Below are 55354 nucleotides of genomic sequence, written 5' to 3' on the forward strand. Positions count from 1 at the left end.
CTGGCCCTGGTCTGGGTCGCCACCGAACGGGCTGGCATCCGCATCCGTCTCGGCCTGCCGAAACTCAGCCCCGAAATGCGCCGCATGGTCCGCATCGCCGTTCCCGCAGCACTCGCCATGGGCGTCACGCAGGTCAATCTGGTGGTAGGGCAGCTGGTGGCCTCGAAAACCGAAAAGGCGGTTAGTTGGCTGTTTGCAGCGGATCGGCTGTATCAATTGCCTCTGGGCGTGGTGGGCATTGCCGTCGGCATCGTGCTGCTGCCCGATCTGTCGCGACGCCTGCGGGCCGGGGATAAGGACGGCGCCCGCAACGCCTTTTCCCGCGCCGGAGAATTCACCCTTCTACTGACCATCCCCTCGACCGTGGCTTTTATCGTTTTGCCAAACCCGATCGTCTCGGTCCTGTTCGAACGCGGCCAGTTCAGCGCCGAAGACACCACGGCCACGGCGCTGGCGGTGGCTGTCTATGGCATCGGGCTGCCCGCCTTCATGCTGCAAAAGCTGCTGCAGCCGCTGTTCTTCGCGCGCGAGGATACGAAATCCCCGTTCCACTATGCCATTGTGGCCATGATCGTGAACGCGGGGCTGGCCTTTGGTCTTTATCCGCTGGTCGGATGGATTGCCCCTGCCATTGCAGCCTCGACCGCCGGGTGGGCCATGGTTGCTCTACTGGCCATAGGCGCACGCCGCATGGGCGAAGAGGCGCGGTTTGATGACCGGTTCAAACGTCGGGCGTGGCGCATCGTGGCGGCGTCGTTGGGGATGGGCGTTGTGCTGTATGCCGCCATCCACCTGTTCGGCTGGACCTTCCAGCTGCCCGGATGGCGCTATCTGGCGCTGATCCTCCTGATCAAGGTTGCAGCCGCATCTTATTTTTTCCTCGGCCACCTGTTCGGCGCGTTCGAGGTGTCCGAGTTCAAAAAGGCTCTGCGACGGTCGTGATCAGTCGCGGCGGATACGCCGCACGATCCGCGCCCAGCCGCCCGGCGCCAGTATGAAGGACAGACCGAACCCGGTTGCAAACCCGCCAAGATCGGCCACCCAATCGGATGTGCCGCCGAAAATCAGGCCAAAGACAAGCTGAATGCCCATCAGTGCCGCGATCAGGCTAAAGGCGCGGTGCTGATTTTCACCAACCAGTGACAGCTTGCGCCACAGCAACCACGTAAATGCACCGATCAGGCCATAGACCGGAGGAAACCCTCCGACCAGCGGATAGCTGGGGTCCAGCAGCAACGCATAGGCCAGCGCACCGCCCACGCCGGACAGCACAAAGACGACCAGCATCTGGAACCCGCCAAAGACCTCGGCCACCATCTTGCCCATGGCCAGCAGGAAAACACAGACAAAGACGGCCTGCGTGAAGTTGCCGGACACGAACGGGTAGGTCACGAACCGGATCACATGTTCAAACGGCCAGCGCCCGTTTTCGATCATCCAGTCGAAGATGTCGGGCGAGAAGGAATAGCTCTGCAACGCATCCAGCCGCCAACCCACCGCCGAAGGTCCGCCGACCAACCCGCGCGCGCCAAGGGTGAAGGCTATCTCGATCCCAATGATGAACAGCACCAAAGCCATCACTACGGGCGGCAGAGGGTTCACGGCGGGTGTATAATTCTCACTGCTCATTGGGCAGGCCTTTCGCGGCTGTTGACGTCCCTTGGCCTCATGGGTAAGCGACGGGGGCTGATTTTTCCAGACGGGAGTTCCCTTCGATGACCGAGACCCAGTTCACACCGCGCGTGTTTTCCGGCATCCAGCCGTCGGGAAACCTGCACCTTGGCAACTATCTGGGTGCGCTCAAGCGGTTCGTGGATATGCAGAAGCCCGATATCGAAACCATCTATTGCATGGTCGATCTGCACGCGATCACCGTCTGGCAAGACCCCAAGGAACTGGCACATTCGACGCGTGAACTTTGCGCAGGCTTTATCGCCGCCGGGCTCGACCCGGAAAAGTCGATCCTGTTCAACCAAAGCCAGGTGCCCGAGCACGCGCAACTGGCGTGGATCTTCAACTGCGTCGCCCGCATGGGCTGGATGCAACGGATGACTCAGTGGAAGGACAAGGCGGGCAAGAACCAGCAGAACGCCTCGCTGGGCCTGTTCGCGTACCCTTCGTTGATGGCCGCTGACATTCTGACCTATCATGCGACTCACGTACCGGTGGGCGACGACCAGAAACAGCACCTTGAGCTGACCCGCGACATCGCGATCAAATTCAACCATGACTATGGCGTCGACTTCTTCCCGATCACCGAACCTGTGATCGAAGGGGCCGCGACCCGCGTCATGAGCCTGCGCGACGGGTCCAAGAAGATGTCGAAATCCGACCCGTCCGACATGAGCCGCATCAACATGACCGATGACGCCGACACGATTGCCAAGAAGATTCGCAAGGCCAAGACAGACCCGGAAGCTTTGCCTTCGGAGCTCGACGGGCTGGACGAACGCCCCGAGGCACGCAATCTGGTGAACATCTACGCCGCCCTCAGCGACCAGACCGCCGAGCAGGTTCTGGTCGAAATGGGAGGCAAGCAATTCGGTGAATTCAAACCGATGCTGGCGGAACTGGCGGTGTCGAAACTGGCGCCAATCTCGTCCGAAATGGCCCATCTGATGGGGGAACAGGCCGAGATCGATCGGATTCTGGCCAAAGGCGCAGAAAAGGCGCGCGCAGTCGCGGCCCCGATCCTGCAGCAGACCTACGAAATCGTGGGCATGGTTGGTGCAAAACAGGGCTGATTGCTCTGGACCTTGCCTCAACGCCTTCCTAGGTTTGCGCAAAAGCTTGGGAGGGCGTCATGGCAGTCGGCAAGAATATCCGCACCTATTTCGAAGGTCAGTGGCATGACGGGAACGCTCCGATCATGCGGGCCGCCGATCATGGATCATGGCTGGGATCGTCGGTCTTTGACGGCGCGCGTTATTTCGAAGGTATGGCCCCGGACCTTGAGGCGCATTGCGCCCGCGTAAACCGGTCTGCCGAGGCGCTGATGCTGACACCCTCGGTTACGACTGAACAGATGGTCGAAATCGTCCACGAGGGGCTGCAAGCCTTCGGCCCGGAATCGGCCGTCTACATCCGCCCGATGTATTGGGGCATCGACGGCGACGCGACCGCCATCGTTCCGCTGGAAAACAGCACCGGCTTTGCAATCTGTCTGGAAGAGATTCCAATGGCCCCCGAAACTGCCGCGGCCACGCTGGGATACACACGGTTCCGCCGCCCGGTTCTGGAATCCTCGGTCGTGAACGCCAAGGCAGGGTGCCTTTACCCCAACAACGCACGGATGCTGCAAGAGGCGCGCTCGAACGGGTTTTCCAACGCGCTGGTCGCCGACGCTCTGGGCCATGTGGCCGAAACTGCAACCGCCAATATCTTCATGGTCCGCGACGGCGAGGTCTTCACCCCCACCCCCAACGGCACCTTTCTGGCGGGGATCACCCGCGCCCGCCATATCACGAACCTGCGCGCCGACGGCGTGACTGTGCACGAAGCCATTCTCAGCTTTGAGGATTTCCACAAGGCGGATGAGGTCTTCATGAGCGGCAACATGAGCAAGATCACCCCGGTCACCGCGATCGAAGGCACCCGATATCAGGTCGGCCCCGTCGCCCGCCGCGCACGCGAGATGTATTGGGACTGGGCGGCAAGCACGCGCTAGGCTCTGGTTGCCAGCACGCATCTGGTCGGGCATGATCGCCTGAAACAACTGAGGACACTTCATGCGCAAATTCCTGGTCGTTCTGGATGACAGTCGCGAATGCCTGAACGCGATGCGCTTTGCCGCCATGCGTGCTGCCCATACCGGGGGCGGCGTCACTATCCTGTCGGTTATCCCACCGGATGAATTCAACCACTGGATCGGTGTGGCAGAAACGATGCGCGAAGAATCGCGCGAGCGTATCCACGCACATTACGAGGTGTTCGCAAAGTGGATGCGCGACAAGCAGGGTGTGGACCCGGAGCTGGCGATCCGCGAAGGCGATCCGGTTCCGCAAATCATTGAACACGTGCAATCCGACCCTGAGATCGGGGTGCTGGTGCTGGGCGCAGGCGTCGAAAAGAAAGGCCCTGGTCCACTGGTGACGCAGTTGACCAAGAATTCGGGCAGTCTTCCGATCCCGATCACCATCGTTCCCGGTGACCTGAGCAAGGAAAAACTGGAAGAGATCACCTGAGGCACGTCCATGTCGCGCAGCATCCAGTTCTGGTTCGAATTCGCCTCGACCTATTCCTATCTCAGCGCGATGCGGATCGAGGATTTGGCGGCGCAGCACGGGGTCTCGGTCGAATGGCAGCCCTTCCTGCTGGGTCCGATTTTCGCCGCGCAAGGCTGGGACAATTCCCCGTTCAACATCTACCCGGCCAAAGGGCGCTATATGTGGCGCGACATGGAGCGGCTTTCGGCCCGGCGCGGCCTACGGTTCACCCGGCCTGATCCGTTTCCGCAAAATGGCCTGAAGGCCGCGCGGCTGGTGTTGTCGATTGATGCCCAACCACAAAGGGCTGCGTTTGTCCGCTCCGTCTATGCCGCCCAATTTGTCGATGGGCTGAACATCTCGGACGACGATGTGCTGGTTGACTGCCTGTCGCAGGCCAGCCTGCCTGCGGAAACGCTGGCCCGCTGTCACGACCCCGACATCAAGGCAGCCCTGATCGAACAGACAAAGACGGCTCAGACGAACGGGATTTTCGGGGCCCCCAGCTTTCTGGTGGGGGATGAGCTGTTCTGGGGCGATGACCGGCTGGATGAAGCCATGCAACTGGCGGGTGAAATTTAGAACGGTTCCAAATCTTGACTTCCCCTGCGCGGACCCGCATATCAGTCTCAACTGAAACGGAGCCGTGACATGTTCATCCAGACCGAATCCACGCCGAACCCCGCAACGCTGAAATTCCTGCCCGGCCAGATCGTTCTGGAGGCTGGAACCGCTGACTTTCCTTCGGCGGAAGCCGGAGAAAGATCACCCCTTGCCAAGCGCATCTTTGCGGTCAGCGGTGTGACCGGCGTATTCCTGGGCAATGACTTCGTGACTGTGACCAAATCTGACGACGTTCAGTGGGATCACATCAAGCCCGCCATTCTGGGCGCAGTGATGGAGCATTTCCAGTCCGGTCAACCGGTGCTGGGCTCGGACGCGCAGGCCGCTTCGGGACACGCCGAACACACTGGTGAAGACGCCGAAATCGTCAATCAGATCAAAGATCTGCTGGACAGCCGCGTGCGTCCGGCGGTGGCTCAGGACGGGGGTGACATCACCTTCCACGGGTTCGACCGGGGCGTTGTTTACCTGCACATGCAGGGCGCCTGCGCGGGCTGCCCGTCCTCGACCCTGACGCTGAAAATGGGGATCGAGAACCTGCTGCGCCACTACATTCCAGAGGTGACCGAGGTGCGCCCCGTTGCCGTCTGATCCACTGATTCTGGCGTTTGATACATCGGCCGCGCATTGCGCGGCCGCTTTGTTGCGGGGTGACAGCATCCTCGTGTCCCGCACCGAATCCATGTCTCGTGGTCAGGCTGAGCGGCTGATGCCACTGCTGCAAGAGGTTCTGGCCGAAGCGGGCTGTACCTGGCGTGACTTGACCGCCATTGGTGTTGGGATCGGTCCGGGGAATTTCACCGGCATCCGTATCTCGGTCTCTGCCGCGCGGGGATTGGCCTTGGGTCTTGGAATTCCGGCCGTGGGCGTTTCGGGCTTCGACGCGTTGGCCGCAACCGGGGACGGATTGCCCGCAATCCGCGCCCCGCGCGAACAGGTCTATGTCGTGCTGCCCGGGCAAGATCCGGCGCTAATGGCGCAGGAACAGGCAGAATCACTCGGCCCCCTGATCCTGAATGATGACGCAGACGCTCAGGTGCGGGCTATCGCTCGGCTGGCGGCGCAAAACTGGCAGAGCGTTACCACAGCCCCGGCCCCGCTGTATGTGCGGCCCGCAGATGCAGCCCCGTCAAAAGATACGCCACCCGTTTTGTTGGACGGATGACCCCGCAGGATCTGGCCTATACCCACGCGGCGGCCTTTACCCAGTCGCGCCCCTGGACGGATCAGGAATTCGCCGATCTGCTGGACAATCGATTCACTTACGTTGTTGGGAACGCTGAATCTTTTGCCCTATTCCAAGTCATCGCGGATGAGGCGGAACTGCTCACCATCGCGACCCATCCCAGTCATCAACGGCAAGGTCTGGCGCTAAAAACCATGCAGGAATGGCACGCGAAAGCCCAAAACCTGGGCGCAACCCGCGCCTTTCTGGACGTCGCGTCAAACAATTACCCCGCCATCGCCCTGTATGAACGGTATGGATACACGCCCTGCGGCCTGCGCAAGGGCTACTATTTGCGCGAAAACGCTGAAAAAGTCGATGCCGTCGTCATGGAATGCAACCTCGTCTGAGGGCCAACTCTGCTTTTTTTAGACCATCCGGTCAAAAATCAGTTGACCGCACCGGTTGCAAACGTCCTTAATTCCCGCCATCACAACAGTTATGCTCGCTCGCAGTGGGTAAACGGGGCTATCTTGGCTCCAACCGACAATAACAAACGGGAGTATGAAATGACCCTGATGAAATCCTTGATGGGCGCTGCCGCCGCCGTCGCGCTGACTGCTGGTGCGGCGCTGGCCGAACCGGCCCTGATCTTTGACCTGGGCGGCAAGTTCGACAAGTCGTTCAACGAAGCTGCGCATAACGGCGCGTCGCGTTGGGCCGAGGAAACCGGCGGTACCTACCGTGAGATCGAACTGCAATCCGAAGCCCAGCGCGAGCAGGCCCTGCGCCGCTTTGCCGAAGCTGGCCTGAGCCCGATCATCACCATGGGTTTCGCAATGGCCGATCCGCTCAGCACGGTTGTCGGCGACTACCCCGACACGAAATTTGTCGTGGTCGACGTGAACTGGCTGGACGCGCCGAACCTGCGTCAGGTTGGTTTTGCCGAGCATGAAGGCTCGTATCTGGTTGGTATGATGGCCGCCATGGCCTCGGAATCCGGCACAATCGGTTTCATTGGCGGTATGGATGTTCCGCTGATCCGTCACTTCGGCTGCGGCTATGCGCAAGGCGCCAAAGCGGTGAACCCGGATATCAACGTGGTTGCAAACATGACCGGCACCACCCCGGCTGCATGGAACGACCCGGTGAAAGGGTCCGAGCTGACCAAGGCGCAGATCAGCCAGGGCGCTGACGTGGTTTATGCCGCAGCTGGCGGCACCGGCGTTGGTGTTCTGCAAACCGCAGCCGACGAAGGCATCCTGTCGATCGGTGTGGACAGCAACCAGAACCACCTGCACCCGGGCAAGGTTCTGACCTCGATGCTGAAACGCGTTGACGTCGCCGTCTACGACGCGATGAACGCAGGCAACGACCTGGAAACCGGCGTGTTCGCCATGGGTCTGGCCGAAGACGGTGTTGGCGTTGCGATGGACGAAAACAACGCCGCGCTGGTCTCGGATGAGATGAAAGCAGCCGTTGAAAAAGCCCGTCAGGACATCATTGACGGCAACGTCAGCGTTGTCAGCTATTACGAGAACGACAGCTGCCCGGCACTGCAGTTCTGATATCGCGCGGGGCGGGGGGTTTGACCCCCGCCTCGCATCCACTCTGCTGCGCGGTCCGCGCGGCCCTTCGGCAATCTGAGGACAAAACATGACCGTCCCCGCCATTGAGCTCAAAGGGATTTCCAAAGCCTTTGGGCCGGTTCAGGCCAACAAAGACATTTCCATCAGCGTCGCCCCCGGCACGATCCATGGGATCATCGGTGAAAACGGTGCGGGCAAATCCACGCTGATGAGCATTCTCTACGGGTTTTACAAAGCCGATAAAGGTGAGATCTGGATCAACGGCACCAAGACCGACATCCCTGACAGCCAGGCGGCGATTGCGGCGGGTATCGGGATGGTGTTCCAGCATTTCAAGCTGGTCGAGAATTTCACCGTTCTGGAAAACATCGTTCTGGGCGCCGAGGATGGCGGGCTTCTGGCCCCGTCTTTGTCCAAGGCCCGCAAGGAACTGAAAGAGCTGGAAGAAGAATACGAGCTGTTCGTCGACCCCGACAAACGCATCGACGAGATCGGCGTGGGGATGCAGCAGCGGGTCGAAATTCTGAAGGCGCTGTACCGCAAGGCCGAGATCCTGATCCTCGACGAACCCACCGGCGTTCTGACCCCGGCCGAGGCGGATCAGCTGTTCCGCATCCTCGACCGGCTGCGGGCCGAAGGGAAGACGATCATCGTGATCACGCACAAACTGCGTGAGATCATGGAAAACACCGACACTGTTTCGGTCATGCGACGCGGGCAGATGACGGCGACGGTCAAAACCGCCGAGACCAGCCCGGAAGAACTGGCCGAGCTGATGGTGGGCCGCAAGGTTCTGCTGCAGGTCGACAAGGTGCCTGCGAAACCTGGCAAACCCATTCTTGAGGTCGAAAACCTGCGCGTCTTCGATCAGGCGGGTGTTGAGCGGGTCAAAGGCATCGATCTGACCGTGCGGGCCGGGGAAATCGTCGGCATCGCCGGTGTTGCGGGTAATGGTCAGTCCGAACTGCTGGAAGTTCTGGGCGGGATGCGTCCGGGTCAGGGCTTGATCAAGCTGAACGGTGCACCCCTAGCGCTTAGCGGGCACGGGTCTGACGGACAGGCCCGCCGCGCGCAACACATCGCCCATGTGCCCGAGGACCGCCAGCGCGAAGGGCTGATCATGGACTTCCACGCGTGGGAGAACGTGGCCTTCGGCTATCACCGCGACCCGGCCTATCAGCGCGGCATATTCATGGACAACGCCGCCCTGCGCGCCGACACCGAAGCCAAGATCGAAAAATTCGATGTGCGCCCGCCCAATGGCTGGCTGACCGCCAAGAGCTTCTCGGGCGGTAACCAGCAGAAAATCGTCGTCGCGCGCGAGATTGAACGCAACCCGGACCTGCTGCTGGTCGGCCAGCCTACCCGTGGTGTGGACATCGGCGCGATCGAGTTCATTCATAAACAGATCGTCGCCCTGCGCGATCAGGGTAAAGCGATCTTGTTGGTCTCGGTCGAGCTTGAGGAAATCTTCTCGCTGTCCGACCGGATCGCGGTGATGTTTGACGGACATATCATGGGCGAGCGTCTGCCCCATGAGACAGATGAAAAAGAACTGGGCCTGCTGATGGCCGGTGTTGCGGGAGAGGCCGCGTAACATGGATAAAATGCCCAAATGGGCCGATGTCGTCCTGATCCCGCTGATCAGCTTGATACTGGCCACTATCCTTTCAGCGCTGGTGATCCTCGCCATCGGTGAGAACCCACTCGAGGCGGTGAACCTGATGGTCACCGGCGCGCTGGGATCGACCTATGGCTGGGGCTATACGCTCTATTACGCGACCAACTTCATGTTCACCGGGCTGGCGGTGGCGGTCGCCTTCCACGCGCGGCTGTTCAACATCGGTGGTGAAGGTCAGGCGATGCTGGGCGGGCTTGGCGTTGCCATGGTCTGCCTATACATCCCGTGGCCGCACTGGAGTATCGCCCTGCTCGGCGCCGGGCTTGCTGCGGCCCTGTTCGGTGCGGCTTGGGCCGCGATCCCGGCCTATCTGCAGGCCAAACGCGGAAGCCATATCGTGATCACCACGATCATGTTCAACTTCATCGCGGCGGCCTTCCTGAACTATATGCTGGTCAACGTGATGCGCCCGCAGGGCTCGCAAGACCCGGCAACGGCACGTTTCCCCGAGGCGGTGCACCTACCGACCTTCCAGTCGATGTTCTCGACCGCCGAAAACGCGGTATTTCGCGGTGCACCTGCGAATATCTCGTTCTTCGTGGCGGTTCTGGCCTGTTTCGTCGTCTGGGCGCTGATCTGGCGCACGCGGCTGGGCTATGAAATCCGCGCCTATGGCCATTCTGAAACCGGCGCTGTCTACGCAGGGATTTCGCCGGTTCGCATCACCATCGTCGCGATGCTGATCTCGGGCGCTCTGGCCGGAATGATGGCCATCAACAACGTTATGGGCGAAGCGGAACGTCTGGTTCTGAATTCCACCGAGGGCGCGGGCTTTATCGGTATCGCCGTTGCGCTGATGGGGCGGTCACATCCTTTTGGCGTGTTCCTCGCGGCGCTGCTGTTCGGGTTCCTGTATCAGGGCGGTGCCGAGCTGGCGCTGTGGACCTCGATCCCGCGCGAGCTCATCGTAGTCATTCAGGCGCTGGTGATCCTGTTCACCGGAGCGTTGGACAACATGGTCAGGATGCCGCTTGAAAAGCTGTTCCTGAGCCTGCGGAAGGGGGCAGAGTGATGGAGTTCTTCGTAACACTCATCCAGGTCCTCGATTCGACGATCCGTCTGGCTACGCCGCTGCTGCTGGCCTGTCTGGCGGGGCTGTATTCCGAACGCGCCGGCATTTTCGACATCGGTCTTGAAGGCAAGATGCTGATGTCGGCCTTTTTCTCGGCGGCGGTTGCCGCTGTGACCGGGTCGGTCTGGCTGGGCCTGCTGGCAGGCATCGCATCCTCGCTGGTTCTGTCCGGATTGCATGGGCTGGCCTCGATCACCTTCAGGGGCAATCAGTTGATTTCGGGTGTCGCGATCAACTTCCTTGCATCTGGCCTTACCGTGTTGATCGCACAAAGCTGGTTCAAGCAGGGCGGGCGTACGCCTTCTCTCTTCGGCGGAGCTCGATTCGAATCCGCAGAGTTCCCTTATGCAATCGGCCCCGAAGATGCTGAGCTGACTGGGCAACCGGTTTCTGAACTGATGTCTGACGCCAATTCAGTTCACATGGTGTACTCCGAGCTGCTATCCGGTCATTCCATCTTGGTCTACGTGGCCTTCCTCATGGTCCCGCTGACATGGTGGATTCTGTACCGCACCCGGTTCGGGCTGCGTCTGCGCGCGGTGGGTGAAAACCCGGCGGCCGTGGATACCGCCGGTGTCTCAGTCGTCGGCCTGCGCTTTGCCGCCGTCGCCATCTGCGGCGTGTTGTGCGGGATCGCTGGTGCGTATCTTGCCACCGCCCTGCAGGCCGGGTTCGTCAAGGAGATGACCGCCGGGCGCGGGTTCATCGCTCTGGCCGCGCTGATCTTTGCGAAGTGGCGGCCATGGCACGCGATGTGGGCCTGTCTTCTGTTCGGTCTGCTGCAGGCGATTGCACTGCGGTTCCAGAACATCGATCTGGGTGGCGTGGTCATTCCGGTGCAAGTCATGGACGCACTGCCCTATATCCTGACCGTGGTCATTCTGGCCGGGTTCGTCGGCAAAGCTGTGCCACCGCGCGCCGGTGGCGAGCCATATGTGAAAGAGCGCTGACAGGTCCAGTTCCGAACACCTGTCGGTCCAGTTCGCCGCGGTGCCGCATGTAGAGTTGATTTTACATGCGGCAACCGCTCTAAAGGGGTATGAATGTGTTTCCTGCTATAGCCCAGATCGGATTGTCCCACATCAGGGCGCCGGAAACACAAAAACGCCCGCCTTCCGGGTGTCTTCCCATTCTTCAGCCAAATCGGATTTTCGGGTGTCTGCCCGAGCGTACGATATTCGCCATGTGGCCGTGGGATTTGTTCCCGGCGCGCCGCATAAACGCCTCACCCATATGGTTTGAGACAGCCCGGGTCGCCCAAGGTGGCGCGGCCGCTCTCATCCGGTAATTCCACATGCAGATTTACCTTCCTATCGCCGAAGTCTCCGTCAATGCCTTTTTGCTTTTGGGGCTGGGCGGGATGGTCGGTATCCTGTCCGGCATGTTCGGCGTGGGCGGCGGGTTCCTGATGACGCCGCTGCTGTTTTTCATCGGCATCCCCCCAGCCGTCGCCGTCGCAACCGAAGCCAACCAGATCGTTGCCTCGTCCTTTTCCGGTGTCTTGGCGCATTTCCGACGAAGGACGGTGGACCTAAGAATGGGCACGGTCCTGTTAACCGGAGGGTTAATTGGCGCTGCCCTTGGCGTAGTGGTGTTCAACTATCTCAAAAGCCTGGGCCAGGTCGATCTGCTGGTGACGCTGTGTTACGTCGTCTTCCTTGGCGTGGTCGGCGGCCTGATGTTCATCGAAAGCCTGCGGGCGCTGCGCAAGGCTAAAAAGGGCGGCGGCGCGCCCGCAAAACGGCGTCAGCGAGGCTGGGTTCACGCCATGCCGTTTAAGATGCGCTTTCGCACGTCGGGCCTCTATATCTCGGTCATTCCGCCGATGATGGTCGGGCTGTGCGTCGGCGTGCTGTCGGCGATCATGGGGGTCGGCGGCGGCTTTATCATGGTACCGGCGATGATCTACCTGCTTGGCATGCCCACCAAAGTCGTGGTTGGCACCTCGCTGTTTCAGATCATCTTCGTGACGGCTTTCACCACCATGCTGCACGCCACCACGAACTATACGGTCGATATCGTTCTGGCGGTTCTGCTGCTGGTCGGGGGTGTCGTGGGCGCACAGATCGGCACAGTGATCGGCGCACGGATGCCGGCCGAGCAACTGCGGGTTCTTCTGGCGGCACTGGTTCTGGTGGTCTGCGGCAAGCTGGCGCTGGACCTGCTGATCGAACCGTCCGAGCTCTACTCGCTTGGCAGCGAAGGGGGCCACTGATCATGCTGAAACGCCTGATTGCCCTGCTGATCCTGTGCTGCACCCCTGCCTTTGCGGTGGACGAGCAGGTTGTGCTGGGTCTCAGCCAGGATCGCGTTGCCATCACCGCGACCTTTGACGGCTCGGAAATCCTGATTTTTGGGGCCGTCAAACGGGAAACACCCATTCCGCCCGGTCCGCCGCTTGAGGTGATCGTGGCCGTGGCCGGGCCGTCCGGCCCGGTGATGGTCCGGCGCAAGGCTCGCAAAATCGGGATCTGGGTCAATACCGATAGCGTTCTGGTCGACCTTGCGCCCAGCTTTTACGCCGTTGCCACCAGCGGGCCGCTGGACGATATCCTCTCGGATACCGAGGATCTGCGCTATCGCATTTCAATTGAACGGGCCATCCGCTCGGTCGGGGCAGCAATGCATATCCGTGGCGCGCAATCCTTTGCGGATGCCGTGGTGCGTATACGCGAGGATGAGGGGCTGTATTCGATCCGCGAAAACACCGTGGCGGTAGACGAACAGACCCTGTTCCGTACCTCGATCGCAATGCCAGCCGACCTGACCGAGGGCGACTACAAGGCGCGTATCTTCCTGACCCGCGGCAAAGAGGTCGTCTCGCAATTCGAGACCACAATCGACGTGCGCAAGGTCGGGTTGGAGAGGTTCCTCTACAACCTGTCCCGCCAGCAACCGGTCTGGTACGGGCTGATGTCGCTGGTCATCGCGATTGCGGCTGGTTGGGGTGCCTCGACGGCATTCCGGCTGTTGCGCGAAAACTGACGCCTAACCGCGGCCGATATAGGGCATCGTCGTGGCCATCACGGTCATGAACTGCACATTGGCTTCGGGCGGCAGGCTGGCCATATGCAGTACAGAACGTGCCGCGTCCTCGACAGCCATGGTCGGGTCGGGCTGCTGTCCGGCTTCAATGGCTGCGTCCACCAGCCCCTGTACCATTTGCGTGCGCGCATTGCCGATATCGATCTGACCGCAGGCGATTCCGAATGGCCGACCGTCCAGAGACAGGCTGCGGGTCAGGCCGGTGATGGCGTGTTTCGTGGCCGAATAGTGCACCGAGTTCGGACGCGGCACATAGGCAGCAATCGAGCCGTTATTGATGATGCGCCCGCCTTGCGGTGACTGGTGGCGCATGATCCGAAACGCCTCGCGCGCGCTTAGGAACATGCCGTTCAGGTTGACGTTGACGCTTTGGTACCAGTCCTCCAGCGCGATCTCGTCAATCGTGCCACCGGGCGCAAAGATACCAGCATTATTGAACAACACGTCCAGACGATCCGTTTTGCCCTGAAACTCCGCAAACGCGGCCTGAACCGCATCCGGGTCGGTCACATCCGCGACCAAAGGGATGGCAGTGTCGCGGCCCGATGCCATCTGGTGCAGTTTATCCGCACTGCGCGCCAGCAGACCAACTGTCCAGCCCTCGGCCAGGAACAGTTCCGCTGTGGCCTGCCCGATGCCCGAGCTTGCGCCGGTTACGATGATGGTGCTCATATCTCTTCGGCCTCCAGTGTCAGCGATGCTACCGGAACGGCGCGCAGGTCGTCCACGCGCAGCGGATGGGTGGGTTTGGCCAGACGGTTCCGCACCACCCATATCAGACGCTCCTGCGCGCGGGTGATGGCCACATAGGCCAAGCGCTTCCACAGCGGTTGTCCGGCCTCGGTCCGGCCCATGCGGGCGGCAGCGTAAATATCAGGCGCAAAGACCTGAACCGTGTCCCATTGTGAGCCCTGCGCCTTATGAATGGTCACCGCCGCGCCATGCAGAAAGGTCGCGCCCATGCGCGCGGCAAAAGGGATAAAGGGCTCTTCCTCATCCGGTTTCTCGATCTTGACGATGGAGGCGGCGCTGACCTGCGGGTCTTCGGCCCCCATCACGTGCAGGCGCGAAAATCCCGGCTTGCGCCCCGGTCCCAGATAGATCACCTGAGCGCCCTTGATCAGCCCGCGCGCCTCAAGGTCCAGACGTTTCTTGCGGTGCTTCAGCGGCAGCTCGATGCCGTCGCAGATCAGCGGTTCACCTTCCAACAGCTCGGTATCCGGCGCGCCGTGCACATGTCGGAACGCCTGAATCAAGCGGATGCGTGTCGCGTTGCGCCAAACCAGAACCGGGCTGCGCGCCATCAGATCGACCTCGACCCGCTGACCCCATATCACGCGATCATCCTGCCGGGCCGTCTGCTCAATCAACCGCTCGAAATCCTCGAACCCCATCTGCGGGTCGGCCAGCGCGTGGGCGAGATCAAGGATCGGATTATCCGCGTCCTGCCGGTGAACCCGATGCAGAATCTGTTTGCGCGGCTCGGGCAGAGCCTCAAACACCATACTGCCGGATTGATTGACCGGGGCCAGCTGGGCCGGGTCGCCGAACAGCAGCAGGGTCGGAAAGATTTCCTGCAGGTCCTCGAATTGGCGGTCGTCCAGCATCGAGGCCTCATCGACGAAGCCGATATCCAAGGGCTCGTCCCGGCGTTTCCAGCCGGTGATGAAATCCGACCCGCGCAATCCTGCAGCGGCCAGCGCACCGGGGATGGACTTGTTGTTCTCATAGAACGCGGCGGCTCGGTCCAGCGCCTCATCGGTCAGGCCTTCGATCTCGGGGCGTTCGTCGTTACCCGCCAGCCATTCGGCGATGCGTTCGTATTCCGGGTCATAAACCGGCGTGTATAGGATGCGGTGAATGGTCGTCGCCGGCACACCACGCAGGCGCAAAACGCTGGCCGCTTTGTTGGTGGGCGCAAGAATGGCGAGGCTGCGCTTTTCCTTCGCCTTGCGACTTTCGAAATCGCCCGAGACAATCTGCACGCCGGTTTCGGCCAACGCCTTGTACAGCTCGGCCAGCAGCAAGGTTTTACCCGAGCCCGCCTTGCCGATCACCGCCATGACACCGGATTTCCCCGCCCCCGGCAGCTTCAGAAGGGCGTCGTCATCCAGGTCAACACCGGCCGATCGCAGCATCTCGGCAATGCTGTCATAGGCGGCAGCCTGATCTTCGGAAAAGGTCACAGGGGGCATAGACATGGCGCGACCCTACAGGGCCGCGCCAGCTATCACCAGAGAGGGATTTGGCTTTTCCGCAGGTCAGGCCGACAGGGCGAACCTGTGCTGCCGCCCGGTGCCGAAGGCGGTCTTGAACCACAGGCGGGACAGCTCGCGCGGGATGCCCGCACGTTCGGCGACACGGTTGCAATCCTCGGCCGAATAAGGCCACAGCCCCACCGAAATCTGATCGCGCCCTTTCCCCTGAGAACCCAGAACAAGGGGCGAAGACCCGATCAGACGGTAAATCCGGATCATGCGTGCGTCAAAGACGCCGGCGATATGGGTCAGGCCGAACCCTTCCATCATCTCGCCACCGCTGAGCATGATCGCCCCCGCCGTATGTGGGCTGGCCGTGCGGGACAGACAAAAACGTGTCACCTCCCAGATCAGAGGGCTGCAGATCGGCTTGCCGCCGGTCAGATGTCCAAACACCTCGTTCACCATCACGGGTCCGGTGGTCGGCAGAACACGCATGGAGCCGCCGTGGCTGCCATCCTCTTCTTCCCAGATGACGTACAGGGGGTTCAGGTCGTCGTACTGATCCCGCTCCTCTCCTTTTTCGTTGACGTGGACGTCCCAGCCCAGCCGGGTTTTGAACTGATCCGCGCGGTCCCGGAACATTCCGTCGGCCAGATCCGGAAACTTGTAAAGCTCATCAGCAAACAGATAACGCAACATGACTTTTTTCCCCTTGTCGTCCTGTGCAGGAACGAAGGGGGTACAAAGTCATGGTTAATTTCCCGTTCGTGGGGCGTTCGCCTGTTAAACCACTATTAATCCCCGGCTGAGTGCCGTGGCGATGGCGTGGGTGGTGTTCTGCGCCCCAAGTTTGGCGCGAGCGCTTTCGATATAAACCCGCAGCGTATGCTCGGAAATGGAAAGCGAATGAGCGACCTGCGCCCGGCTGTAGCCCAGTGCCAGCAGGGTCATCGCATCCACTTCGCGCGGTGACAGGCCGCGGGATGAATCGGGCTGACGGTCACTTTCGAACTCAAGCGCTTTGCGGTTGAAGTAATGCGCGATCAGAATCAGTTCTCGGCCGTGACGCTCGATGAATTTCTGCCAGGCCTCGTCGTCGCAAGAATGGTTCAGGGTGAACAAGGCAAATTGCCCCTTCGGTCCTCGGATCGGGATCGAATAGCCCTGATTTCCGACCCCATGACTTTGCGCGTCCTTCAGGAACGCCTTGGCCACCTTTCCGGACCAGTCCAGCGTTTTCCAATCGACCGGGTGAAACCGCTGAAAACAGCCCAGAATGACCGGATCGATCCGGTGGTAATTTCTCTCTTGATAGCGTTCGGCCCAGGCATCGGGATAGGTCGTATAGCCGTATTGATCTCCGGCGCCATCGACCCAATGGTAAATGAGGTGTTCAACCTTCAGCCTGTCGCGCAATCGGACAGCAACAGTGCTTAGTTCTTCAAGCGTGCTGGTGTTTTCCAAGTCCTCCAGGACTTGGCTCATATCGAGTTTTGTTCCCATCCGCTGGCGTCCGTACCTCAGCCTTCTTGGACGCGATCTCGGCGGCGGCGATCAGCTTGGTGTCGTCCAACTGCTCGGCCAGCGCGATCAAACCGTTCTCAACAGCGAAGGCGTTGAGGTCCGACAACACGTCCAGTATCCACTCATTCTGCGCCATCAGGGTCTCTCCGAAACGGTTAACGAAGGGTTAACACAACCATAACATGTGCAATGTTTTTTAGACTATTCACTGGTTTCTACTCCCCAAAAAAAGTGGGGTTAATGCCTGTAAGTCGCTGAAAAGAATAAACCTATGCGCCAAAAAAGCTGCGCCCGCGAACCGATAAACCGATTCGCGGGCGCCTGAAAGTTATTTACCTGCGATTCAACCGCGGGCGTCCAGAACCTCTTCCAGAGTGCGCATTCCGGTCTGTGGGGCCTGAACCAGAACCGACATGTTGCCCGGCTTATGCTCGTTGCGCATCATCTTCATGTGCGCCTCGGGCAGTTCATTCCACGTGAACACTTCCGACATGCAGGGATCCAGGCGGCGCTCAACCATCAGCTGGTTGGCGGCGGCGGCCTGTTTCAGGTGCGCAAAGTGCGAGCCCTGCAGGCGCTTCTGATGCATCCACATGTAACGCACATCGAAGGTCAGGTTATAGCCGGTGGTGCCGGCGCAGATCACGACCATGCCGCCCTTTTTCACCACGAAGGTCGAAACCGGGAAGGTGCTTTCGCCCGGGTGCTCGAACACCATGTCGACGTTCACACCCTTGCCGGTGATGTCCCAGATGGCCTTGCCGAATTTGCGAGCCTCTTTGAACCACTCGGCATATTCAGGCGTGTTCACCGTAGGCAGTTGACCCCAGCAGTTGAAGTCCTTGCGGTTCAGAACACCTTTGGCGCCCAGACCCATGACGAAGTCACGCTTGCTTTCATCCGAGATCACACCAATCGCATTGGCGCCTGCGGTGTTGATCAGCTGGATTGCATAAGAACCCAGACCACCCGATGCGCCCCAGACCAGAACGTTCTGACCCGGCTTCAGGTCGTGCGGTTCGTGACCGAACAGCATCCGATAGGCCGTTGCCAGCGTCAGCGTGTAACAGGCGCTTTCTTCCCATGTCAGATGCTTGGGACGCGGCATCAGCTGCTGAGCCTGAACGTTGGTGAATTGCGCGAACGATCCGTCCGGCGTTTCGTAACCCCAGATCCGCTGGCTGGGCGAATACATCGGGTCGCCACCGTTGCATTCCTCGTCGTCGCCGTCATCCTGGTTGCAGTGGATGACAACCTCATCGCCGACTTTCCAGCGGGTCACTTTCGAACCCACCGCCCAGACGATGCCCGACGCATCCGAACCGGCGATGTGATAAGGTGCCTTGTGGCCGTCAAACGGCGAGATCGGCTTGCCCAGCGAGGCCCAGACGCCGTTGTAGTTCACGCCCGCGGCCATCACCAGCACCAGCACCTCGTGGCTGTCCAGTTCGGGGACGTCCACCACTTCCTGCACCATCGCGGTGTCCGGCTCGCCGTGGCGTTCCTTGCGGATCGCCCATGCGTACATTTTCTTGGGCACAAACCCCATCGGAGGGATCTCACCCATCTCATAGAGGTCTTTTTCCGGCGCGTCGTAGGACGCGATACCGCTGTCGGTGTCCAGAGCCATGTTGGCCTCCTTCATTCTAATTCATTGCCGCGATGCAGAATCGCGGGCTCTATCCGATGAGATATTGGTCGGAGAGAAATATTGCAACATATTTTGAGTGTATTTTGTAATTTTATGACCCAGCGGGTGCAGAAATTTCCTTTGCGGGCGCAGAAAGAGCCGTATTCGCGTCCAATGGCGCCGAGGCCGCGTAATAATCCAGAAGGTCAACCCTTTGACCTGACGAGGATATTTTCCCGTTCTCGCGTTTCAGAATGCGTCGGTCGACCAAATGCTGGATGCCAGCCTCGATTGCCGTGCGCTCCAACGGCGTCGAAGTTCCGTTGCGTCGCAAAAGCTGGTCGATCAACTGCACGGCGTCTTCTTCTGGGATCTCGCCCTTCTCGCGCACCAGCCAGCACGCGGCGGGCCCCGGAACCAATGGAATCGCCGCCTTGATGCCTATCATCAGATCGCGCGCCAGATCCGTCATCAGATTGGCGTCGTGATCCGCCCGGAATGCCCGCAGCGATACCGGCCGCCCATACCGCACCGAGGCCACACCGAATCGCTGATAGCGTCCAACCAGCCGCCGCCCGATCTGTTTGAGTATCCACCACGTGATCACCCCGATGCGGGCGCGAAACCGGCGTTCATTTCCCAGGGCGGCCTTGGTCAGGATCGTATCCTCAAGCACCCGGTCATAGTTCAGGGCAACAGGCACAAAGACCACGTCGCGCCCCTCGGGCTCGCTTGCGTCGATGATGTATTTCAGCAGGCCAAGCTTGGGCCGCCCCAGCGCGCCGGTCAGGCTGAGGCCGCCTTCGGGGAACATCGCCTGCGTCACCCCAGCCTCAGTCGCGTGGCGCACGTAGCAGGCCAGCACCTGCCGATACAGATCACTGCCTGATTTTCGGCGAATAAAATAGGCCCCCATCGCCCGGATCAGGCGGCTGAGCGGCCAGACCCGCGCCCATTCACCCACCGCATAGGACAGGGCCGATTGCTGCGCCGCCAGATAGGTGACCAGCACATAGTCCATGTTGCTGCGGTGATTCATGACGAAGATGACAGTGGCATCGGGGTCGATTTCCCTAAGGGCCTGCTCATCCATGTAGCTGAGCCGCACATTATAGAACGCGTTGCTCAGCATCCGGGTCAGACGGATGGCGACGCTAAAATAGGCCACTGCGGAAAAGGACGGAACGATCTCGCGCGCATAGCGGCGGGCGGTTTCAAAGGCTACGGCCTCGGGCACACGTTCCTCGCGCGCAAAATTCTGAACGGCCTGCCCAACCTGAGGATCATAGATCAGCCGCTGAATCATGTCGTACCGCCGCGCCAGTTTGAATGGCTGGATGGGCCGTTGCAGCCGTTTATTCAGTCGCTTTACCGCGCGCTCAAGCCGACGGCGAAAAAACCAGCGCACCGATGGGAACAGAAAATGCGAAGCCAGCGTGACCGCGGCAAACACCAGGATCAGCAAAAACAACCAAAGCGGAAGTTCAACGGTCTGAGTCATGCGCGCACCCTGCCACCAAACCGTAGCACCTACAATCTGAAGAACCATATATGCCGCGACGCAGCGAATTGACATATCCCGAAAATTGCGCTTTAGAACCCTTGAACGCAATTTTCTTGCCCACGCAAAGCACGAGGTCCCGTTATGACGCAGCCGCAGAAAGATCGCCCCTGGCTCATCCGAACCTATGCCGGTCATTCCACCGCCAAGGCGTCAAACGCGCTGTATCGTGGCAATCTGGCCAAGGGTCAGACGGGTTTGTCGGTGGCCTTCGATCTGCCGACTCAGACCGGGTATGACAGCGACCATACGCTGGCGCGGGGTGAGGTCGGCAAAGTGGGTGTGCCGATCAGCCATCTGGGCGACATGCGGGTTCTGTTCGACCAGATTCCGCTGGAGCAGATGAACACCTCGATGACGATCAATGCGACAGCCCCTTGGTTGCTGGCGCTGTACATCGCGGTGGCCGAGGAGCAAGGCGCGGATGTGTCCAAGCTGCAGGGCACCGTTCAGAACGACCTGATCAAGGAATACCTGAGCCGTGGCACCTATGTCTGCCCGCCGAAACCGTCGCTGAAGATGATCGCGGATGTGGCCGAGTATTGCTATACCAACGTGCCGAAATGGAACCCGATGAACGTGTGTTCCTATCACCTGCAAGAGGCCGGTGCGACGCCCGAGCAGGAGCTGGCCTATGCGTTGGCCACCGCCATCGCCGTACTGGACGAACTGCGCCCCCGCGTCCCGTCCGAGGATTTCCCGGCGCTCTGCGGCCGGATTTCGTTCTTCGTGAACGCCGGCATCCGCTTTGTCACCGAGATGTGCAAGATGCGCGCCTTTGTCGATCTTTGGGATGAGATTCTGAAGGACCGCTACGGCGTCGAAGACCCCAAGTTCCGCCGCTTCCGCTATGGGGTGCAGGTGAACTCGCTGGGCCTGACCGAACAGCAACCCGAAAACAACGTTTACCGCATCCTGATCGAGATGCTGGCCGTGACCCTGTCGAAAAAGGCCCGTGCCCGCGCGGTGCAGCTGCCCGCATGGAACGAGGCGCTCGGCCTTCCCCGCCCATGGGATCAGCAATGGTCGATGCGGATGCAACAGATCCTGGCTTATGAAACCGACCTGCTGGAATACGGCGACCTGTTTGACGGCAACCCGGCTGTGGACACCAAGGTCGAGGAGCTGAAAGAAGGCGCACGGGCCGAGTTGGCCAACCTGGATTCGATGGGCGGCGCGGTTGCCTCGATCGAATACATGAAGTCGCGCCTGGTCGATTCGAATGCGGAACGTCTGAACCGGATCGAACGCAATGAAACCGTCGTTGTCGGCGTGAACAAATGGACCGAAGGTGAAGCCTCGCCGCTGCAGACCGAGGATGGCGGCATCATGGTCGTCGACCCGGCCGTGGAACAGGAACAGATCGCCCGGCTGAACGAGTGGCGGTCGGAACGGGACGACGCGGCAGTCACGGCCGCTCTGGCCGCGCTGCGCGAGGCGGCGCAAACCGGGGCCAATGTCATGGAGCCGTCGATTGCTGCAGCCAAGGCCGGTGTCACCACCGGCGAATGGGCCGAGGAAATGCGCAAGGTCTACGGCACCTATCGCGGCCCGACCGGCGTTTCGGGTTCGGTGTCGAACAAAACCGAAGGTCTGGACGACCTGCGCGCCGCCGTGGATGCCGTCAGCGACAAGCTGGGCCGCCGTCTGAAATTCCTGGTCGGCAAACCGGGTCTGGACGGCCATTCCAACGGCGCCGAACAGATCGCCTTCCGCGCCCGCGATTGCGGCATGGATATCAGCTATGAGGGCATCCGCCTGACGCCCGAGGAAATCATCGCGGCCGCGATCGATGACAAGGCCCATGTGATCGGCCTGTCGATTCTGTCCGGCAGCCACATCCCGCTGGTACAGGATGTCATGACCCGCCTGCGCGAGGCCGGTTTGAACAATATCCCCGTAGTTGTCGGCGGAATTATTCCCGATGAGGATGCCGTAAAGCTCAAGGCGATGGGTGTTTCCAAAATCTACACGCCCAAGAATTTTGAACTGAATGCCATCATGGGCGATATCGTGACTCTGGTCGATCCACAAAACATTGCGGCCGAATAACGGCCGCTTTTCCGTTATCCCCTCCAAATCCTTTACGCTTGAGCAAGGGATGGATAAAAACCGGATTTAGACATACGGTGGGCTATTACGCCCATTCGTGGCGTTTTTCGGAATGGAGAAAGAAATGGCGATCAGCCTAGAGAAAATGTCGCGCAAAGAACTTCTGGAATTGCGCGACCAGGTAGAAGCTGCTCTCAAAAGTGCAGAAAAGCGCGAGCGCAAAGAGGCGCTGAAAGCCGCAGAAAAAGCTGCCGCTGAATTTGGGTTTTCTCTTTCAGAGCTCTCGGAAGGCGCAGTAAAACCGGCCAAAGCCTCAAAAACCAAAGCAAAATACAAAAACCCGGCCAACCCGGAACAAACCTGGTCAGGCCGCGGACGCAAACCGCAATGGGTTCACGATGCCTTGAATGCCGGCGCTGATATCGCGGATATGGAAATCTGACGGAATTGGATCGAAAATGACAATTCATATCGGTGCCGAAAAAGGTGAAATCGCTGAAACCGTTTTAATGCCCGGCGATCCGTATCGGGCGAAATGGGCTGCTGAAACATTTTTGCAGGATGCAAAACTGGTCAATAACGTGCGCGGCATGCTGGGTTATACCGGAACCTGGAAAGGGAACCCGGTCACCATTCAGGGCAGCGGCATGGGGATGCCGTCGCTTTCGATCTATGCCAACGAGCTGATCCGCGACTATGGCGCCAAAACCCTGATCCGCATCGGATCGTGTGGCGGGATGCAGGACAGCGTCAAAATCCGCGATGTGATTCTGGCGATGACCTCGACCACCCTCAGCACGCCGTCACGCGGCATCCTGAAAGAACTGAACTTCGCCCCCTGCGCCGATTGGGGCCTGCTGCAAGCCGCGGCCAAGGCTGCCGAAGCCAAAGGCACACCTACTCATGTCGGCGGGATTTATTCGTCAGACGTCTTCTACGACGAACGCCCCGATCTGAATGAACAGATGGTGCGGCACGGCATTCTGGGGGTCGAGATGGAAGCCGCCGAGCTGTACATCCTCGCCGCGCGCCACAACTGCCGTGCTCTGGCCGTTCTGACCGTGTCAGATCACCTGCTGACTGGTGAGGCTTTGCCATCGTCGGAACGCGAAAGCAGCTTTGGCGACATGGTGGAAATTGCCCTGCAGGCAGCTTTTCCCGACGCTGCATGAACCAAAACAGGGCGTGATATCGCCCTGTTGTTTACTGTTTGCCCTGCAGACAGGTTGTCGGAGAGTTCATCCCCTCTTGTCGCGCCCCGCAATAGGCGCAAATCCAGACACCTTCCTTACGGTGCTGCCGCCACCGGCAGTCGCGCGTCAAAGAGGATGTCCGTGACCGCCAGATGAAATAGGCGAACACGCCGGCGGCCAGTAAAAGCAATAGAATGGGCATGTCTATGCATTGCCCAATCTTTGCGTAAATTCAAGCGTCAGGCGGCGTTTGCGTATTCGAACAATTCAGGTTCGTGCTGCTCGTCAGAAACCTGCACCGCCTCTGGTGTGTAATAGGCCCAAGCCTGTTCCAACAATGCCAGAGCTTCGGCTGCTTTGGTGTTTTCTGCTTTTTGTTCTTGCATCGGAGCGATCCCGTTTCGGTTCCATCACTCCTCCCTGCAGGCAAGTTAGACCTGAACAGGACAGTTTGCATTGCATAGTTTTGCAAACTCGTCATGCACCTGCCGCAACGCGGCAAGTGCTGTCATTTAGGCATCGCTTAGACGCCGCGTTCGATCATCATCTTTTTGATCTCGGCAATCGCCTTGGCCGGGTTCAGACCTTTAGGACAGGTCTTGGCGCAGTTCATGATCGTATGGCAACGATACAGCTTGAACGGGTCTTCCAGCTCATCCAGGCGCTCGCCCGTGGCTTCATCGCGGCTGTCGATGATCCAACGATAGGCGTGCAGCAGCGCGGCAGGCCCAAGATAACGGTCACCGTTCCACCAGTAGCTCGGGCACGAGGTCGAGCAGCTGGCGCACATCACGCATTCATAGAGACCGTCCAGCTTCTTGCGGTCTTCGATCGACTGCTTCCACTCTTTCGCCGGGCGGTTGGTCTTGGTTTCCAGCCACGGCATGATGGATGCGTGCTGGGCGTAAAAGTGGGTCAGATCAGGGATCAGGTCCTTGACCACCGGCATATGCGGCAGCGGGTAAACTTTCACGTCGCCCTTGATCTCATCCATGCCATAGATACAGGCTAGCGTGTTGATCCCGTCGATATTCATCGCACAAGAGCCACAGATGCCTTCGCGGCACGACCGGCGGAAGGTCAGGGTCGGATCAATCTCGTTCTTGATCTTGATCAGCGCGTCCAGAACCATCGGGCCGCAGCTGTCCATGTCGACGAAATAAGTGTCGAGCTGCGGGTTTTTGCCGTCTTCCGGGTTCCAGCGATAAATCTGGAATTTCCGCACATTGGTCGTGCCTTCCGGCTTGGGCCAGGTTTTGCCCGTTGTGATGCGCGAATTCTTGGGGAGGGTCAGTTGTACCATAAGTTCCTCTCCTTAGAACGTCCGCGCCTTGGGCGCGATTTTCTTGAGGCTGATGCCGCCTTCGTCTTCGGTTGTCAGCGGATCGACGATGACCGGACGATAGCTGAGCTCTACCTTGTTGCCGTCAACCCGGCTGACGGTGTGCACGCGCCAGTTCTCGTCATCACGCTCGGTGAAGTCCTCGTGCGCGTGGGCACCGCGGGATTCCTTGCGCGCCTCGGCCCCGACAATGGTGGCCAGCGCACTTGGCATCAGGTTGGTCAGCTCCAGCGATTCCATCAGGTCGCTGTTCCAGACCAACGAGCGGTCGGTGACCTTCAGATCATCCATCTTGGCGGCAATGGCAGTCATCTTCTCGACACCTTCCGCCATCGTCTTCGAAGTCCGGAACACGGCAGCATCGGCCTGCATGGTTTTTTGCATCTCTAGCCGCAGATCAGCGGTCGCGATCGCGCCGCTGGCATTGCGGACCGCGTCAAACCGGTCAAACGCCTTGTCGACCGATGCCTGATTCAGAACCGGGTTCGGAGCCTTCGCATCAACAACTTCACCGGCGCGGATCGCCGCCGCGCGGCCAAACACCACGAGGTCGATCAGCGAGTTTGAACCCAGACGGTTCGCGCCGTGAACCGAGGCACAGCCCGCTTCACCCACAGCCATCAGACCCGGCACAACACCGGTTGGGTTGTCAGCAGTGGGGTTCAGAACTTCACCCCAATAGTTGGTCGGGATACCGCCCATGTTATAGTGCACGGTCGGCAGAACCGGGATCGGTTCCTTGGTGACGTCGACACCGGCAAAAACGCGGGCCGATTCCGAAATCCCGGGCAGGCGCTCGGCCAGCGCTTCAGCCGGCAGATGGCTGAGGTTCAGGTGGATGTGGTCGCCGTTGTCACCATGACCGCGGCCTTCGCGGATTTCCATGGTCATCGAACGCGAGACATAGTCACGCGGCGCCAGGTCCTTGTATTGGGGCGCATACCGCTCCATGAACCGTTCGCCTTCCGAGTTGGTCAGGTAACCACCCTCGCCACGCGCGCCTTCGGTGATCAGGCAGCCCGAGCCGTAGATGCCGGTCGGGTGGAACTGCACGAACTCCATATCCTGCAGCGCCAGACCCGCCCGGGCGACCATGCCGCCACCGTCACCGGTGCAGGTATGGGCCGAGGTCGCGCTGAAATAGGCCCGGCCGTAACCGCCGGTCGCCAGCACCACCATCTTGGCGTTGAAGACGTGCATCGTACCGTCGTCCAGCTTCCAGCAGACAACACCCTGACACTGCCCGTCCTCGGACATGATCAAGTCGATGGCGAAATATTCGATGTAGAATTCGGCGTTGTTCTTCAGCGACTGACCATACAACGTGTGCAGGATCGCGTGGCCGGTCCGGTCAGCAGCGGCACAGGTCCGCTGCACTGCGGGGCCTTCGCCAAACTCGGTGGTGTGACCGCCGAAGGGGCGCTGATAGATTTTGCCTTCTTCGGTCCGGCTGAAGGGCACGCCATAGTGCTCCAGCTCATAGACGGCCTTGGGTGCCTCACGCGCGAGGTACTCCATAGCATCCGTATCACCCAGCCAGTCCGAGCCCTTGACGGTGTCGTACATGTGCCACTGCCAGTGATCCGGACCCATGTTCGACAGTGACGCGGCGATCCCGCCCTGTGCCGCAACCGTATGCGAGCGGGTCGGGAAAACCTTGGTCACACAAGCCGTGCGCAGGCCCTGTTCCGCCATGCCCAACGTCGCTCGCAGACCTGCACCACCAGCGCCTACGACAACGACGTCGTATTCGTGGGTTTCATATTCATATGCTGCTGTCATTGTTCTTGTTCCTTACCGCGCATCATCACAGGGCCAGCTTGACCAGGGCAAACAGCCCGGCCGCCATCAGCGTGTAGCCCAGGGCCCACATAGCGGCGAGAGAGACTTTCTCCATGACGCCGTGCACATAGTCCTCAATCGCTTCCTGCGCCTCGTACATAAGTTGCAGCAGCCCCACGATCAGCGTGAGCGCCGTGACAAGCGCCGGGAACGGACGGCTGAAATAGGCCACCACCTCTTCGTGGGTTCCGCCAATGCCAGCGCCGAATGTGAAGATGAAGATGGGTACCAGCACGGTCAGGATCATCGCCCGAACCATGACCCGCCAATGGGTGAGTGTTCCGGTTTTACCTGCGCCCAGGCCCTGCGCGCGCTTGCGGTCAGTCAGATATCGCATGTGCCGTCTCCTTAAACCACAAGTACGGTGATCAGGGTCAGGACGGTCGCACCAACGAACATGCCCAGGCCCAGTTTCTCGGCGGTCTCGATGTCAAGGCAGTAGCCGAAATCCCAGATGACATGCCGCAGACGGCCCAGCGTGTGATACCACAGCCCCCAGGTCGCAGCCGTCAGGATGAGGTCACCGAACCAGCTGCGCATAAATCCGTCGATCCCCGCAAATGCGGTTTCCGAAGTCGATGCGGCCAGCAGCCACCAGACGACCAGAATGGCAACAGCGAACACCCCGATCCCGGTCAAACGAACCATGATCGAAGACGTGGACGTCATCTGGGGGCGATAGATCATTATATGTGGCGAGAGCGGGCGGTTGCCCCGATTGACATCGGCCATGTCGGCTCCTCTTTCGTTGGCTACTCGTCGTTTTACCTGTTTTTGCCTATCTGTCACGTGCTGCGAGCGCAAAAACAGGCAAAATGGGGACAAAACTGCAGATTTCGGAAATTTGTGATCACACAAAATAATACCGTGATCACAAAACTTATCCTGCCAAATCAATGTTAGCGCCTTAAGGCCGCATTCGTTGTGATCACGAATCTGCGACACTCACTCCAAAGCGGCAGATTGTTGCGTCACTTCACGCAAAAGCTTCTTTCGGATCCGTTCGGGATAGTCCGCAAATCCGGCGGCCGAGACAACGAATGCCCCCTCACCCACAATGACGTTTTCAAAGAAATAGGCGGTCAGGTCGGGTTCGCTTTCCTCGATTGCGATGGCGTTGACCGTGATACCCCGATTGCGCAACACGCCGTGGACCTCTGTCGGCTCGACCCCTTCGTTCGACACCCCGTCGCCTGAGATGTCGATCAGGTGGCGCGTGCAGTCGGACACCTCGTCAAAGCTGGACAGGGTCATCTCAAGCGCCTCACCGATTGCGGTCGAGAAGTTGCGCCAGACCCGGCGGTCGGCCGCCACCTGATCGGCAAACCGTTCGAGCGTGTCGAAACTGTCGATCCGGGTCCACGGTATCGTGATCTTCTGGCGTGAGGCTCCGGTCCACTGCACCAGCATCAACTGCGCCTGCCCGCGTACCAACGCCTCGGACACAAGAGGGTCGCGCAGACCGGCAGCCAGACCATCCATCTGAATGCGGTATTCGCTTGTATCGACCGACCCGGACACGTCTACCGCCAAGGCCAGCGCAAGATCGCAGGCCATCGCGGGCGGCGTCAGAAACAAGCAGGCAGCAAGTGAGCGAAACAGGACCATGACCGCAGCCTAGCATGATTGTTGCAGGCTGCGATCAAATGAATGTGGGGTGCCGTCAGACCGGCATCAACGCCCAGTAATCCAGGTCCAGCAGCACCTCGGGCTTGTACCGGCCGTCTTCGCCTTTCAGTTCAAAGGGTGCACCGCCCTTGGTGGCGACCAGTCGCAGGCGGATGGCCCCAACGCCGGGCACGCTGGTTTCGGCCTTGTCCAGAACCTCGGACCACGCCTTAATCGTATCGCCCGAGAAGCACGGGTTGGCATGTGCGCCACCATTCAAACCGACGATCATCTGCGCATTGGCCAGACCGTTGAACGACAGGGCCCGCGCCATCGAGATCACATGACCGCCATAGATCAACCGACCATCGGGGCGGAAGGTCAGGTCGAAATGCACTTTGGCCGTATTCTGCCACAGGCGGGTGGCCAGCATATGCTCGGCCTCTTCGACGGTCACACCGTCAACGTGGTCGATGGTTTCACCGATCTCGTAATCGCCCCAGCGATGGGCTTCGCCGGATTGAACAAAATCATAGTTCGAGAAATCGAGGCCCTCGGGCACCACCAGATCGCCTGGCTCCAGCACGTTTTTCAGGTCCGGCACCACCGCCTCGGGCGCGGGAGCGTCGATATTCGCTTTGCGCACCATCACCCAGCGCACATACTCGATGACCACCTCATCACGCTGGTTCAAGCCGCGCGTACGCACCCAGACCACGCCGGTTTTGCCGTTCGAGTTCTGCTTGACCCCGATCACTTCGGACTCGGACCGTAGCGTGTCACCGGAATAGACCGGTTTCAGCCAGCGCCCCTCGGCATAGCCCAGATTGGCAACCGCGTTCAGCGAGATATCGGGAACGGTTTTGCCAAACACCACGTGGAACGCCGCCAGATCGTCGATCGGGCTTTGCGGCAATCCGCAATTCCGGGCGAACTCGTCCGAGGAATACAGCGCATGTCGCGCCGGATAGAGTGCGTGATACAACGCACGCTCGCCGTCGGTTACGGTGCGCGGCACCGCGTGATGCAGCACCTGCCCGACGGAATAGTCCTCGAAAAAGCGGCCCGGATTGGTTTTTGCCATTATTGCTGTCCCAGTTTCATTTCGGGGGAGTAATCGGCCTCGACCTCTTTGGTCACGGCCTGCGCACAGCGCATCATGCGGCTGTTTTCGTCATAGGCATAGGACGGGTCGCCATACAGCTCCCACCCCTTTGCCAGTGCATCCGACACCTTGTGGCAGAAAGCGGATGTGTCTTCTTCGGTCAACAGACGATAGAGTTTTGCCATCTTGCCTGCTCCTTATGACAGGAACGGAGACGGACCGACCAGCCCGTGAATGTAACCGATGATCCCGAACAGCACGATCGAAGCGACAAAGAACATCGCGTCCTTGCCATAGGTGCCGGGCTCCGCCGGGGTCCAGTCAGGCTCGGCGCGGTTGATCACGACCACCTCGACCATGGCCCACAGGAACAGACCGCCGAACAGGATAATCGACGCCAGATCGCCATTCACCAGCAAATGCGCAAAGGCCCATGCCCGGAAACCGGCCAGCATCGGGTGGCGCATCTTGTTCAGTAGACGCCCCTTCTGACCAGCGGGGCTCATCAGGAAAATCGCGATCAGCACCAGCAGGTTGTTGATGTGGATCATGAAGGATGGCGGCGACCAGACATGGATGAAATCGGTCATGCGATAGCCGAAGATCATCAGCAGCACTGCCGCGACCAGCACCAGCGCCACCGCGCCTTTGCCACCATTGCCCATGGCCGCGCGCTGCGCTGGCATCACGCGTTTGAACAGATGAGCGGCCCACCAAAGCGCCACCCCAAGGATCAGAAGAACAAAGCCCATGCTGGCTTACCCCGCTTGCAAAGCTGAAATTGCCTCCGCTTTTGCCAGAATTTCGCGGGCAGTTACAACATGCAGATTTTCAACAATCTTCCCATCTACGACAGCGACGCCCTGCCCCTGTGACTCGACCTCTTCAAAGGCCGCAATCTGGCGGCGGGCCAGATCGATTTCGGTATCCGACGGGGCATAGGCTGCATTGGTGATATCCACCTGTGCCGGGTGGATCAGGGTCTTGCCGTCAAAACCCATGTCACGGCCCTGTTCGCATTCGGCGGCCAGACCTTCGCCATCCTTGAAGGCATTGTAGACGCCGTCGACAATGATCAGACCCTCGGCCTTGGCGGCCAGCAGGCACAGTCCCAGCGAGGTCATCATCGGCAACCGGTCCGGGCGGAAACGGGTCTGCAGTTCCTTGGCCAGATCGTTGGTGCCCATGACGAACCCGGCCATCAGGGGGTGCGCGGCAATCTCGGCCGCATTCAGCATCCCGCGTGGGGTTTCCATCATCGCCCAGATCGGCATGTCACCGGTGATCGCAGCCAGCGCATCCACATCGGCGGCGGAGTTCACCTTGGGCAGCAGCACCACATCGGCGTCCATCTCGCGCACGGCCTCGGCATCGGCATGACCCCACTCGGTATCCAGCCCGTTGATGCGAACGATCTTGACGCGCGAGCCATAGCCCCCCGCTGCCAGCGCCGCTTTGAGAGTTTCGCGGGCATTGGGTTTTTCGTCCGCCGAGACCGCGTCTTCGAGGTCAAAGATGATCGCATCCACCGGCAAGGTGCGGGCCTTATCCAGCGCCCGGTCACGCGAGCCCGGAATATAAAGAACGGAACGATAGGGGCGCTGACGGGGGTCCATTGGCCTCTCCCTTTGAAAGATTGTTGCGCGGAATGGGCCATTTTTTGCCGGAAAGTTCAAGAGGAAAATTGCCGCAACGCAGCATACGTGACGCAACGCGCGGAGTTTTAACCAGATTTCTGTCCCCCACCCGCACCCTGATTGCCAGATGGAATCGAAAGGGGTGAGAGATGAAAAAGACGCTTTTCAAAATGACGATGGGCCTTGGAATCATGGTTCTGGCCGCGCAACAGGTACAGGCCCGCACCTGTGCCCCGCGCGAGGATGTGGTGAAACGTCTGACCGAGACCTATGGCGAGACGCGCCGCGGCATCGGCATCGCGCGGCAGGGCGCGGTGATGGAGGTCTATGCCTCGGACCAGACCGGCAGCTGGACCATCACGGTGACCCTGCCCGACGGAATGACCTGCCTGATCGCCACGGGACAGGCCTTTGAGCAGATGGCCGAGGCGCTGCCCCCCAACGTCTAAGTCAGTGCATCCCAGATCAGTTTGCTGCCGGTCATGGTCAGCAGCACATAGGCGATGCCAAAGAACAGGCGCTCGGAGAGCATGAAATGCGCCCGGACGCCCAACCATGCGCCAAGGATGGCGAATGGGGTCAGTAGAAGATCCGCCAGCGCCGTATGCCAGGTGAACAGGCCCAGATAGGCGTAGGGTATGAACTTTGCGCTATTGATGACCCAGAAGACCAGCACGGTGGACGCCTGAAACTCGGTCTTCGACAGGCGTTGCGACAGAAGGTACACGGCGGCCGGCGGGCCGCCTGCGTGGCTGACGAAACTGGTGAAGCCCGCGACCAGACCCGCAATCAGCCCGGCAGGGGATGGCAGGCGGTTGGCAAAACCACGGATCAGGCCCTTGCTCTGCGCCATATGCCAGATCACAAAACCAACCGAGATCCCTCCGATCAACAACCGCAAAAGGTCGTCATCCGTCGCGCGATACAGCCACGCGCCCAGCGCAACACCTGGCCCAGCACCCAGGATCAACAGGCGTGAATCCGGCCAACTCCAGCGCTTCCAGTATGGGCCAAGTGTGGCCACATCGATCACCATCAGGATCGGCAGCATCAGGGCAAGCGCCTGTCCGGGCGTGAGGATCAGCGCCAGAATCGACGACGACGCAAAGGCCACGCCCGACCCAAACCCACCCTTCGAGATGCCGGCAAAGATCACCGCAGGGATCGCCACAGCAAAAAACATCAGGTCCAGTTCGAACATGTGGCATCCCGTGAATAGGCTTGTCTATCAGGCCGTTTAGCGCAAACCCTGGCGCCATACAAACGGTATGCGGTTGTATGCCACGCCGCATAACCCTTGCGCGAAAGCCATTTACCGACTAGCACAACCGCGATTTCAAAACCGACCGGAGATTTTCCAAATGGCCAGACCCAAGATCGCGCTGATCGGCGCAGGTCAGATCGGCGGCACGCTCGCCCACCTCGCAGCAATGAAAGAACTTGGTGACGTTGTCCTGTTCGACATCGCCGAAGGCACCCCGGAAGGCAAAGCGCTGGACATCGCTGAATCCGGTCCCTCGGAAGGCTTCGACGCCAAGTTGAAAGGCACCCAGTCCTATGAGGACATCGCCGGCGCCGACGTCTGCATCGTAACCGCAGGTGTGCCGCGCAAACCGGGCATGAGCCGCGACGACCTGCTGGGCATCAACCTGAAGGTCATGAAGTCGGTCGGCGAAGGCATCGCCGCCAACGCACCCGATGCGTTTGTCATCTGCATCACCAACCCGCTGGATGCGATGGTCTGGGCTCTGCGTGAGTTCTCGGGCCTGCCCCACAACAAGGTCTGCGGCATGGCAGGCGTTCTGGACTCGGGCCGTTTCGCCCATTTCCTGTCGGAAGAGTTCAACGTGTCGATGCGCGACGTGACCGCGTTCGTTCTGGGCGGCCACGGCGACACCATGGTGCCGTCGGTCCGTTACTCGACCGTTGCTGGTATCCCGCTGCCTGATCTGGTCGAGATGGGCTGGACCACCCAGGAAAAGCTGGACGCCATCGTGCAGCGGACCCGTGACGGCGGCGCCGAGATCGTCGGCCTGCTGAAAACCGGTTCGGCCTTCTATGCGCCTGCAACTTCGGCAATCGAAATGGCCGAAGCCTATCTGAAAGACCAGAAGCGCGTGCTGCCCTGCGCCGCTTATTGTGACGGTGAGCTGGGTGTTGAAGGCATGTATGTCGGCGTACCCACCGTGATCGGCGCGGGCGGCATCGAGCGTGTCGTCGACATCAAGCTGAACGAAGAAGAGCAGGCCGGATTCGACAATTCGGTCAACGCCGTGAAGGGCCTGATCGAAGCGTGCAAAGGTATCGACAGCTCGCTGGCCTAAAGCTTAATGCGTTGAAAATGCAACATTTCCAGAGCGCCCTACCGGGCGCTCTTTCCGTTTCTACGTAGTTGCCTACCATTCTCGCCACGATCTTAGCGAGAATTGATTTGTCTAAAATTGACCCAATCGTAGTGTCACGGATGCCCCGTGGCTGTGCGAACTGGAACGAAACGGACAGCTATATAGGGGGTCTGCCGATGCTGGGCGAACACCCCTGGCCTCGGACAACTGCGGGGGTGCCCCTTACTTTCTGTGCCCAGATAGATCTGGAAGCTGTAACCGCGTTGCGCCCTGATACAGGTCTGCCGCAAACAGGTTTGCTTCTGTTTTTCTGCGATACTGTCCAGAACCAGCACGGTAGCGTCGTATATCTTGGAACCGCAGGTTCACTTCGTCAGCCACCCGCGCGAACGCCACACGCCTTTGGGGAATATTACGGGCGAAGCCTTCTCAATCACGACAATCCGCTGCGCGCGGCCCATACACTGCCGCGCTGGCCTGTGGAGTTCCACCCCGCCCCCTATGAGGAGGCGGTCGACGGCGACGGCATCGACCCGTTAGAGTTGGAAGCTGCCAACCCAGAGTTTTGCAGGCCACGGTTGGTGGACATCTTGATCAAACACAAACTCGCCCCTGATGCCGCGCTAAGGGAAACCGGGTTTGTTTGGCATGCCAGCGTTAAGATACTGGCCGGGCATCTCATGCGGGAGCTTTCTGCGTGCCGCGAAACTCTGTTGGAGCAGATCTTACCGGACACTGGGAAATCCCCGGGCGCGGCGCGCTTGGATCAAGCATACGCCGTTACGCTGGACAAAGGGGTATAAGCCGTTTCGCAAATTCGTCTTGGATCTGTGGGCTTGGGCTCAGGAACAACCTGCATGGGCAGAGTTGAACGACGAAGACCGCAAACGTCTTTGGCAATCAACCGAGAGGCTGGATGAGGAGTTCCGCCGGTTTGCACCCGAAACACGAAGCCTCTATTCCGTTGGACTGGGCGGAGCTGAGAACCTCGCACGTGACACCGTGAAACATGCGGCAACTGGCAGTGATGAGGCTTGGCTGGCCCTGCCAGAACCTTTGCGTGAACACGTCAACAATCACGAACTCGCCCCGGGCGACGATCCAGAGCGCCACCAGATGTTTGGTCAGGGCAGAATAGTTCAAGCCGGTGTTTACGAACGCCTCAATCAACTGCTGCTTCTGCAGCTGACCTATGACAGTTTCGGGTCGCTGTGGCCCGGCGATGTTGGTATCATGACGTGGTGGATCAGCGCTGAACATTTGAAAACACGAGAATGGACGCAGACCGAATTCATGTTCGAATGCCACTAGCGCCGCCCGAGTGACAAGATTCGCTAAGCTGACAACGGCGCCGGGCGTAGATTGCCACCTCAACGGGACTGATCCGCGGGTTTGTGATCACACGCAAAAAACCTGTGATCACAAAAGCGAAAAATCTTCGCCAAAAACCGCATCGGCTTAAAAAAACCCTTTATAAATGCCCCATAGACATCTCTATAACGGTGTAATCGTAGTCAGACGGGACAATTTCGATGAACATTCACGAATATCAGGCCAAAGCTCTTCTTCGCAGCTATGGCGCTCCGGTCTCCGAAGGTCGCGCGGTTCTGCGCGCCGAGGAAGCCAAAACCGCAGCCGGTGAACTGGACGGCCCCCTGTGGGTTGTCAAAGCACAAATCCACGCGGGTGGCCGCGGCAAGGGTTCTTTCAAAGAGGCCGACGCCGGTGAAAAGGGCGGTGTCCGTCTGACCAAGTCGGTTGAAGAGGCCGCCGAAGAAGCCAAGAAGATGCTGGGCCGCACGCTGGTCACGCATCAGACCGGCCCCGCAGGCAAGCAGGTCAACCGCATCTATATCGAGGCCGGTTCCGGCATCGAACGCGAACTGTATCTGGCCCTGTTGGTGGACCGCCAGACCAGCCGCATCTCGTTCGTGTGCTCGACCGAAGGCGGCATGGACATCGAAGAAGTGGCCGCAGCCACGCCCGAGAAAATCCTGTCCTTCTCGGTCGACCCGGCCACCGGTTATCAGCCCTATCACGGCCGCCGCATCGCCTTCTCGCTGGGTCTGGAAGGTGCACAGGTCAAGCAATGCGTCAAGCTGATGGGTCAGCTCTATAACGCCTTCGTTGAGAAGGACATGGAGATGCTGGAAATCAACCCGCTGATCATCTCGGACAAGGGTGATCTGAAAGTACTTGACGCCAAGGTTGGCTTTGACGGCAACGCGGTTTACCGCCACCCCGACATCGCCGAGCTGCGCGACACGACCGAGGAAGACCCCAAGGAACTCGAAGCCTCCAAGTACGACCTGAACTACATCGCGCTGGACGGTGAGATCGGATGCATGGTCAACGGTGCCGGTCTGGCAATGGCCACCATGGACATCATCAAGCTGTACGGGGCCGAGCCTGCCAACTTCCTCGACGTGGGCGGCGGTGCCACCAAAGAGAAAGTGACCGAGGCGTTCAAGATCATCACCTCGGACCCGCAGGTCAAAGGTATTCTGGTCAACATCTTCGGCGGCATCATGCGCTGTGACGTCATCGCCGAGGGCGTAGTCGCCGCGGTAAAAGAAGTCGGCCTGCAGGTTCCGCTGGTCGTGCGTCTGGAAGGCACCAATGTCGAGAAAGGCAAAGAGATCATCAACACCTCTGGCCTGGACGTAATCGCGGCGGACAACCTGAAAGACGGTGCCGAGAAGATCGTGAAGGCGGTTAAGGGCTGATGGCGAGGTCTTTCTTGGTTCTGTGTTTGGTGACTTTGGCCGGTTGCGCCGACGAAGCCGCTTTGAACCAAAATAAAGACGCTGAAGAAGCGGCTACACGTGCTCCTATCGTTTTCGACTGTCTGGAAGGGCCTGATGCTGAAGCAATGCGCGAGCAATCGCTTGCCACAGGCCGCCCAGTTTCGTGCAACGATGGAGAGAACACTTGGACAATCTCGACCGGTCCAAGCTCCGGCTGACGCAAATTACTGACCCCGCCACATGGCGAGTAAAACGCAAATTTCTCTAAGGAGACTCCAAAAAATGGCAGTCCTCATCGACGAAAATACCAAAGTGATCTGTCAGGGCTTTACCGGCTCGCAGGGCACATTCCACAGCGAACAGGCCATCGCCTATGGCACCAAGATGGTCGGCGGTGTGACCCCCGGCAAAGGCGGGATGACACATCTTGACCTGCCCGTGTTCAACTCGGTCCACGAGGCGAAAGCCGTGACCGAAGCCAATGCCAGCGTGATCTATGTGCCGCCGCCCTTCGCAGCGGACTCGATCCTCGAAGCGATTGATGCCGAAATGGAAGTGATCGTCTGCATCACCGAAGGCATCCCGGTTCTGGACATGATGAAGGTGAAGCGCGCGCTGGAAGGCTCAAGCTCGCGCCTGATCGGCCCGAACTGCCCTGGTGTCATCACGCCCGACGCCTGCAAAATCGGTATCATGCCCGGCCACATCCACAAGCGCGGTTCGGTCGGCGTTGTGTCGCGCTCGGGCACCCTGACCTATGAGGCGGTCAAGCAGACCACCGATGTGGGTCTGGGCCAGTCCACCTGCGTGGGCATCGGCGGCGACCCGATCAAAGGCACCGAGCATATCGACGTGCTGGAATGGTTCCTGGCCGATGACGAAACCGAGTCGATCATCATGATCGGTGAGATCGGTGGCTCGGCCGAAGAAGAAGCCGCGCAGTTCCTGGCGGATGAGGCCAAGAAGGGCCGCAAGAAACCGACCGCTGGTTTCATCGCAGGCCGCACTGCCCCTCCGGGCCGTCGCATGGGCCACGCGGGCGCGATTGTCGCCGGCGGCAAAGGCGGTGCCGAGGACAAGATCGAAGCCATGCGCTCGGCCGGTATCGTCGTGGCCGAAAGCCCGGCGCAGCTGGGTGAAGCTGTGCTGGAAGCGATTGGGTAAGTGACCTCGATGAGCCTCGCTAGAGTTTCAATTCTCGCGCCGTTTTCTATTCTCTTGGCGGCGCAAGTTGCCGCAAAAGATATCTCGGCCATTGCGACTATTGATATGTGCGAGGCTCGCTACTCCTCCATTACTGACCTTGTGGAGCGGGCGGAAGGCTTGGGTTGGCAGCAAGTCAAAGGCGCGGAGGCTAAAAAAGTAGTCGACCGAACCGTTTGGATTGGGTTGCCTTTTCTCAAGTCGGACGAGATCGACCCAGGCGATCCAAATGGAACCTTCTGCGGAGGGTTTGCCATGGATTGCCACCGCCCTGAAGTTGGGCAAGCACACTTGAACGATCAAGCTCACTACGTGGCTTTTTCCTCCGGCACTTCCGCGCTTCTAATACTTGTTGATTTCGGCCGCGCGGACCAGCAATCCCAAGCAGATTTTGTGGAATACAAAAGCTCTTGCACTGCAATCTTTGGGCAGGGCAAAGCCTCTCGTGAGCTCGGAAACGCCTTTAGCCGACCGGAACTGAAAAGAAACCCGTCTGGCACATCGCAGGTGATCTCGGAACGCACCAGAAATCCGAAACTTGATTGGCCGTACCCTCGAGTCACGTACAGCACTTCCATTCATGCACCTTATCCACACATACTTGAGGTCAAGGGCTTGGAATGGCTTAATTATGTAACAGGTTTTGGAACCGGATACTCCTACACGTACAGGGCGGGGGCTTCATGACCTTCTCCGACGCCATCCGCACCTGTTTCTCCAAGTTCTTCACCTTCTCGGGTCGCGCCTCGCGGCCCGAATACTGGTTCTTTTTCCTGTTCATCGTGATCTGGAGCTTTATTGCCGGGATCATCGATGCGCAGTTCTTCACGCAGGTCTCGGTCAGCCAGAGCGATGAGGTGAAATCCGTCACCGCAACGTCCTCGGCACCGGTCCAGAGCATTGTGACGCTGATCGTATTCATCCCACATCTGACCGTTGCATGGCGGCGGATGCATGATACCGGGCGCAGCGGGCTTTACGCTCTGCTGCCGATCCTTCTGATCCTCGGGGCATTTGCCGTGCTGGTCTTCGGCATCGGCCTCGCTTCTCATTTCCAGCATGGCGGCAATTTGGACATTCTGTTCACCCGCGCCACATTGCTGGTCGTCCTTCCGACACTTTTCGTTCTGTTTGTGTCGCCCCTCCTGGTTCTGTGGTGGCTGACCCGCCCGTCTCAACCAGGCACCAACCAATACGGTCCCAACCCATATGAGGTAGCCCAATGACCGAACATACGCCCAATTCCGCGTTTCACGCCTCAAGCTTTATGCAGGGGCACAATGCCGAGTATCTGGAGCAGCTTTATGCCCAGTATACCAAGAACCCCGGCGCGGTGGATGCCGCCTGGGCCGAGTTCTTCAAGGCCATGGGTGACGCCACGCCGGACGTTCAGAAAGAGGCCGAGGGGCCGTCCTGGGCGCGCACCGACTGGCCGCCGATGCCTGCGGATGATCTGACCGGCGCGCTGACCGGCGAATGGGCCGAGATCGACGCCAAGGCGGCGGGCAAGAAGATAAAGGACAAGGCTGCGGACAAGGGTGTTGAGGTCAGCGATGATCAGGTCAAGCGCGCCGTGCTGGACAGCCTGCGGGCGCTGATGCTGATCCGGGCTTATCGGATCCGGGGCCATCTGGCCGCCAACCTGGACCCGCTGGGTATGCGCGCCGCCAGCACGCACCCCGAGCTGGACCCCAAGACCTATGGCTTTACCGAAGCCGACATGGACCGGCCGATCTTTATCGACAACGTGCTGGGTCTGCAGATGGCCAGCATGCGCCAGATCGTCGAGATCGTGAAGCGGACCTATTGCGGCACCTTCGCGCTGCAATACATGCATATCTCCGATCCCGAACAGGCCGCGTGGCTGAAGGAACGGATCGAGGGCTACGGCAAGGAAATCCAGTTCACCAAGGAAGGCCGCAAGGCGATCCTGAACAAGATGGTCGAGGCCGAGGGCTTCGAGAAGTTCCTGCACGTCAAATACATGGGCACCAAGCGGTTCGGTCTGGACGGTGGTGAGGCGCTGATCCCCGCGATGGAGCAGATCATCAAGCGCGGCGGCGCCTTGGGGATCAAGGACATCGTCATCGGGATGCCGCACCGGGGCCGCTTGAACATCCTCGCTAATGTGATGAGCAAGCCCTATCGCGCGATCTTCAACGAATTCCAGGGCGGCAGCTTCAAGCCCGAGGACGTGGATGGATCGGGCGACGTGAAGTACCACCTCGGTGCCTCCAGCGATCGTGAGTTTGATGGCAACAGCGTGCACCTGTCGCTGACCGCAAACCCCTCGCACCTTGAGGCGGTGAACCCGGTGGTTCTGGGCAAGGTCCGTGCCAAGCAGGATCAGCTGAACGACACCGACCGTACCGCAGTGATGGGCATCCTGCTGCACGGCGACGCGGCCTTTGCCGGTCAAGGTGTTGTGGCCGAAGGCTTTGGCCTGTCGGGTCTGCGCGGGCACAAGACCGGCGGCACCATGCATATCGTGGTCAACAACCAGATCGGTTTCACCACCGCGCCGCACTTCTCGCGCTCCAGCCCTTATCCCACCGATATCGCGCTGATGGTCGAGGCGCCGATCTTCCACGTGAATGGCGACGACCCCGAGGCCGTGGTGCACGCCGCCAAAGTGGCGACCGAGTTCCGTCAGAAGTTCCACAAGGACGTGGTCATCGACATCTTTTGCTATCGCCGGTTTGGTCACAACGAGGGCGACGAGCCCATGTTCACCAACCCGATCATGTACAAGAAGATCAAGACGCATAAGACCACGCTGTCGCTGTACACCGAACGTCTGGTCAAAGATGGCCTGATCCCCGAGGGCGAGATCGAGGACATGAAAGCTGCCTTCCAGGCGCATCTGAACGATGAGTTTGACGCAGGCAAGGACTACAAGCCCAACAAGGCCGACTGGCTGGACGGGCGCTGGTCGCATCTGGACAAGAACAAAGAGGAATACGTGCGCGGCGAAACCGCGATCACGCCAAAAACCCTGGCTGAGATCGGCAACGCGCTGACGCACGCGCCTGAGGATGTTGCCCTGCACAAGACTGTGGGCCGCCTGCTGGACCACAAGAAACAGATGTTCGACAACGGCAAGGGCTTTGACTGGGCAACGGGCGAGGCACTGGCCTTTGGCTCGCTGCTGACAGAAGGTTTCCCGGTGCGTCTGTCCGGTCAGGACGCGACGCGCGGCACGTTCAGCCAGCGTCATTCGGGCTTTGTCCATCAGGAAAGCGAAGAGCGGTATTACCCGCTGAACAATATCCGTACGGGCCAGTCGAAATACGAAGTGATCGACTCGATGCTGTCCGAATATGCGGTGCTGGGCTTCGAATACGGCTATTCGCTGGCCGAACCCAACGCGCTGACCCTGTGGGAGGCGCAGTTCGGTGACTTCGCCAACGGTGCTCAGATCATGTTCGACCAGTTCATCAGCTCGGGCGAAAGCAAATGGCTGCGGATGTCCGGTCTGGTCTGCCTGCTGCCGCACGGATTCGAAGGGCAAGGCCCCGAGCACTCCTCGGCGCGCCTGGAACGGTTCCTGCAGATGTGCGGTCAGGACAACTGGATCGTGGCGAACTGTACAACGCCTGCGAACTATTTCCACATCCTGCGCCGTCAGCTGCACCGGACCTTCCGCAAGCCACTGATCCTGGTGACCCCGAAATCGCTGCTGCGCCACAAGCTGGCGGTCAGTGCGGCCGATGAGTTCACCACCGGGTCCAGCTTCCACCGGGTACTGTGGGACGATGCGCAACAGGGCAACTCGGACACCAAGCTGGTCAAGGACGACAAGATCAAACGGGTCGTGATGTGTTCCGGCAAGGTCTACTATGACCTGCTGGAAGAACGCGACGCCCGTGGGATCGACGATGTCTACCTGATGCGGATCGAGCAGTTCTACCCCTTCCCCGCCCACTCGCTAATCAATGAGCTTGAGCGTTTCAAGGGGGCCGAAATGGTCTGGTGTCAGGAAGAACCCAAAAACCAGGGTGCCTGGACCTTTATCGAACCCAATATCGAATGGGTGCTGACCCGCATCGGTGCCAAACACACACGGCCGCTCTATGTCGGTCGCGCCACTTCGGCCTCGCCCGCCACGGGACTGGCCAGCCAACACAAAGCCCAACAAGAGGCGCTCGTGAACGAAGCGCTGAGCATCGAAGGAAAATAAACGATGACCATAGAAGTTCGTGTTCCCACGCTTGGCGAATCCGTCACCGAAGCCACGGTTGCGACCTGGTTCAAGAAACCAGGTGATGCTGTGGCCGTGGACGAGATGCTCTGTGAGCTTGAAACCGACAAGGTGACCGTCGAAGTTCCCTCGCCCGCAGCGGGTGTGATGGGCGAAATCGTGGCCGCCGAAGGTGAAACCGTCGGCGTCGATGCCCTACTGGCGACCATCGCCGCTGGCGAAGGTGCCGCCCCCGCCCCTGCCGCTGCCGCTGCTGCCCCTGCAGCAGGGACCGCGCCGGCAGCAGGCGCAGGCAGCGTCGATGTGATGGTGCCCACCTTGGGCGAGTCGGTTACCGAAGCCACCGTTTCAACCTGGTTCAAACAGGTTGGCGATGCCGTCGCGCAAGACGAAATGCTGTGTGAGCTGGAAACCGACAAGGTCTCGGTCGAGGTTCCGGCCCCGGCCGCTGGCGTTCTGGCGGAAATCGTGGCTCCGGAAGGGGCTACGGTGAATGCCTCGGCCAAACTGGCCGTCATCTCCGGCGCAGGCGCCGTTGCCGCCCCTGCCGCAGCTCCGGCCGCAGCCGCTGCTCCGGCGGCAGCTACCGCGGGCAAGGACGTGGCCAATGCGCCGTCGGCCGAAAAAGCGATGGCCGAGGCCGGTCTGTCCGCCGATCAGGTCACCGGCACCGGACGCGATGGCCGCATCATGAAAGAGGACGTGGCCCGCGCCGTGGCAACCGCAGCCGCTCCGGCCCCTGCTGCCGCTCCGGCCCCCGCGCCTGCACCGCGCGCGCCTGTTGCAGCCGAGGATTCGGCGCGCGAGGAACGGGTCAAGATGACCCGCCTGCGCCAGACCATCGCCAAGCGCCTGAAAGACAGCCAGAACACCGCCGCCATGCTGACCACCTATAACGAGGTGGACATGACCGAGGTGATGGCCCTGCGCAACCAGTACAAGGACCAGTTCGAGAAGAAGCACGGCGTGCGTCTGGGCTTTATGTCCTTCTTCACCAAGGCCTGCTGCCACGCGCTGAAGGAAGTGCCCGAGGTGAACGCCGAGATCGACGGCACCGACATCGTCTACAAGAACTTCGTCCACATGGGTGTGGCCGCCGGTACGCCCACCGGTCTGGTGGTTCCGGTGATCCGCGATGCCGACAGCATGTCCTTCGCTGCCATCGAAAAAGCCATTGCCGAGAAGGGCAAGCGCGCCCGCGAAGGCAAGCTGTCCATGGCCGAGATGCAGGGCGGCACCTTCACCATCTCGAACGGTGGTGTTTACGGCTCGCTGATGTCGTCGCCGATCCTGAACCCCCCGCAGTCGGGTATTCTGGGGATGCACAAGATCCAGGACCGCCCGATGGCGATCAACGGTCAGGTCGTGATCCGTCCGATGATGTATCTGGCCCTGTCCTATGACCACCGGATCGTTGATGGCAAAGGCGCCGTGACTTTCCTTGTTCGTGTAAAAGAGGCGCTGGAAGACCCGCGCCGCCTACTGATGGATCTGTAATCATGGCAACGCATGTATTGTGGCAGGCCGATGTGGCCGATTTCGACGCCTGGCTGAAAGTGTTCCGCGAGGACAAGCCGATGCGCAAGGCCGCGGGTATCCGCGACCTGCACGTCTGGCGCGACCCGGACCAGCGTGACCATGCCATCGCCATGTTCGAGGTTACGAACCTGGACAAGGCGCGGGCCTTCTTCGGCTCGGAAGAACTGGCGATGCACCACGAGCGGGGCGGCATTGCGCATATCACGATCAAGCTGCTGGAGCCGGTGTAGTATTATCGATGACCAAAGTACGAAATGAAGCTGGTGAAGTATCCCGTCTAGAACAGGCTAATGTTCTTGGGCTTGCCTATGTCAGGTCCATAATTCTTCTGAATGCAGGTGGGATACTCGCTCTTTTGACGTTCTTGGGGAACGCTTCTGCTCAGACTGCGGTTTCAATTTCTCTAAGTGCAATCAAACTAGCAATGGCGAGTTTCTTGGCTGGAATATCTGCGATTCTACTCGCGCTACTAGTCTCATACTCATTCACTGCATCGGCACCTGGAACCAGCTACCATAAGTTTTGGGACAAGCATATCATCGCTACTAACACCGTTCTTGGCATCGCTTCGCTCGGGATTTTCGTCTTTGGCGTAGCTTCTCTCATTAAAGGAGCACAGTCTTTTTGAGTGTGACCTCTTGCGACCACTCTCCCTTGAGGAGTGTGACCAATAAAGGAAAAAATCATGTCCCAATATGACGTCATCGTAATCGGCGCCGGTCCCGGCGGCTATGTCTGCGCCATCCGTTGCGCCCAGCTGGGCCTGAAAACCGCTGTTGTCGAAGGGCGTGAAACCCTGGGCGGCACTTGTCTGAACGTGGGCTGTATCCCGTCCAAGGCGCTGTTGCACGCCAGCCATCAACTGCATGAGGCCGAGCACAACTTTGCCAAGATGGGTCTGAAGGGCAAATCGCCTTCGGTCGACTGGAAACAGATGCAGGCCTACAAGGAAGAAACCATCGAGGGCAACACCAAGGGCATCGAGTTCCTGTTCAAGAAGAACAAGATCGACTGGCTCAAGGGTTGGGGCTCGATCCCCGCTGCCGGTCAGGTGAAGGTGGGCGATGAGGTCCACTCGGCCAAGAACATCATCATCGCATCGGGGTCCGAGCCGGCCTCGCTGCCGGGCGTTGAAGTCGATGAAAAGGTCGTCGTGACCTCGACCGGTGCGCTGTCACTTGGCAAGATCCCGAAAAAGATGGTCGTCATCGGCGCCGGTGTGATCGGTCTGGAACTGGGCTCGGTCTATCAGCGACTGGGGGCCGAGGTCACCGTGATCGAATTCCTCGACGTGATCACTCCCGGCATGGACCCCGAGGTGCAGAAGACCTTCCAGCGCATCCTCAAGAAACAGGGCCTGAAATTCGTCATGGGTGCGGCGGTGCAAAAGACTGATGCCACCAAGACCAAGGCCAAGGTCACCTACAAGCTGCGCAAGGATGACAGCGAGCATGTGATCGATGCCGACACCGTTCTGGTCGCCACCGGCCGCAAGCCGTTCTCGGACGGGCTGGGGCTTGAAGCCTTGGGCGTTGAGATGACCCCGCACGGTCAGATCAAGGTTGGTGCCGACTGGCAGACCAACGTGCCGGGTATCTATGCCATTGGCGACGTCACCGAAGGCCCGATGCTGGCGCACAAGGCCGAGGATGAAGGCATGGCCGCCGCCGAGCAGGTCGCAGGCAAGCATGGCCACGTCAACTATGGCGTCATCCCGGGCGTGATCTACACTTGGCCCGAAGTAGCGAATGTCGGCGAAACCGAAGAGACGCTCAAGGCAGCCGGCCGCGATTATAAGGTCGGCAAGTTCATGTTCATGGGCAATGGGCGCGCCAAGGCCAACTTTGCCGCCGACGGCTTCGTCAAGATTCTGGCCGACAAAGAAACCGACCGCATTCTTGGCTGCCACATCATCGGCCCGGCAGCCGGTGACCTGATCCACGAGGTCTGTGTGGCGATGGAATTCGGTGCCTCGGCCGAGGATCTGGCCCTGACCTGCCACGCCCACCCGACCTATTCGGAAGCGGTGCGCGAGGCTGCGCTGGCCTGCGGCGACGGCCCGATCCACAGCTGATCCAGCTGCAAAAGGAAACCAGAAAGGCGGGCCCAGCAGCCCGCCTTTTTTCTGCCGTTGCATCGCCTTAGTTTTGTTACCGTATAAGTTGATCAATCAACCGTGATTGCCGGACCTGAATCGGCGCAGTCGATTGAAACGTAACATTTATTGAGGTTGATATGCGGTTTGCCCTTCTCTGCGCTGTAGCGTTGTTGTTCACCATGTTCTCAGGTCAGGACGCACAAGCGGGCCGTGCCGGTGGCGTCTGGGGCACGGCCGAACAGATGACCCTTGTTGCGCCGACCGATGTCACGGACAGTTCCGGTCGCCCGCTGGCGCTGTGCCATTTGACCAAAAAGACTCACATCATGTTCGCGGGCGTGTGGCGCAGTTCGATCGGCTATGTCATGGCCCCGAACAATTGTGACAGTGACAGCTACTACTCGGTCAATGCCGAGCAGCTGGCGATGGGCAAAGTGGTGGGGACTTACCCTGCGGACCTGCCGGATCAACCCTCGATGTCAATCGCCGACATGATCTCGGGGTTTTGGGGTCTGGGTGTCGTCGCGGTGTTTCTGATCATTGCCGGATTGAAATCTGCTGTTCAGTCCAAGCGCACGGCGCAGCGGCATGCAGAGATGGGCAATGTGCACCCGGCGGCCCTGCGGGCGATGGATGCGATGTGCCACGCGGCAAAGGCGGATGGTACGCTGGACCCTTCTGAGATTGCATTGATGGCCGATATTGCCAAGCAAATGACCGGTGAGACCTTTGACGAGGCCCGCATCCGCCGCATGTTCGACATGGCCGAGGCAAAACCGACCGAGGCACAGTTCGCCGCTTTCGGCACCGGATTGACCTCGGACCAGAAACGCATGGTGCTGCAGGCCACGCTGATGATCGCAGCCGCAGACGGCAATATGGACGAGGATGAGGCCCTTTTCGCTCAGAAACTGGCGCGCGGGCTGGGGATCAATGTGGACGAATTCATGACGATGTTTCAGGCCATGAACGCCAAGCCGGCCTGATTTACCACATGGTCTTTGCGGCGCGAGCCCCCCACTCGGAATCGTAACGCGCGCCGCCTTCTTCCCCGGCACTCGCCTCGGCCAGAATTTCACCCACAGTGGGGAGATTGGCACTTTCGTCGCCCGCGCTCCAGGTGCGGGCACGCATCATCGCGCGGGCGCATTGGGTGTAGATCTCGGAAATTTCGATAACCGCAACGGTGGCAGGCTGTTTGCCGTTCTTTTCAAACCGGGCGCGCAGATCGGCATCCGCCGTCAGCCGCGCTTGACCGTTTACACGCACGACGTTGTTGGACCCGGGCACCAGAAACATCAGCGCCACACGCGGGTCACGCACGATATTGCGCAGGGAATCCAGACGGTTGTTGCCGCGCCAATCCGGCAGAGCCAGCGTCATGGGATCAAGCTCCAGCACCACCGGACCATCATCCCCGCGCGGACTGCCATCGGTGCCTTCGGGGCCGACCGTACTCAGGATGCACAGGCGCGAGGCCATGATCCACTTGCGGTACAGCGGTGTCAGGCTATGCGCCACCTTGCGCAACGAAGGTGCTGCGGGCGTGCCATAAAGCCCTTCGAGCGCTTCGATATCTTCAATGAACTCCATCCGGGTCAAACCCCACTTCTTTCATCAATGCGTCAGACCGTGTCTCGATCACGTCTTCCAACCGTTGCAGGAAATCCTTGCGGCCAACGCCCGGCTCGATTGGATCGAGGAAATCGACAATCGCCAGTCCGGGTTTGCGCAAAACGCCCGTGCGCGGCCAGAAAACACCGGCGTTGGTCGCCACCGGAACGCAGGGAAACCCAAGGCCTTCATACAGAACCGCCGTGCCCACCTTGTAGGGACGATGCACCCCCGGTGCGACGCGGGTGCCCTGCGGGTAGATGACCAACTGGCCGGGTTCCGTGAATTCCTTCGAGACGTCCTTGACCATCTTGGCCACCGCTACGCCCTTTTTACCGCGATCCACCGGGATACAGCCAAGGCGGCGCGCATACATGCCGATGACCGGGGTCCAGAGCAGTTCCCTTTTCATGATGAACTTGCCGTGCGGCACCGCATCGAAAATTATGATGATATCAAGGAAGGACTGATGCTTGGCCCCAACCACGACCTCACCCGTGGGCACGGCACCACGAACTTCGGTGCGGATGCCGACCATCCAGCGGGCCAGCCACATGGTTGTGCGGGCATAGGTCTTGCAGGCCTGTAGCGCGCCGCGTTTGGTCAGCAGCGCATAAGGTGCAAACACGATGCCCAGGATCAGCATCCAAGCGTAGATCACGATCATGAAGATCAGCGAACGGGTCCATTGAAACGCTGTGGCCATCACGAAAGCTCCTTCAATTTGCGGCTGGCGGCGGTCCAGGTGGCCAGAAAGGCGACGGCGGCCCCCAATACGGGGATCAGCGCGGGCAGCAGCCAGCCTGCCCCCTGAAAGCCCAGACCGGTCAGAAAGCCCCCCTCGTCCGAGGCTTCGGGCAGCAGCAGCACGCCGGTCATTCCAAGCAGAATCCCGACAACCGCACCGAAAAACGCACGATAGGTAAAGCGGCGAACAAAGGCGCGGGCGATAAAGCGGTCGCGGGCGCCGACAAGGCGCAGCACCTCGATAATCTGGGCGTTGGCTGCCAGCGAGGCGTTGGCGGCAAGCGTGATCATGGCCGCCGTAGCGCCACCGATCAGCAGGATCGAGACCCAGCCCAATCGCCGCAGCGACATGGCCGCATCCACCAACGGCTCGCGCCAGCGGGTGTGGTCATCCAGAACCGCGCCCGGCACTTCGGCCCCCAACCGCAGGCGCAGGCCGGTTGCATCCAGACCAGGCTCACCTTCGATAATCTCGATCAATTGCGGTATGGGCAGCGTGTCCAGCGGCAGGTCGGGGCCGAACCATGGCGACAACAGCGCGGCTTGTTCTTCGGCCGTCAGCGCCCGGGCCGAAGCAACACCGGGGGTCTGATCAAGCACAGCCAAGGCGGCCGCGGTTTGGGCTGCCAGTTGATCGGCGGGGGCGTTGATACGCAGTGTGGCAGCCCCGGCCAGTTCACTTGCCCAGCGATCCGCCAGTCGCCCCGAAGCCAGCGATAGCGCCAGCGCAAACACCGCCAGAAAGGCCATCGCGCCCGACACGAACAGGGTCAGATGCGCGGTATAGCCGGTGGGTGGCACGACCCGGTCGGCGCGCGCATCCCGTTGCAACAGGTTCCGGATCATACCCTTGCTCATAGATCCGCCCCCGCAAGCTGCACCTGACGTTGCGAGATCCGCAGCACGCGTGCCTGCACCTGGCTTTTGGCGGCGCGGATCAGGCTCAGGTCATGGGTGGCGATCAGAACGGTCTTGCCCATCTTGTTCAGTTCGACCAGCAGGCGCAGCAGGCGTTGCGACATCTCCCAGTCCACATTGCCGGTGGGTTCATCCGCCAAAACCACGTCTGGTGACAGGATCACCGCACGGGCCAGCGCGGCACGTTGGCGTTCGCCGCCCGACAATTCCGGCGGATGCGCATCCAGGCGTGCGCCCAAGCCCACCCAGGACAGCAGCTCGCTCAAATCCTCTCGCTTGGCGGTCTCGGCCTGCCCGGATACCATCAACGGCAGGGCAACGTTTTCGGACACGGTCATGTGGTCCAGAAACCTGCAATCCTGATGCACGACACCGATCCGGCGGCGCAGCAGAGCCATCTGGTCCCGATCCAGCCGGGCGACGTCCTGTTCAAACGCGCTCAGCCGCCCGGATGTGGGCAGCAGTGCGCCATAGCAAAGCTTGAGCAACGTGGTCTTGCCCGCGCCCGACGGGCCGGTCAGAAAGTGGAACGACCCCGGGTGCAGCTGCAGGGACACGTCGCTCAGCAATTCGCCACCACCATAGGTGTAGCTGACATTTTCCAGCTCGATCACAGGGGCCCCCGTTTTAGTTGCCGCCCTTCTTGCCCGAGCGCGGTGGTGGTTTCAATGCCTGCACCGGGTCGAATTGGTGACACTTGGGCCGTGAAACCGAAAACACCCTTTGCGGTCAGGTTTTAACGGAATATCATCCCTGAAAAAACTACTATCGGGTCCAGGACCCGACCAGGAGGCAGCATGCGTCTTACTTGTCCGAATTGCAGCGCCCAGTACGAGGTGCCAGACGAGGTCATTCCCGAAGAAGGCCGCGACGTGCAGTGTTCGAACTGCGAGAACACCTGGTTTCAGGCCAAGTATCCAGATCAACCTGCCCCTGAGGCGGCCGAGCCTGTTGTCGAGGACACACCTGCCGAGGCAGAGCCCAAGCCCGCGGAGGCTGCTGAGGCAGCGTTTGCGCGTGTTACCGAGGTGAAGGTAGACAAGAAACCTGCTCCGCCTCCCAAACCTGTGCCCTCGCCCGAACCCGCGGCCGCAGTGGCACCAGAAAAACCTGCAGCAACCGGAAATATCGACCCGGCGGTTGCCAACATCCTCAAGGAAGAGGCCGCCCGCGAGGCCGACCTGCGCGCCCACGAAGGCGGCAGCCTTGAGACCCAGCCCGATCTGGCGCTGGAAACCCCGCCCGAGCCCGAACCCGACACGGAACGTGCCATCAAAGACCTGACAGCCACCGAGACCGCAGAAGATGCGGGACAGAAGGACGCGCTGCCGGATGTCGAGGCGATCAATTCCAGCCTGCGCAGCGATGTCACCGAGGCAGAAAGTGTCGCGCCGCGCAAATCCGGTGGGTTCATGCGCGGTTTTGCCCTGATCCTGATTATCGGAATTGTGCTGATGCTGGTCTACAGCAACGCGCAGGAGATCAGCCAGGCTGTTCCACAGGCCGAACCGATCCTTGAACCCTATGTGACGATGGTGGATCAGGCGCGGCTGTGGCTCGAAGCGCAAACCTCGGGAACGGCGCAGAACTGATCCGGTTGCGGGGCGGCGCTAGAACCGCTCCAGCAGTCGCTTGAGGTATTCCAACTCGATCTGAGGGCGATCCGTCTCGCCGGTCCGGCGGCGGATTTCGTCCAGCAATTCGCGGGCGCGGCGATAGACGTCTTCGCCCTGCAGCATGTTGTCATCGGTCGAGATCGACCCGTTCGCGCCCGGATTGCGGCCCAGCGGATCGCGGTTGTTGGCCTGCATGTCGCCGTCCTGCGAGCCCTGGCCGGGTTGGTTCTGCTGGTTCTGGGCCAAAGCTTCGCCCAGTGATCGCATCCCTTCGCGTAGCGCTTCCATCGCCTCGGACTGACGGTCGATGGCCTCGGCCAGATCGTCACTGCGCAGCGCCTCTTCGGCCTCGTCCATGGCGCGGCCTGCACGACCCAGCGCATCGCGTGCGGCATCGCCCTCGGGCGTTCCCGCGCCGGGCAGGCTTTGCTGCTGACGGCCCAGCTCATCGCGCAGAGCCTGCTGGCGGTCGGCCAGCGATCCCTGCCCCTGCTGGTTGCCCTCAGCCTGATCGGACCCTTGCCCTCGACCACCTTGACCTTCGTGGCTCTGACCCCGGCCCAGACCACCGCTGCGGCCCTCATTGCCTTCGCTCTCGCCGGCCTGTGCGCCCGGGTTGAACTGTTCTTGCAGATCGCGGAAGGCCTGATCGCTGAGCCCCTGCTGTTCGCGCAGGGTTTCTGCCAGCCCCTCCATGGCCTGCTGACCTTCGGATTGCTGGCCCTGACCTTGTCCTTGGGTGATGCGCATATTCTCCATCATCTGCTGGAACTCTTCCAGCGCCTGCTGCGCCTCGGCCATGCGGCCCTGTTCCATCAGTTCCTGAATGCGGTCCATCATCCGCTGCAGGTCTTCCTGCGTCATCTGCAAGGTTTCGCCATTCTGGCCTTGCTGGTTTTCGTCAAACTCACCGTTTTCCTGCGCCAGACGCTGCAGCTGGCGCAAATAGTCCTGCGTTGCCTCGCGCAGTTCCTGCATCAACTCGGCAATCTCCTCGTCAGAGGCGCCATTTTTCATCGCCTCGGACAGGCGTTCCTGCGCCCGGCGCATCCGCTCCAGCGCATCGGCCAGCGTGCCTTCTTCGATGATGACCGCCAGATCCCACAGGGCCTGCGCGATTTCTTCCTGCTGCTTGGGCTTCAGATTGTATTTGGTGAACGCCTCCAGCCGCCTCAGGGTGACGCGCAGGCGTAGATAGGCGGTGTCGGATCGGAAGAACCCCTCGGGCAAATGGGAAACCGCGCGCAGCAACTGAGCGACCCGCGGTGCGTTGTCCCGCGACCACAGCAGATCGCGGCGCTGTTCGATCACCGCTGCCGCCAGCGGATCAAAGAACCGCCGCGCGGGCAGCTTGGTCATGTAGGGTTCGGACTGACTTTCCTGATCCGCTGCATCGCGTGCCGTCAGGGTGATTGTCACCGGCAGATGCGCCCATGGATGCTGCGAGAAGTCCTCGATCAGATCCTCGGTGAAATCGGCCCGATCACCAGTGATTGGCATCGGCAGTTCAACCTCGATCGCCTCGCGCACCTCGGGGGCAACGGTCAAACCATAACGGCGTTCCACCGCATCGAGGTCCAGCCTGATCGTGGCACTGCCGGAGACGACACCATAATCGTCACTGGCGGCAAAGGGCAGCTTCATCTGCCCACCCGCCTCGGCTTCGGCCACATCCGCGACACTGATATTGGGCGCGGTATCCTGAACCACATCCAGTGCCCAGTCGCGCCCGGACGGGCCTGCGATCCTGAGCCGACCGGACTGTTCGACAACAAATTCCTGTTCCGGCTCGCTCGCGCCCTCAATTCCCAAAGGCGTAGTTGTTTCCGTCAGACTATGAGCGCCAACTTCGCCGTAGAACCGCAGGGTGATACGGCTGCCCTGCGGGATCGACAGCGTTGGGTCGGTCTGGTCCGCAAGATAAAGCGTCGGCAGGCCGGTATAGCGCGGCGGCTCAACCCAACCCTCCCAGCTGGGCCCCTGCCCGGCGATGGCAGCTCCCGGGGCCATTTCGGCCACCGATCCGATGCGCCAGAACGACCCGAACAGACCCGCGATCACTAGCGCCAGCAGGGCGGAATAGCGCAATGCGTAGGGGTCGCGGTCAGCCAGCCGCAGATCGGGTCTGACCGGCTCGGCCTGCGCCGCCCGCTGCGCCATACGAGCCTGGTGCGCGCGCCACAGGGCAACCGAATCCGCATCCATCGCGCCAATGGCCTGATCATCCATCAGCGCCTGAATCGGACGCCCGGGCAGAGAGGCATCCAGCCGCATCAGCGCCTCGGTCCGTGACGGCATATGGAATCGCCTTGCGCCCAGGACCAGCGCCGCAAGCAGCCCCAAAAGGGCCAATGCGCCTACAATCCAAACGATTTCCACGCCCACAAGATCTTGCAGCCCAAGCATCAAAGCCGCCAAAATCGCCATGCAAATCGTGAAAAATGGCCAAAACGCGCGCAAAACCTGCTCGGCCAGCATCCCTGCGTGCGTCAGCCACAGGGACAGTCTCGGGATCGGCAGGGTCGGTCTTGCGGTCAAGGCGGGCCTCCAGAGCGGGCCCGCGCGGTCATCGCGTCAAAGCCACGTGGGTATGGTATCGCGGTTTATGATTTCGTCAAAGCTTGGCCGTTCACGAATAACTGCAAATTGATCCCCATGCACCAGAACCTCAGGGATCAAGGGCCGGGTGTTGTATTCGCTTGCCATCACGGCACCATAAGCCCCGGCGCTGCGGAAGGCGACCAGATCACCAGCCGCAAGCGGCGGCATGTTGCGCTGTTTGGCGAAGGTATCACCAGTTTCACAGACCGGGCCGACGATGTCATAGGGCTGTTGCTCGACGCCCGGTTCGGGCTCCTGAACAGCGACGATATCGTGATGTGCCTCGTACATCGCAGGGCGGATCAGGTCGTTCATGGCGCCGTCGAGGATCAGGAAATCGCGGCCTTCGCCGGATTTCACATAGATCACCTTGCTGACCATAAGACCCGCATTGCCTGCGATCAGACGGCCCGGCTCAATCTCGATCTCGCAACCCAGATGGCCCAGCGTTTTCTTGATCAACGCGCCATATTCCACCGGCAGCGGCGGCGCGTCATTGGCACGGGTGTAGGGAATTCCCAGCCCCCCGCCCAGATCAAGGCGGCGAATGTTGTGGCCCTCGGCGCGCAGTTGTTCGGTCAGCTCAGCGACCTTGCTATAGGCCAGCTCGAACGGCTCCAGCTCGGTCAGTTGCGAGCCGATATGGACGTCGATGCCGATCACCTCCAACCCCGGCAGGGTGGCGGCATGGGCATAAACCTCGGACGCACGGGCGATCGGGATGCCAAACTTGTTTTCCGACTTGCCGGTGGCGATCTTGGCATGGGTCTTGGCATCCACGTCCGGGTTCACCCGCACGGTGATCGGCGCAACGACGCCCAGATCAAGCGCCACGGCGTTGATCGCTTCCATCTCGGGCTCGGATTCCACGTTGAACTGGCGGATGCCTCCGGTCAGCGCGGTGCGGATTTCATCGGCGGTTTTACCCACACCCGAAAACACGATCTTGTCGCCCGGAACACCCGCAGCCTTGGCGCGCAGATATTCCCCGCCCGAGACCACGTCCATCCCGGCGCCCGCCTGCGCCAGCGTTTTCAGGATCGCCTGGTTACTGGCCGCTTTCATCGCATAGCAGACAAGGTGATCGGTGCCCTCAAGCGCGTCATCGAACAGCTGAAAATGCCGCAGCAGGGTCGCGGTGGAATAGACGTAAAACGGGGTTCCGACCGCGGCAGCGATTTCGGAGATCGGGACATCCTCGGCGTAAAGCGCGCCGTCGCGGTAGAGAAAGTGATCCATGACTGCGCGCTTAGACCAAAACCGCCCGCCGGATCAATGGATTCTGCGCAGCCCCAAGCGTTCCGTCAGTTGGTTGTCGACACACCAACCCGCGCATACCCAGAGACCGAGACGCCCGAGCTGCCCGAATTCGCCTCGGGTTCGGAACGGGGAGTGTAGGAAGGATCACAGGCCGCAAGCACGGCGAGGGACAGGATCAGGCCGAAAAATTTCATCGTGTCGTCTTATGTTTAGGAGTTGGCGCAGGGCCAGTCATACCATGCAGATAGGGGCGCGGTAATCAATTTGCAAAGGTGTCAGACGCCCAGATAAACGCCCAAACCACCGCGTCGGAACCCAACACCACCACCGACATGGGTGCCGCTGCTGCCAACGCCGACACCCAGGCTTGCCGTTGGCTGGATCGGTTCGCCATCGGCACCGCAGGCGGCCAGGGCAAACCCGGCCGCGATAAGCAGGACCACACGTAGTATTTGCATCATACCAGCGCCTTCCACCGTTTGATCTGGGCACGCACCTGATCAGGTGCGGTACCGCCATAAGACTGACGCGAGTTTACCGAGTTTTGGACTGTAAGGACAGAATAGACATCATCGGTGATCTCGGCGTGGACGGATTGCATGTCTTCCAGCGTCAGGTCGGGCAGGTCGCAGCCCTTGCCCTCGGCCATTGCCACAAGCGACCCGGTAACGTGGTGCGCGTCGCGGAAGGGCAGGCCCAGCACCCGCACCAGCCAGTCGGCCAGGTCGGTCGCGGTCGAGAAACCGGACCCTGCCGCCGCAGCCAGACTTTCGCGGTTGGCGGTCATGTCCTTGACCATGCCCTCCATCGCCGCCAGCGCCAGCATCCAGTTGTCGGCGGCGTCAAAGACCTGTTCCTTGTCTTCCTGCATGTCTTTGGAATAGGCCAGCGGCAGCCCCTTCATCACCATCATCAGCGCAGTGTTGGCACCGTAGATCCGTCCCACCTTGGCGCGGATCAGTTCGGCTGCGTCTGGGTTTTTCTTCTGCGGCATGATCGACGACCCGGTCGAGAACCGGTCGGACAGCGTGACAAACCGGAACTGGGCCGAGGACCAGATCACCAGTTCCTCGGCAAACCGCGACAGATGCACGGCGCAGATCGAAGCAGTCGACAGGAACTCCAGCGCGAAATCGCGGTCGCTGACGGCGTCCAGCGAGTTGGCAGCGGGACGGTCAAAGCCCAGCGCCTGCGCCGTCATCTGGCGGTCGATGGGAAAGGACGTTCCGGCCAGCGCCGCAGCCCCCAAGGGGGATTCGTTCATCCGCGCGCGCGCATCCCGCACGCGGCTCAGGTCACGACCAAACATCTCGACATACGCCATCATGTGATGGCCCCATGTCACCGGCTGCGCGGTTTGCAGGTGGGTGAAGCCCGGCATGACCCAAT

60 protein-coding genes (2 of these 60 only partly in view) are annotated in these 55354 nt (G+C 60.3%); 32 read left to right on the forward strand and 28 right to left on the reverse strand.

Features of this window, described 5'->3' with window-relative positions; all coding sequences use genetic code 11:
* Positions 1–942, forward strand: partial view of a murein biosynthesis integral membrane protein MurJ gene (murJ, locus tag GOX88_RS13405; protein WP_170402617.1) — the 3' portion only. The gene continues 600 nt to the left of window position 1, outside the view; only the last 942 of its 1542 coding nucleotides appear in the window; the start codon falls outside the window, past its left edge; it ends in the stop codon at positions 940–942.
* Here the strand turns inward: murJ and GOX88_RS13410 are convergent, their stop codons facing one another.
* Positions 943–1629: a rhomboid family intramembrane serine protease gene (locus GOX88_RS13410; RefSeq protein ID WP_170402620.1), complete on the reverse strand. Its 687-nt coding sequence runs from the start codon at positions 1627–1629 to the stop codon at positions 943–945. It lies immediately after the preceding gene.
* An 86-nt stretch (positions 1630–1715) separates the two neighbouring features.
* On the opposite strand from GOX88_RS13410, the gene trpS reads away from it, so the two are divergent.
* The 13 genes from trpS (at position 1716) to GOX88_RS13475 (ending at position 13321) form a co-directional block, all read left to right on the forward strand.
* Positions 1716–2744: a tryptophan--tRNA ligase gene (gene trpS, locus GOX88_RS13415; protein WP_170402623.1), complete on the forward strand. Its 1029-nt coding sequence runs from the start codon at positions 1716–1718 to the stop codon at positions 2742–2744.
* A gap of 59 nt (positions 2745–2803) precedes the next feature.
* Positions 2804–3667, forward strand: a complete 864-nt coding sequence (locus tag GOX88_RS13420) for a branched-chain amino acid aminotransferase (RefSeq protein ID WP_170402625.1) — start codon at positions 2804–2806, stop codon at positions 3665–3667.
* A 61-nt stretch (positions 3668–3728) separates the two neighbouring features.
* Positions 3729–4184 (forward strand): universal stress protein, encoded by a 456-nt coding sequence (locus GOX88_RS13425; RefSeq protein WP_170333417.1) that lies wholly within the window; start codon positions 3729–3731, stop codon positions 4182–4184.
* A 9-nt stretch (positions 4185–4193) separates the two neighbouring features.
* Positions 4194–4787 carry a 2-hydroxychromene-2-carboxylate isomerase gene (locus GOX88_RS13430; protein ID WP_170402628.1) on the forward strand — a complete coding sequence of 198 codons (594 nt, stop codon included), beginning with the start codon at positions 4194–4196 and terminating at the stop codon, positions 4785–4787.
* Positions 4788–4856: 69 nt separating this feature from the next.
* Positions 4857–5420, forward strand: a complete 564-nt coding sequence (locus tag GOX88_RS13435) for a NifU family protein (protein ID WP_170402630.1) — start codon at positions 4857–4859, stop codon at positions 5418–5420.
* Positions 5410–5994, forward strand: a complete 585-nt coding sequence (gene tsaB, locus GOX88_RS13440) for a tRNA (adenosine(37)-N6)-threonylcarbamoyltransferase complex dimerization subunit type 1 TsaB (RefSeq protein WP_170402633.1) — start codon at positions 5410–5412, stop codon at positions 5992–5994. The genes GOX88_RS13435 and tsaB overlap by 11 nt, the downstream gene beginning before the upstream one ends.
* A complete protein-coding gene (locus GOX88_RS13445) occupies positions 5991–6404 on the forward strand; it encodes a GNAT family N-acetyltransferase (protein WP_170402636.1) in 414 nt (137 codons plus the stop codon). The genes tsaB and GOX88_RS13445 overlap by 4 nt, the downstream gene beginning before the upstream one ends.
* A gap of 159 nt (positions 6405–6563) precedes the next feature.
* Positions 6564–7562, forward strand: a complete 999-nt coding sequence (locus tag GOX88_RS13450) for a BMP family lipoprotein (protein WP_170402639.1) — start codon at positions 6564–6566, stop codon at positions 7560–7562.
* Between the two features lie 88 nt (positions 7563–7650).
* The gene (locus GOX88_RS13455; RefSeq protein WP_170402642.1) at positions 7651–9180 is read left to right on the forward strand and encodes an ABC transporter ATP-binding protein; all 1530 of its coding nucleotides are present in this window, start codon (positions 7651–7653) and stop codon (positions 9178–9180) included.
* A 1-nt stretch (position 9181) separates the two neighbouring features.
* Positions 9182–10276, forward strand: a complete 1095-nt coding sequence (locus GOX88_RS13460) for an ABC transporter permease (RefSeq protein WP_170402646.1) — start codon at positions 9182–9184, stop codon at positions 10274–10276.
* Entirely contained in the window at positions 10276–11286 is a 1011-nt protein-coding gene (locus GOX88_RS13465; RefSeq protein WP_170402649.1) for an ABC transporter permease, read from the forward strand. The genes GOX88_RS13460 and GOX88_RS13465 overlap by 1 nt, the downstream gene beginning before the upstream one ends.
* Before the next feature lie 344 nt (positions 11287–11630).
* A complete protein-coding gene (locus GOX88_RS13470) occupies positions 11631–12551 on the forward strand; it encodes a sulfite exporter TauE/SafE family protein (protein WP_170402652.1) in 921 nt (306 codons plus the stop codon).
* Between the two features lie 2 nt (positions 12552–12553).
* Positions 12554–13321 carry a TIGR02186 family protein gene (locus GOX88_RS13475; protein WP_170402655.1) on the forward strand — a complete coding sequence of 256 codons (768 nt, stop codon included), beginning with the start codon at positions 12554–12556 and terminating at the stop codon, positions 13319–13321.
* Positions 13322–13324: 3 nt separating this feature from the next.
* On the opposite strand, the gene GOX88_RS13480 is transcribed toward GOX88_RS13475, so the two are convergent.
* The 7 genes from GOX88_RS13480 to GOX88_RS13510 all read right to left on the reverse strand — a co-directional run bounded on the left by GOX88_RS13480 (position 13325) and on the right by GOX88_RS13510 (position 20237).
* Positions 13325–14053, reverse strand: coding sequence for an SDR family oxidoreductase (locus tag GOX88_RS13480; RefSeq protein ID WP_170402658.1), 729 nt, complete (start codon positions 14051–14053; stop codon positions 13325–13327).
* Positions 14050–15582, reverse strand: coding sequence for an ATP-dependent DNA helicase (locus GOX88_RS13485; RefSeq protein WP_170402661.1), 1533 nt, complete (start codon positions 15580–15582; stop codon positions 14050–14052). Before GOX88_RS13485 ends, GOX88_RS13480 begins: the two co-directional genes overlap by 4 nt.
* Before the next feature lie 60 nt (positions 15583–15642).
* Entirely contained in the window at positions 15643–16281 is a 639-nt protein-coding gene (locus GOX88_RS13490; RefSeq protein WP_170402664.1) for an acyl-homoserine-lactone synthase, read from the reverse strand.
* Between the two features lie 84 nt (positions 16282–16365).
* A complete protein-coding gene (locus GOX88_RS13495; protein WP_170402667.1) occupies positions 16366–17085 on the reverse strand; it encodes a helix-turn-helix transcriptional regulator in 720 nt (239 codons plus the stop codon).
* Entirely contained in the window at positions 17024–17242 is a 219-nt protein-coding gene (locus tag GOX88_RS13500) for a hypothetical protein (RefSeq protein ID WP_170327049.1), read from the reverse strand. The genes GOX88_RS13495 and GOX88_RS13500 overlap by 62 nt, the downstream gene beginning before the upstream one ends.
* 207 nt (positions 17243–17449) lie before the next feature.
* Positions 17450–18736, reverse strand: coding sequence for a crotonyl-CoA carboxylase/reductase (ccrA, locus tag GOX88_RS13505; protein WP_170402670.1), 1287 nt, complete (start codon positions 18734–18736; stop codon positions 17450–17452).
* 112 nt (positions 18737–18848) lie between these two features.
* Positions 18849–20237 carry a 1-acyl-sn-glycerol-3-phosphate acyltransferase gene (locus GOX88_RS13510; protein ID WP_170402673.1) on the reverse strand — a complete coding sequence of 463 codons (1389 nt, stop codon included), beginning with the start codon at positions 20235–20237 and terminating at the stop codon, positions 18849–18851.
* Between the two features lie 144 nt (positions 20238–20381).
* On the opposite strand from GOX88_RS13510, the gene GOX88_RS13515 reads away from it, so the two are divergent.
* The 3 genes from GOX88_RS13515 to deoD all read left to right on the forward strand — a co-directional run bounded on the left by GOX88_RS13515 (position 20382) and on the right by deoD (position 23521).
* Positions 20382–22349, forward strand: coding sequence for a protein meaA (locus GOX88_RS13515; RefSeq protein WP_170402676.1), 1968 nt, complete (start codon positions 20382–20384; stop codon positions 22347–22349).
* 124 nt (positions 22350–22473) lie between these two features.
* Positions 22474–22791, forward strand: coding sequence for an H-NS histone family protein (locus GOX88_RS13520; RefSeq protein ID WP_170402679.1), 318 nt, complete (start codon positions 22474–22476; stop codon positions 22789–22791).
* 16 nt (positions 22792–22807) lie between these two features.
* Positions 22808–23521, forward strand: a complete 714-nt coding sequence (gene deoD / locus GOX88_RS13525) for a purine-nucleoside phosphorylase (protein ID WP_170402680.1) — start codon at positions 22808–22810, stop codon at positions 23519–23521.
* A gap of 260 nt (positions 23522–23781) precedes the next feature.
* On the opposite strand, the gene GOX88_RS13535 is transcribed toward deoD, so the two are convergent.
* From GOX88_RS13535 to GOX88_RS13580, 10 genes are all read right to left on the reverse strand, one after another.
* Positions 23782–23928 carry a hypothetical protein gene (locus GOX88_RS13535; protein ID WP_170327170.1) on the reverse strand — a complete coding sequence of 49 codons (147 nt, stop codon included), beginning with the start codon at positions 23926–23928 and terminating at the stop codon, positions 23782–23784.
* Between the two features lie 137 nt (positions 23929–24065).
* Complete coding sequence (locus GOX88_RS13540) at positions 24066–24845, reverse strand: succinate dehydrogenase iron-sulfur subunit (RefSeq protein ID WP_170402685.1); 780 nt, start codon at positions 24843–24845, stop codon at positions 24066–24068.
* Between the two features lie 12 nt (positions 24846–24857).
* Positions 24858–26666: a succinate dehydrogenase flavoprotein subunit gene (gene sdhA / locus GOX88_RS13545; RefSeq protein WP_170402688.1), complete on the reverse strand. Its 1809-nt coding sequence runs from the start codon at positions 26664–26666 to the stop codon at positions 24858–24860.
* 25 nt (positions 26667–26691) lie between these two features.
* Positions 26692–27063: a succinate dehydrogenase, hydrophobic membrane anchor protein gene (locus GOX88_RS13550; protein ID WP_170402691.1), complete on the reverse strand. Its 372-nt coding sequence runs from the start codon at positions 27061–27063 to the stop codon at positions 26692–26694.
* Positions 27064–27074: 11 nt separating this feature from the next.
* Positions 27075–27458, reverse strand: coding sequence for a succinate dehydrogenase, cytochrome b556 subunit (gene sdhC, locus GOX88_RS13555; RefSeq protein WP_170402694.1), 384 nt, complete (start codon positions 27456–27458; stop codon positions 27075–27077).
* A 213-nt stretch (positions 27459–27671) separates the two neighbouring features.
* On the reverse strand, positions 27672–28334 hold the full coding sequence (locus GOX88_RS13560; protein ID WP_170402697.1) for a DUF1194 domain-containing protein: 663 nt from the start codon (positions 28332–28334) through the stop codon (positions 27672–27674).
* 55 nt (positions 28335–28389) lie between these two features.
* Positions 28390–29418 carry a MaoC family dehydratase gene (locus GOX88_RS13565; RefSeq protein WP_170402700.1) on the reverse strand — a complete coding sequence of 343 codons (1029 nt, stop codon included), beginning with the start codon at positions 29416–29418 and terminating at the stop codon, positions 28390–28392.
* Entirely contained in the window at positions 29418–29624 is a 207-nt protein-coding gene (locus GOX88_RS13570) for a DUF1737 domain-containing protein (RefSeq protein WP_170327177.1), read from the reverse strand. The genes GOX88_RS13565 and GOX88_RS13570 overlap by 1 nt, the downstream gene beginning before the upstream one ends.
* Positions 29625–29636: 12 nt before the next feature.
* Positions 29637–30191, reverse strand: a complete 555-nt coding sequence (locus tag GOX88_RS13575) for an NnrU family protein (protein WP_170402703.1) — start codon at positions 30189–30191, stop codon at positions 29637–29639.
* A 6-nt stretch (positions 30192–30197) separates the two neighbouring features.
* A complete protein-coding gene (locus tag GOX88_RS13580; RefSeq protein ID WP_170402706.1) occupies positions 30198–31055 on the reverse strand; it encodes an HpcH/HpaI aldolase/citrate lyase family protein in 858 nt (285 codons plus the stop codon).
* 170 nt (positions 31056–31225) lie between these two features.
* Between GOX88_RS13580 and GOX88_RS13585 the strand changes: the two genes are divergently transcribed.
* Entirely contained in the window at positions 31226–31525 is a 300-nt protein-coding gene (locus GOX88_RS13585; RefSeq protein ID WP_170402709.1) for a hypothetical protein, read from the forward strand.
* Here GOX88_RS13585 and GOX88_RS13590 read toward each other — a convergent pair.
* The gene (locus GOX88_RS13590) at positions 31522–32277 is read right to left on the reverse strand and encodes a sulfite exporter TauE/SafE family protein (RefSeq protein ID WP_170402712.1); all 756 of its coding nucleotides are present in this window, start codon (positions 32275–32277) and stop codon (positions 31522–31524) included. The two genes, GOX88_RS13585 and GOX88_RS13590, sit on opposite strands and share 4 nt — an antisense overlap.
* A 160-nt stretch (positions 32278–32437) precedes the next feature.
* Between GOX88_RS13590 and mdh the strand changes: the two genes are divergently transcribed.
* The 13 genes from mdh (at position 32438) to GOX88_RS13655 (ending at position 46195) form a co-directional block, all read left to right on the forward strand.
* A complete protein-coding gene (gene mdh / locus GOX88_RS13595; protein WP_170327182.1) occupies positions 32438–33400 on the forward strand; it encodes a malate dehydrogenase in 963 nt (320 codons plus the stop codon).
* Between the two features lie 140 nt (positions 33401–33540).
* Positions 33541–34224, forward strand: coding sequence for a DUF1963 domain-containing protein (locus GOX88_RS13600; protein WP_302478194.1), 684 nt, complete (start codon positions 33541–33543; stop codon positions 34222–34224).
* A gap of 19 nt (positions 34225–34243) precedes the next feature.
* A complete protein-coding gene (locus tag GOX88_RS13605; protein WP_217354235.1) occupies positions 34244–34732 on the forward strand; it encodes a DUF1963 domain-containing protein in 489 nt (162 codons plus the stop codon).
* Between the two features lie 221 nt (positions 34733–34953).
* A complete protein-coding gene (gene sucC, locus GOX88_RS13610; RefSeq protein WP_170402721.1) occupies positions 34954–36147 on the forward strand; it encodes an ADP-forming succinate--CoA ligase subunit beta in 1194 nt (397 codons plus the stop codon).
* Positions 36148–36450: 303 nt separating this feature from the next.
* Positions 36451–37332, forward strand: a complete 882-nt coding sequence (gene sucD / locus GOX88_RS13615; RefSeq protein WP_170361385.1) for a succinate--CoA ligase subunit alpha — start codon at positions 36451–36453, stop codon at positions 37330–37332.
* Positions 37333–37341: 9 nt separating this feature from the next.
* Positions 37342–38058: a hypothetical protein gene (locus GOX88_RS13620; RefSeq protein WP_170402724.1), complete on the forward strand. Its 717-nt coding sequence runs from the start codon at positions 37342–37344 to the stop codon at positions 38056–38058.
* A complete protein-coding gene (locus tag GOX88_RS13625) occupies positions 38055–38597 on the forward strand; it encodes a DUF805 domain-containing protein (RefSeq protein WP_170402727.1) in 543 nt (180 codons plus the stop codon). Before GOX88_RS13620 ends, GOX88_RS13625 begins: the two co-directional genes overlap by 4 nt.
* The gene (locus GOX88_RS13630) at positions 38594–41551 is read left to right on the forward strand and encodes a 2-oxoglutarate dehydrogenase E1 component (protein ID WP_170402730.1); all 2958 of its coding nucleotides are present in this window, start codon (positions 38594–38596) and stop codon (positions 41549–41551) included. The genes GOX88_RS13625 and GOX88_RS13630 overlap by 4 nt, the downstream gene beginning before the upstream one ends.
* Positions 41552–41554: 3 nt before the next feature.
* Positions 41555–43069, forward strand: coding sequence for a 2-oxoglutarate dehydrogenase complex dihydrolipoyllysine-residue succinyltransferase (odhB, locus tag GOX88_RS13635; RefSeq protein ID WP_170402733.1), 1515 nt, complete (start codon positions 41555–41557; stop codon positions 43067–43069).
* Positions 43070–43071: 2 nt separating this feature from the next.
* Positions 43072–43341 carry a hypothetical protein gene (locus tag GOX88_RS13640; RefSeq protein ID WP_170327189.1) on the forward strand — a complete coding sequence of 90 codons (270 nt, stop codon included), beginning with the start codon at positions 43072–43074 and terminating at the stop codon, positions 43339–43341.
* A gap of 8 nt (positions 43342–43349) precedes the next feature.
* Positions 43350–43739, forward strand: coding sequence for a hypothetical protein (locus tag GOX88_RS13645; RefSeq protein WP_170402736.1), 390 nt, complete (start codon positions 43350–43352; stop codon positions 43737–43739).
* Positions 43740–43796: 57 nt separating this feature from the next.
* Complete coding sequence (gene lpdA / locus GOX88_RS13650) at positions 43797–45185, forward strand: dihydrolipoyl dehydrogenase (protein WP_170402740.1); 1389 nt, start codon at positions 43797–43799, stop codon at positions 45183–45185.
* Positions 45186–45346: 161 nt separating this feature from the next.
* Positions 45347–46195, forward strand: a complete 849-nt coding sequence (locus tag GOX88_RS13655; RefSeq protein WP_170402742.1) for a TerB family tellurite resistance protein — start codon at positions 45347–45349, stop codon at positions 46193–46195.
* 1 nt (position 46196) lies between these two features.
* Here the strand turns inward: GOX88_RS13655 and GOX88_RS13660 are convergent, their stop codons facing one another.
* From GOX88_RS13660 to GOX88_RS13675, 4 genes are read right to left on the reverse strand one after another with little or no spacing between them, the layout of a single operon-like run.
* A complete protein-coding gene (locus tag GOX88_RS13660; protein WP_170402745.1) occupies positions 46197–46802 on the reverse strand; it encodes a pyridoxamine 5'-phosphate oxidase family protein in 606 nt (201 codons plus the stop codon).
* Complete coding sequence (locus GOX88_RS13665) at positions 46789–47529, reverse strand: lysophospholipid acyltransferase family protein (protein WP_170402748.1); 741 nt, start codon at positions 47527–47529, stop codon at positions 46789–46791. The genes GOX88_RS13660 and GOX88_RS13665 overlap by 14 nt, the downstream gene beginning before the upstream one ends.
* A complete protein-coding gene (locus GOX88_RS13670) occupies positions 47529–48428 on the reverse strand; it encodes a cell division protein FtsX (RefSeq protein ID WP_170402751.1) in 900 nt (299 codons plus the stop codon). The genes GOX88_RS13665 and GOX88_RS13670 overlap by 1 nt, the downstream gene beginning before the upstream one ends.
* Positions 48425–49102 (reverse strand): cell division ATP-binding protein FtsE, encoded by a 678-nt coding sequence (locus tag GOX88_RS13675; protein ID WP_170402754.1) that lies wholly within the window; start codon positions 49100–49102, stop codon positions 48425–48427. Before GOX88_RS13675 ends, GOX88_RS13670 begins: the two co-directional genes overlap by 4 nt.
* A 183-nt stretch (positions 49103–49285) precedes the next feature.
* Here GOX88_RS13675 and GOX88_RS13680 point away from each other — a divergent pair, with 183 nt between their 5' ends.
* Entirely contained in the window at positions 49286–50080 is a 795-nt protein-coding gene (locus GOX88_RS13680) for a zinc-ribbon domain-containing protein (protein ID WP_170402757.1), read from the forward strand.
* 18 nt (positions 50081–50098) lie between these two features.
* Here the strand turns inward: GOX88_RS13680 and GOX88_RS13685 are convergent, their stop codons facing one another.
* The 5 genes from GOX88_RS13685 to argH all read right to left on the reverse strand — a co-directional run.
* Positions 50099–52642, reverse strand: coding sequence for a TIGR02302 family protein (locus GOX88_RS13685; protein WP_367648074.1), 2544 nt, complete (start codon positions 52640–52642; stop codon positions 50099–50101).
* A gap of 36 nt (positions 52643–52678) precedes the next feature.
* Complete coding sequence (lysA, locus tag GOX88_RS13690; protein ID WP_170402760.1) at positions 52679–53944, reverse strand: diaminopimelate decarboxylase; 1266 nt, start codon at positions 53942–53944, stop codon at positions 52679–52681.
* A gap of 65 nt (positions 53945–54009) precedes the next feature.
* Positions 54010–54159 carry a hypothetical protein gene (locus tag GOX88_RS13695; protein ID WP_170402762.1) on the reverse strand — a complete coding sequence of 50 codons (150 nt, stop codon included), beginning with the start codon at positions 54157–54159 and terminating at the stop codon, positions 54010–54012.
* An 81-nt stretch (positions 54160–54240) separates the two neighbouring features.
* On the reverse strand, positions 54241–54426 hold the full coding sequence (locus GOX88_RS13700) for an argininosuccinate lyase (protein WP_437436425.1): 186 nt from the start codon (positions 54424–54426) through the stop codon (positions 54241–54243).
* On the reverse strand, positions 54423–55354 hold the 3' portion of the coding sequence (gene argH, locus GOX88_RS13705) for an argininosuccinate lyase (protein ID WP_170402765.1). 457 nt of this gene lie beyond the right edge of the window; 932 of the gene's 1389 nt are visible here — the last part of the coding sequence; its start codon lies off the right edge, out of view — the gene reads right to left on this strand; it ends in the stop codon at positions 54423–54425. Before argH ends, GOX88_RS13700 begins: the two co-directional genes overlap by 4 nt.

Source organism: Ruegeria arenilitoris, from assembly GCF_013030985.1.
Classification (GTDB): Bacteria; Pseudomonadota; Alphaproteobacteria; order Rhodobacterales; family Rhodobacteraceae; genus Ruegeria; species Ruegeria arenilitoris_B.

Excerpts from the sequence above, each read along its gene's own strand:
- GOX88_RS13585 (WP_170402709.1), top strand. The coding sequence starts at position 31,226 with ATGAAAAAGACGCTTTTCAAAATGACGATGGGCCTTGGAATCATGGTT.
- GOX88_RS13465 (WP_170402649.1), top strand. The coding sequence starts at position 10,276 with ATGGAGTTCTTCGTAACACTCATCCAGGTCCTCGATTCGACGATCCGT.
- GOX88_RS13620 (WP_170402724.1), top strand. The coding sequence starts at position 37,342 with ATGAGCCTCGCTAGAGTTTCAATTCTCGCGCCGTTTTCTATTCTCTTG.
- GOX88_RS13435 (WP_170402630.1), top strand. The coding sequence starts at position 4,857 with ATGTTCATCCAGACCGAATCCACGCCGAACCCCGCAACGCTGAAATTC.
- GOX88_RS13630 (WP_170402730.1), top strand. The coding sequence starts at position 38,594 with ATGACCGAACATACGCCCAATTCCGCGTTTCACGCCTCAAGCTTTATG.
- GOX88_RS13570 (WP_170327177.1), bottom strand. The coding sequence starts at position 29,624 with ATGGCAAAACTCTATCGTCTGTTGACCGAAGAAGACACATCCGCTTTC.
- GOX88_RS13655 (WP_170402742.1), top strand. The coding sequence starts at position 45,347 with ATGCGGTTTGCCCTTCTCTGCGCTGTAGCGTTGTTGTTCACCATGTTC.
- GOX88_RS13680 (WP_170402757.1), top strand. The coding sequence starts at position 49,286 with ATGCGTCTTACTTGTCCGAATTGCAGCGCCCAGTACGAGGTGCCAGAC.
- GOX88_RS13580 (WP_170402706.1), bottom strand. The coding sequence starts at position 31,055 with ATGGACCCCCGTCAGCGCCCCTATCGTTCCGTTCTTTATATTCCGGGC.
- GOX88_RS13430 (WP_170402628.1), top strand. The coding sequence starts at position 4,194 with ATGTCGCGCAGCATCCAGTTCTGGTTCGAATTCGCCTCGACCTATTCC.
- GOX88_RS13495 (WP_170402667.1), bottom strand. The coding sequence starts at position 17,085 with ATGGGAACAAAACTCGATATGAGCCAAGTCCTGGAGGACTTGGAAAAC.
- lysA (WP_170402760.1), bottom strand. The coding sequence starts at position 53,944 with ATGGATCACTTTCTCTACCGCGACGGCGCGCTTTACGCCGAGGATGTC.
- GOX88_RS13540 (WP_170402685.1), bottom strand. The coding sequence starts at position 24,845 with ATGGTACAACTGACCCTCCCCAAGAATTCGCGCATCACAACGGGCAAA.
- GOX88_RS13510 (WP_170402673.1), bottom strand. The coding sequence starts at position 20,237 with ATGACTCAGACCGTTGAACTTCCGCTTTGGTTGTTTTTGCTGATCCTG.
- GOX88_RS13575 (WP_170402703.1), bottom strand. The coding sequence starts at position 30,191 with ATGGGCTTTGTTCTTCTGATCCTTGGGGTGGCGCTTTGGTGGGCCGCT.
- GOX88_RS13560 (WP_170402697.1), bottom strand. The coding sequence starts at position 28,334 with ATGGTCCTGTTTCGCTCACTTGCTGCCTGCTTGTTTCTGACGCCGCCC.
- GOX88_RS13445 (WP_170402636.1), top strand. The coding sequence starts at position 5,991 with ATGACCCCGCAGGATCTGGCCTATACCCACGCGGCGGCCTTTACCCAG.
- deoD (WP_170402680.1), top strand. The coding sequence starts at position 22,808 with ATGACAATTCATATCGGTGCCGAAAAAGGTGAAATCGCTGAAACCGTT.
- GOX88_RS13625 (WP_170402727.1), top strand. The coding sequence starts at position 38,055 with ATGACCTTCTCCGACGCCATCCGCACCTGTTTCTCCAAGTTCTTCACC.
- GOX88_RS13565 (WP_170402700.1), bottom strand. The coding sequence starts at position 29,418 with ATGGCAAAAACCAATCCGGGCCGCTTTTTCGAGGACTATTCCGTCGGG.
- mdh (WP_170327182.1), top strand. The coding sequence starts at position 32,438 with ATGGCCAGACCCAAGATCGCGCTGATCGGCGCAGGTCAGATCGGCGGC.
- GOX88_RS13660 (WP_170402745.1), bottom strand. The coding sequence starts at position 46,802 with ATGGAGTTCATTGAAGATATCGAAGCGCTCGAAGGGCTTTATGGCACG.
- trpS (WP_170402623.1), top strand. The coding sequence starts at position 1,716 with ATGACCGAGACCCAGTTCACACCGCGCGTGTTTTCCGGCATCCAGCCG.
- GOX88_RS13670 (WP_170402751.1), bottom strand. The coding sequence starts at position 48,428 with ATGAGCAAGGGTATGATCCGGAACCTGTTGCAACGGGATGCGCGCGCC.
- GOX88_RS13410 (WP_170402620.1), bottom strand. The coding sequence starts at position 1,629 with ATGAGCAGTGAGAATTATACACCCGCCGTGAACCCTCTGCCGCCCGTA.
- GOX88_RS13470 (WP_170402652.1), top strand. The coding sequence starts at position 11,631 with ATGCAGATTTACCTTCCTATCGCCGAAGTCTCCGTCAATGCCTTTTTG.
- lpdA (WP_170402740.1), top strand. The coding sequence starts at position 43,797 with ATGTCCCAATATGACGTCATCGTAATCGGCGCCGGTCCCGGCGGCTAT.
- odhB (WP_170402733.1), top strand. The coding sequence starts at position 41,555 with ATGACCATAGAAGTTCGTGTTCCCACGCTTGGCGAATCCGTCACCGAA.
- GOX88_RS13700 (WP_437436425.1), bottom strand. The coding sequence starts at position 54,426 with ATGATGCAAATACTACGTGTGGTCCTGCTTATCGCGGCCGGGTTTGCC.
- GOX88_RS13420 (WP_170402625.1), top strand. The coding sequence starts at position 2,804 with ATGGCAGTCGGCAAGAATATCCGCACCTATTTCGAAGGTCAGTGGCAT.
- GOX88_RS13640 (WP_170327189.1), top strand. The coding sequence starts at position 43,072 with ATGGCAACGCATGTATTGTGGCAGGCCGATGTGGCCGATTTCGACGCC.
- GOX88_RS13520 (WP_170402679.1), top strand. The coding sequence starts at position 22,474 with ATGGCGATCAGCCTAGAGAAAATGTCGCGCAAAGAACTTCTGGAATTG.
- GOX88_RS13485 (WP_170402661.1), bottom strand. The coding sequence starts at position 15,582 with ATGTCTATGCCCCCTGTGACCTTTTCCGAAGATCAGGCTGCCGCCTAT.
- GOX88_RS13490 (WP_170402664.1), bottom strand. The coding sequence starts at position 16,281 with ATGTTGCGTTATCTGTTTGCTGATGAGCTTTACAAGTTTCCGGATCTG.
- GOX88_RS13480 (WP_170402658.1), bottom strand. The coding sequence starts at position 14,053 with ATGAGCACCATCATCGTAACCGGCGCAAGCTCGGGCATCGGGCAGGCC.
- sdhA (WP_170402688.1), bottom strand. The coding sequence starts at position 26,666 with ATGACAGCAGCATATGAATATGAAACCCACGAATACGACGTCGTTGTC.
- GOX88_RS13460 (WP_170402646.1), top strand. The coding sequence starts at position 9,182 with ATGGATAAAATGCCCAAATGGGCCGATGTCGTCCTGATCCCGCTGATC.
- GOX88_RS13500 (WP_170327049.1), bottom strand. The coding sequence starts at position 17,242 with ATGGCGCAGAATGAGTGGATACTGGACGTGTTGTCGGACCTCAACGCC.
- GOX88_RS13645 (WP_170402736.1), top strand. The coding sequence starts at position 43,350 with ATGACCAAAGTACGAAATGAAGCTGGTGAAGTATCCCGTCTAGAACAG.
- GOX88_RS13665 (WP_170402748.1), bottom strand. The coding sequence starts at position 47,529 with ATGGCCACAGCGTTTCAATGGACCCGTTCGCTGATCTTCATGATCGTG.
- GOX88_RS13475 (WP_170402655.1), top strand. The coding sequence starts at position 12,554 with ATGCTGAAACGCCTGATTGCCCTGCTGATCCTGTGCTGCACCCCTGCC.
- sucD (WP_170361385.1), top strand. The coding sequence starts at position 36,451 with ATGGCAGTCCTCATCGACGAAAATACCAAAGTGATCTGTCAGGGCTTT.
- GOX88_RS13535 (WP_170327170.1), bottom strand. The coding sequence starts at position 23,928 with ATGCAAGAACAAAAAGCAGAAAACACCAAAGCAGCCGAAGCTCTGGCA.
- GOX88_RS13695 (WP_170402762.1), bottom strand. The coding sequence starts at position 54,159 with ATGAAATTTTTCGGCCTGATCCTGTCCCTCGCCGTGCTTGCGGCCTGT.
- GOX88_RS13425 (WP_170333417.1), top strand. The coding sequence starts at position 3,729 with ATGCGCAAATTCCTGGTCGTTCTGGATGACAGTCGCGAATGCCTGAAC.
- GOX88_RS13590 (WP_170402712.1), bottom strand. The coding sequence starts at position 32,277 with ATGTTCGAACTGGACCTGATGTTTTTTGCTGTGGCGATCCCTGCGGTG.
- GOX88_RS13600 (WP_302478194.1), top strand. The coding sequence starts at position 33,541 with ATGCCCCGTGGCTGTGCGAACTGGAACGAAACGGACAGCTATATAGGG.
- sdhC (WP_170402694.1), bottom strand. The coding sequence starts at position 27,458 with ATGGCCGATGTCAATCGGGGCAACCGCCCGCTCTCGCCACATATAATG.
- GOX88_RS13515 (WP_170402676.1), top strand. The coding sequence starts at position 20,382 with ATGACGCAGCCGCAGAAAGATCGCCCCTGGCTCATCCGAACCTATGCC.
- ccrA (WP_170402670.1), bottom strand. The coding sequence starts at position 18,736 with ATGGCTCTGGACACCGACAGCGGTATCGCGTCCTACGACGCGCCGGAA.
- GOX88_RS13450 (WP_170402639.1), top strand. The coding sequence starts at position 6,564 with ATGACCCTGATGAAATCCTTGATGGGCGCTGCCGCCGCCGTCGCGCTG.
- sucC (WP_170402721.1), top strand. The coding sequence starts at position 34,954 with ATGAACATTCACGAATATCAGGCCAAAGCTCTTCTTCGCAGCTATGGC.
- GOX88_RS13550 (WP_170402691.1), bottom strand. The coding sequence starts at position 27,063 with ATGCGATATCTGACTGACCGCAAGCGCGCGCAGGGCCTGGGCGCAGGT.
- GOX88_RS13455 (WP_170402642.1), top strand. The coding sequence starts at position 7,651 with ATGACCGTCCCCGCCATTGAGCTCAAAGGGATTTCCAAAGCCTTTGGG.